Origin of the sequence: Ramlibacter albus, assembly GCF_014297445.1 — a bacterium.
In the GTDB taxonomy this organism is placed as follows: Bacteria; Pseudomonadota; Gammaproteobacteria; order Burkholderiales; family Burkholderiaceae_C; genus Ramlibacter; species Ramlibacter albus.
Genome location: NZ_JACORU010000001.1, coordinates 282728 through 335973, shown reverse-complemented (window position 1 = coordinate 335973; position 53246 = coordinate 282728). Strand labels below are relative to the sequence as shown.

The following is a 53246-nucleotide window of genomic DNA, read 5'->3' as shown; positions in this document are numbered from 1 at the left end:
CCGAGCCGAGGCTGGCGAGGATGGCCAGGAATGCGATCGCCACGAGGATTTTCATGGCTCCGATTATCCCGCCGGGCAGCGCATGAAGGGTCGGCGCTCCTGGCTCGTCACGGCCGCGGCAATGCTGGGCTGCGCCGTGACCCTGGCGCTCGGTTTCTGGCAATGGGGCCGCGCGCAGCAGAAGCTCGAGCTGCAATCGGCCATGGAGGCGCGCGAGAAGCTGCCCCCGGTCGATATCCGCGAGGTACTGGCCGCTCCCGACATCGCCCCCTTCCAGCACCGCCGCGTGCGCCTGCGCGGCACCTGGGGCGCACCCGTGGTATTCCTGGACAACCGGCAGATGGAAGGCAAGGTCGGTTTCTACGTCGTCGCACCCCTGCAGGTGGACGGGGGCGCCGTTGCCGTGCAGCGCGGCTGGGCGCCGCGCAATTTCGAGCGGCGCGAGCAGTTGCCTGCCGTCACGACGCCGGCGGGCACCGTAGAGATCGAAGCCCGCATCGCCCCGCCCCCCGCCAAGCTTTATGCCTTCGCCGAGGCCGAGCAGGGCCCGATCCGGCAAAATCTCGACCTGGCCCGTTTCGGCGCCGAGTCGCGCCTGCCCCTCGCGACACAGTTTTCCGTGCAGCAGCTCGGCCCGGCGTCCGAAGGCCTTTCGCGCCGGTGGCCGCAGGCGGGCAGCGGCGCCGAGAAGAACTGGGGCTATGCCTTCCAGTGGTGGGCCCTGAGCGCCCTGATCGCCATCCTTTATGTCTGGTTCCAATTCGTCCGCCCATCCCGCGCAGCCCGAGCGCCTCGATGAGCCGCTTGGCTTGACGGTGCACTCGCTGCCCGTGCCGCAGGAAGCGGCGCTGGCCGAGGAGCAGCGCACGGTCAGCGGCCGCTGGAAGATGCTGGCCGTGCTCGCCGTGTGCGCGGCGCCAGTCGTCGCGTCGTACTTCACCTACTACGTCGTCCGCCCCGAGGGCCGCCGCAACTACGGCGAGCTCATCATGTCGCAGCCTGAGCTGCCCGCGCAGCTCGCGCAACTGAAGGGCCAGTGGCTGCTGGTGAGCGTGGCCGGCGGTGCGTGCGAGGCCGCGTGCGAGAAACACCTGTACCTGCAACGCCAGCTGCGCGAGGGCCTCGGCAAGGACAAGGACCGCGTGGACTGGGTGTGGATCGTCTCCGACCGCACGCCGGTGCGTGACGCGCTGAAGCCCGCCCTTGCCGAAGCCACCGTGGTGCAGATGGACGAGGCGCAGCTTTCGCAGTGGCTCGCGCCCGCGCAGGGGCACGCTTTGCGCGACCACCTTTACGTCGTCGACCCGCAGGGCCGCTGGATGATGCGCTTCCCCGCCGGGCAGGACATCGGCACCGCGCCCAAGGTCAAGCGCGACCTCGAGCGGCTGCTGCGCGCCTCCGCATCGTGGGACAAGGCAGGGCGCTGATGCAGGCCGCCGAGTCGCTCTACAACCTCGCCCCCGTGCTGCGCGTCATGCTGCTCGGGCTCGCGATCGCCTGCGGGCCCATCTCGTGGGTGTGGCTGCGCAACCGGCAGGCCGCCGCGCGTGGCCGGCTGGCGGCGCTGACATTGATCACGCTCTTCCTCACGTTCGACCTCGTGATGTTCGGCGCCTTCACGCGCCTGACCGATTCGGGCCTCGGCTGCCCGGACTGGCCCGGCTGCTACGGTTCCGCGAGCCCGACCGGGGCCCACGCGGAGATCACGCTCGCCCAGCAGGAGATGCCCACCGGGCCCGTGACGCACACCAAGGCGTGGATCGAGATGATCCACCGCTACTTCGCGACGGCGGTGGGCGTGCTGATCCTCACCATCACCGCGGCCACATGGGTGCAGCGGCGCGATGCGAATGCCGTGAACCCGTGGTGGCCGGCGATCACGCTCGTGTGGGTGTGCATCCAGGGCGCGTTCGGCGCGCTGACGGTGACGATGAAGCTGCAGCCGGCCATCGTCACGCTGCACCTTCTCGGCGGGCTCGTGCTGCTGGCACAGCTCACGATGCAGGCGGAGGCGTACCGCGTGAACCCGCGCATGGCCGTAGCGGCAGCGCATCGCCGCTGGCTGTGGGCTGCGTTCGCGCTCGTATGGCTGCAAGTGGCATTGGGCGGCTGGGTCAGCACGAACTACGCGGTGCTGGCGTGCAGCGAGTTCCCGCAGTGCCAGGGCAGCTGGTGGCCGCACATGGATTTCGCGCAGGGGTTCGAGCTGTGGCGCGACCTGGGCAAGACCGGCGAGGGCGAGCACATTGCCTTCGCGGCGCTGACCGCGATCCACTACACGCACCGGCTCGTGGCGTATGTCGTGCTCGCCGCGCTCGCCGTGGCTTCGTGGCGCCTGTGGCGCGGGCCGCTCGCGGTGCAGGCCCGGTGGCTCGCCGGCCTCGCCGCGCTGCAGTTCGCCACCGGCCTCACGAACGTGGTGCTCGACTGGCCGCTCGTGGCCGCGGTGATGCACACCGGCGGCGCGGGTGCGCTGGTGGTGGTGCTCACCTGGGCGCTTTGCGAGGCTCGATCGCGATGAGCCGCTTTGCACAGTTCTATGCGCTGACCAAGCCCCGGGTCGTGCAGCTCATCGTGTTCTGCGCGCTCATCGGCATGGTGCTGGCGGTGCCCGGCGTTCCGTCGCTGGACGACGTGCGCATCGCGGCCATTGCATGCTTCGGCATCTGGCTCGTGGCCGGCGCGGCAGCGGCCTTCAACTGCCTCGTCGAGAAAGGCATCGACGCCAAGATGCGCCGCACCGCCTGGCGCCCGACGGCGCGCGGCGAGCTGAGCGACTGGCAGACGCTGGCGTTCGCCACGGTCCTCTGCGCCCTCGGCTCGTGGCTGCTGTATGCGTACGTGAACCCGCTGACGATGTGGCTCACGCTGGCCACCTTCATCGGCTATGCGGTCATCTACACGGTGATCCTCAAGCCGCTCACGCCGCAGAACATCGTGATCGGCGGCGCGTCCGGCGCGATGCCGCCGGTGCTGGGCTGGGCGGCTCTGCGAGGCGACGTTGGCCCCGAGGCGCTGATCCTCTTCCTCATCATCTTCCTGTGGACGCCGCCGCACTTCTGGGCGCTCGCGCTGTATCGCGTGGAGGATTACCGCAAGTCCGGCCTGCCGATGCTGCCGGTGACGCACGGCAACGAGTTCACGCGCCTGCAGGTGTTCCTCTACACGCTGGTGCTGTGGGGCGCTTGCCTGATGCCCTTCGCGTACGGCATGAGCTCGTGGATCTACCTCGCGGCGGCGCTGGTGCTGTCGGCCGGCTTCACGATGTATGGTTTCCGGCTGTGGCGCGACTACTCCGATGCGCTCGCGCGCAAGACGTTCCGTTTTTCCCTGATCCACCTGAGCGTGCTGTTCGCCGCGCTGCTGGTGGACCACTACGTGTTCTGACATGAAACTCCAACGCCGCTCCCTGCTGGTCCTCGCCTCCGCAGCCGCCCTCGGGGCATGCATGGAAAGCAAGCCGCAGTTCAAGTCGGTCGACCTGACCGGCGCCGACTACGCGAAGGACTTCCAGTTGCCCGACGTGAACGGGCAGGTGCGCAGCCTCAAGGACTTCAAGGGCAAGGCCGTGGTGCTGTTCTTCGGCTACACGCAGTGCCCCGACGTCTGCCCCACGACGATGACCGAGATCGCGCAGGCGAAGAAGCTGCTCGGGGTCGACGGCGACAAGGTGCAGGCGGTCTTCGTCACGGTCGACCCCGAGCGCGACACGCCCGAGGTGCTGAAGGCCTACATGGGGAACTTCGACCCCGGCTTCGTGGCGCTGCGCGGCTCGCCCGAGCAGGTGGCCGCCATGGCGAAGGACTTCAAGGTGTTCTACAAGAAGGTCGAAGGCAAGGCGCCGGGCAGCTACACGATGGACCACTCGGCGGCGAGTTACATCTACGACCCGCAGGGACGGCTGCGTCTCTACACGCGCTATGGCAGCGGGGCGCAGGCGCTGGCCGACGACCTGAAGCTTCTCTTGAAAGAGGCCTGATGGTCCAGCACCTCCTCGGGCGAAGGGGCGCGGCGCGCATCGCGCTGATCCCGCCAGAGGTGCTGGAAGCCCTGAACGACGGGCTGGTGCACACGGTCAACCTCAACGAGTTCCTTGCGCTCGACCTGCCGCGGCTCGCGCGCAATGTCGCGCGGGCTATCGGGCTCGACCCGGCGTCGGAGCGGCTCGACGACACGCTGGCGATGCTCTCCGCGTTCAAACCCGTGAAGCGGCACGAGCATGTTGCCCGCGCTCTCTACGACCTGACCGAACCTCGAGACGACCGCGATGGCATCGCGCACAAGCTCGCGACGCACGCGAGCGATGTCGCGCGCTGCTGGGCGGCGCAGTGGACGATGTTCTCGTCGCTTGCCTTGCCGCGCAAGCTGGATTCGACGTGGCGATTCGCGGCCGATCCGCATTTCGGCGTGCGCGAGATCGCGTGGATGGCGGTGCGCGACGAGATCGCCGGTTCGGTGGACGAAGCTGTCGAGCTGCTCGCTGCGTGGGCCACGCACCCCGACCCGAACATTCGCCGTTTCGCCAGTGAAGCGACGCGACCGCGCGGTGTCTGGTGCGCACAGATCGAAACGCTGAAGGCCGAACCCTGGCGCGCTTTGCCGCTACTGGAGCCGCTCAAGGCCGACCCGAGCCGCTACGTGCAGAACTCGGTTGCGAACTGGTTGAACGACGCAAGCAAGACGCAGCCGGAATGGGTCGACGAGACTTGCACGCGATGGATTCGCGTCTCTCGCGCACCCGAGACGAACTACATCGTCAGGCGCGCGCGGCGCAGCCTCACTCGGCTTTGATGTTCCGCATCTGGATCACGCCGCCCAGCAGCGCCGTGTCCGCCTTGATGCGATTCGCAAGACCCTCGGCCGAAGTCCCCGCCACTTGCCAGCCCTGCTGGAACAGCCGCTGGCGCACCTCGGGCGTCCGCGCGATCTGCGCGATCAGGGTCGAGAGCTTGTTCACGATCGGCTTCGGCATCGAAGCAGGCGCAGCTGCGGCGGTCCAGATCTCCAGCTGGAAACCACGCGTCGCACCGCTCTCATCCAGGCTCGCGAACTCGGGCACCAGCGAACTGCGGCCCGACGAAGTCACACCCACGGCCTTGAGCTTGCCCGCACGGATCTGCGGCGCGGCAAGCCCGGGCGGCAGCAGCGACAGCTGCACCTGGCCCGCGATCAAGGCGTTGATCACCTGCGGGTTGCCCGGGTAGGGCACGTGCACGGGGTCGATGTTCGTCTTGGTCTTCAGCAGTTCCATGCCGATGTGGCCCACGGTGCCCACGCCGGGCGTGCCGTAGCTCCACTTGTTGCCGGCGTTGCGAGCGGCGAGGAAGAACTCCTGCGCGCTGTTGAACGGCACGCTGGCCGATGCGGTGAGCAGCAGCGGCGCCGTGCCGATCAGGCTCACGGGCGCGAGGTCCTTCAGCGGATCGAACGGCGTCGCGGGGTTCAGCAGCTTCGCGATCGTCATGTTGCCGTTGATCAGCACGCCGATCGTGTGCTCGTCGGTGGCCTTGGCCACTTGGTCGGCGGCGATGTTGCCGCCGGCGCCCGGCTTGTTCTCCACGATCACGGGCTGGCCGAGCGCCTTGGACAGCGGCTCGGAGATCGTGCGGGCAACGAGGTCCGGCGTGGAGCCGGCGGGGAAGCCGACGAGGATGCGCACGGGCTTTGTCGGCCAGGCGGCCGGGGCGGATTTCTGGGCGAGGGCAGGTGCGCAGGCGGCGGCGAGGGCGAGCGCGAGAACGGTACGGCGCGAGGTGATTTTCATCCCCCAATGCTACCGCTCAGAAATTGAGCGGACGGATCAGTTTGCGCGCGTCGTAAGGAATGCTGTTCACGCCCTCGAGGACCCACTTCAGGCTGCCGGCCGGGTCGAGGTCCCGGTCGGGCAACAGCGCCACGGAAACGTGGAACTTCAGTGTGAGCCCCGGCGGCAGCGCTTCCGCGGGGCGCAGGCCGGTGGCAATGACCTGCTGCGCGCGCGACATCGCGGCCGCAGTGGTGGTCGGCCCTTCCAGCAGCAGCATGAACTCGTTGTCGCCCACGCGCGCGGCGAGGTCCACGTCGGTGATCGCGCGGCGCAGGATCGAGGCGGCAACGACGAGCGCTTTCTCCGCCGCTTCGCGCCCGTACTCGCTGACGATGGCTTCGAAGTTGGAGATCTTCACGCCCAGCAGGGCACACGGGTGGCGTTGGCTGCGCGCGCGCACGAGCGCCGCTTCCAGCCGCGTGAGCAGGCTGCGGCTGTGGGCCAGGCCCGTGAGTGCGTCCGTGTGCTGCAGCGCCATCGCACGCACGAGCGACTCACGCCGCCGCGCGCCGCGCAGGCTGAGCGCATAGAACAGGATCGGCATCTCCAGCACCGCACCCATCGTGAGGCCGTAGCGCGTGAGGGCGCTGTTCGGGATGAGATTGAGGCCGCGCGCCACCGGGAAAATCGCCATCACCAGCACCGGCAGGAAGCCCAGCGCGATCAGGCGGATCGTCGGGTCGTCGCCGCGCTTCCACACGAGCAGGATGAGGACGAAGACCAGCGCGAGCGCGAAGGTCGTCAGCAGCATCACGATGCCGAACGTCACGCGCGAGGTCACCATCGTGTCGATGCCCACGGCGATCATCAACGCGGCGATCACGCCCCACACCACCATGTCGAGCAGGCGCGAGAAGCGCACGGGCTCGGTGACCGTGTGCACGAACCACAGGCCGGCCGCGGTGGAGATGCCGGGCAGCAGGAAAGTGGCCGTCTCGTTCCAGCGCAGCATGTGGTCCCACAGGTGCTGCGCGCCCACGCCCAGGTACGCCGCTTGCCCGATCGCGAGCAGCGCGACGTAGATCGCGTAGGCGCCGAAGCTGCGGTCGCGGAAAGCCACGGCGTTGGCGAACGCCACGATCGTGATCAGCGCCGCGAGGCCGAAGTAAGCGCCCAGCAGGAACTGCTCGCGCTCGCGCGTGGCGATCAGCCGCCCCTGGTCGTACAGCGCGATGGGCGCGGCGAAGTTCACGCGGGCATGTTCCACACGCAGCCAGTAGCGCACGGTACGCCCCACTTCGTGCGCCAGCTCGAAAGTGGGCACGCGGCCGGGCAACGGCCACTGCGAGACGGGCTTGCTGTCCCCCGCCTCCTGCACGACCCACGCGCCGCGCGCGTCACGGTAGAACAGCTGCGCGCGGTCCAGCCCCGACAGCGCGATCTCGACGAACCAGCGGCCGTCGACCGTGGCAATCGCATCGAACTGGATCCACATGCCCTTGCCGTCGATGTTGTGCTGCTGGCTCGCGTCGCGCGGTGCCCACGGCAGCTGCACGCCCGCCTCGACCTCGTCGACGCTCTTGCGCCCGGTCTCGTCGACCCAGTAGCGGCTGCGGCCATGCAGGGGCACGCCCTCCATGCCCGGTACGAGGCGGATCGCAGGAGGGATGGGCGCCGCATGCAGCGAGTCCGCAGGCAACACGTCCTGCGCGCGGGCGAGGCACGGCAGGCCCAGCCACAGCAGGCCGAGCCAGACCAACCACCCGACGTGTCGCAGCCCTCTCCTCACGAGGAACATTGTTACAGGATCGGCAATAAAAAGCCCGGCGATCGGCCGGGCTGTAGGGACATGCATCGCGCGGTGTGGCGCGGATGCGCAACGTCAGGCGTAAGCCGCCAGCGCCTTCTTCATCTTCTTCATCGCGGCCGATTCGATCTGCCGGATGCGCTCGGCCGAAACGCCGTACTCGGCGGCCAGCTCGTGCAGCGTCATGCCGCCGGAGCCGTCGTCGTTGACCTTCAGCCAGCGCTCCTCGACGATGCGGCGGCTGCGGGCGTCGAGCTGTTCCAGCGCGGCGGCGATGCCGTCGGTGGCCATCGTGTCGCGCTGCTGGCCTTCGAGCACCGCCGTCGGCTCGTGCGCGGCGTCGGCGAGGTAGGCGATCGGGCCGAAGCCTTCGTCGCCGTCGTCCGTCGGGCCCGGGTCCAGCATGACGTCGCCACCGGACATGCGCGTTTCCATCTCGACGACTTCCTCGCGCTTGACGTTCAGCTCGCGCGCCATCACGTCGATCTGCGCGTCCGTCAGCGTGTCGCGGTGCGTCTGCGCGCCCTCGTCGTCCTTGAAGCCCTGCTTCATCGAACGCAGGTTGAAGAACAGCTTGCGCTGGGCCTTGGTCGTGGCGACCTTGACCATGCGCCAGTTCTTCAGGATGTACTCGTGGATCTCGGCCTTGATCCAGTGCAGCGCGTAGCTGACCAGGCGCACGCCCTGGTCGGGGTCGAAGCGCTTGACGGCCTTCATCAGGCCGATGTTGCCTTCCTGGATCAGGTCGCCATGCGGCAGGCCGTAGCCCAGGTACTTGCGCGAGACGGACACGACCAGCCGCAGGTGCGACAGCACCAGCTTACCGGCGGCTTCCAGGTCGTTGTGCTCCTTGAGCTTGCGCGCGAATTCGAGTTCTTCCTCGGGCGTGAGCATCGGCAGCCGGTTCACGGCCGTGATGTACGCATCCAGGTTGCCCAGGGACGGAACGACCGCCCACGGGTTGGCGACAGCCAGGGCCGTGGTTGCAGAGGCTCCAATGGATTGGGACATGCCAGAAACTCCTTTCTTACCCTCAAATATTAGCACTCGGTTAGAGAGAGTGCTAATCGAGAGGTTCCATGGAAACGATAGCCCACCTCGGGTTAACCCTGAACTCCAGAGGGCTGATACCTAAGAAGGAGGGGAGTTCCCTCCAAGCTGGCCGGCGGCCCGGAGTAACATCTTTCGACTTACCAGGAGCGGACCATGAAAGCGATGATCGGGCGCCTGTTCGCCCGCCGGGAGGCCGGTTCCGGGGCCGCGAACTCCTCCCAGCTCACCAACAGCGACATCGAAAGCTACTACCTCAAGGTGATCGCCGAGTGCCTGCGCCGCATGCTGGTGCCGGCCGAGAGCATCGAGATCGACGTCAGGCGCTCGGGCACGGGCCCCACCGGGCTGACGGCGTTCGCCGGCTACGTCCGCATCGTGCGCTGGGACCCCGTGCTCACGCCCGTGCTGCTGCAGAACATGCCCGTGATCGACGCGCGCATCCGCAAGGTGGCCGCGGCCTCGGTCATCCTGGAGCACACGCACTTCGCCGGCATCTGGTTCCAGGCGACGAGCAGCACGGTGGGTGCGCCCAAGACGCTGCTGGGCGTGCCGGCGGAGATCGTTGTTACCAGCGGATGTTGAGCTTCCGGAAGAGAAGGCTCAGCACGAACAGCGGTCCCACCCACAGGTACTGCAGGTCCTCGAAGAAGGAAGGCTTCCTGCCTTCGATCTTGTGCCCGACGAACTGGGCGATCCACGCGAGCACGAACACCGCCACCGAGATCGGCAGCACCTTGTCGCCCATGGCGTGGACCACGGCCAGCATCGCGACCGAGACGACGGCCATGGTCACCAGGAACACCGCCGAGAGTCGCGCGTAGTAGACCATGCTCGCTGCGACGAAGATGTACGCGGCCCACGGATGCGCCGAGAACAGCAGGCCGACAAGGCTGAGCATGATCAGCGGGATGGCCACGCAATGGATCGCCTCGTTGCGCGGGTTGCGGTGGCTTTCGCCGTAGTGGGCCAGCAGCTGGTCGACCCGGCGCTGCGCGGGGACGGCGGCGGTCTCGGCGGTGGTGGTGTTCATGCGGCGCTCCGGGGTGAGAATGCCGGGATTCTGGGAGCCCGCGCCATGGAAAACTGTAAAGAAACAGACATTTTGGCGATCACCACCACCGTCGCATCGCGCGCCGACGGCGAGCGGCTCGCGCGTGAGCTGGTCGAGCGGCGGCTTGCCGCGTGCGTGCAACTGGACGACGGGCTCACTTCGTTCTACCGGTGGAAGGGCGAGCTTTGCGCCGAAAGCGAAGTGCGGCTGGTGATCAAGACACTGCCGCAAGCCCGGGCGTCCATCGAGGCATTCTTCCGCGAGCAGCACCCGTACGACGTGCCGCAGTTCCTGGCCGTGCCGATGTCCGCGAGCGACGCCTACGCGCAATGGGCGCGCGAGCAGGTCGTGCTCACTGCAGCAGCGCCAGCGCAAACTCCCGCGCGTTGAACGTCTCCAGGTCCTCGAGCTTTTCGCCGACGCCGATGAAGTAGACCGGCACCGGCTTCTCCTGCGCGATGGCGGCCAGCACGCCGCCCTTCGCGGTGCCGTCGAGCTTGGTCACGACGAGGCCGGTGAGCTTCAGCGCATCGTCGAATGTCTTCACCTGGGACAGCGCGTTCTGCCCGGTGTTGCCGTCGATGACGAGCAGCACCTCGTGCGGACCCGAAGGCTCGGCCTTGGTCACCACGCGCTTGATCTTGCGAAGCTCTTCCATCAGGTGCAGCTGCGTCGGCAGCCGCCCGGCCGTGTCGACGATCACCACATCCTTGCCGCGCGCCTTGCCTGCAGTGACCGCATCGAAGCTCACCGCCGCCGGGTCGCCGCCCTCCTGGCTGACGATCTCGACCTTGTTGCGGTCGGCCCAGACGGCGAGCTGCTCGCGCGCTGCCGCGCGGAACGTGTCGGCCGCGGCCAGCAGCACGGTCTCGCCATCGTCCGCGAGGTGCTTGGTGAGCTTGCCGATCGAGGTGGTCTTGCCTGCGCCATTGACGCCCGCGACCATGATCACCGTCGGCTGGTGCTCGCCAATGACGAGCTCCTTCTGCAACGGCAGCAGCAGCTTCGTGAGCGCATCGACCAGGATGTTCTTGGCCTGCACCGGCCGCGTCGCGCCGGTCTGCTGGACCTTGCGCCGCACCTCATCCAGAAGGAACTGCGTGGCCGCGACACCCGTGTCGGCCATCAGCAGCGCGGTCTCGAGCTCCTCATAAAGAGTTTCATCGATCACCGCGCCGGTGAACACCTGCGAGATACTGGACCCGGTTTTCCGCAGGCCCGCGGACAGCCGCTCCATCCAGCTCTGCCGCTCCGGCGCGACCGGTGCGGGAACGGGGATCTCCATCGGCTGCACCAGCGCGCTGCCGATGAGCGAACCGCCGGTGGTGGAGGGTGCGGGTGCCGGCGTGGCCGCCGGCTTCTTGCGGAAGAAACTGAACATCGAGAAGGCTTCTGGTATCACAGGATTCTATGAAACAGCCCTTGCTGCGCCTGGCGGGCGCGATCGCGCTCGCCGCTTCCTTCGTTTCCCTGGCTCCCGCCACCGCGCAACAGAAACCGCAGGTCGAGCAGTTCAAGCTCGCCAACGGCATGACGCTGTGGGTCAAGCCCGACCACCGCGCACCCACTGCGATCCACATGATGTGGGTGCGCGTGGGCGCCTACGATGAAGTGGACGGCACGAGCGGCGTGGCGCACGTGCTGGAGCACATGATGTTCCGCGGCTCGAAGGAGGTGAAGCCTGGCGAGTTCTCGCGGCGCGTCGCCGCCCTCGGCGGGCGCGAGAACGCTTTCACCGGCCGCGACTACACCGGCTACTACCAGCAGATCCCCAACACGAAGCTCGAGGATGTGATGAAGCTCGAGTCCGACCGCTTCGCCAACAACGAGTGGCCGGACGAGGAGTTCAAGCGCGAGCTGGAGGTGGTGAAGGAAGAGCGGCGCATGCGCACGGATGAAGAGCCGCGCGCGTTGCTGCACGAAGTGCTGGATGCGGCGACGTTCCAGGCGTCGCCCTATCGCCGGCCCATCGTCGGCTGGATGAGCGACCTGCAATCGATGACCGCTGCCGATGCGCGCGAGTTCTACAAGCGCTACTACGTGCCCGCGAACGCCGCGGTCGTCGTGGTGGGCGACGTCGACCCGCAGCAGGTGCGGCGCCTTGCGGACAAGTACTACGGCGCCATCCCCACGCGCGCCGTGCCCGAGCGCAAGCCGCGCGAGGAGCCGAAGCAGGCCGGCATCCGGCGCGTGGAGCTGAAGGCGCCCGCGGAGCAGGCGTATGTCGCGCTTGCGTTCAAGGTGCCGCGGCTCGTGTCGTTCGATGCCTCGCCGGACAACGACGACGCGCTCGCGCTCACGGTGCTCTCGGCGGTGCTGGACGGCTATTCCGGCGCGCGCCTCGATCGCGCGCTGACGCAGGGGCCCGATCGCCTCGCGGACTCCGTCGGTGCGAGCAACGGGCTCTGGGGCCGCGGCCCGCAGGTCTTCCTGCTCGAAGGCGTGCCCGCGCCCGGCAAGACGCCGGAACAGGTGGAGGCGGCGCTGCGCGCGCAGGTCGCGCGGGTCGCGCGCGAAAGCGTGACGGAGGCCGAGCTCAATCGCGTGAAGACGCAGTGGATCGCCGCCGAGGTGTACAAGCTCGACTCGATGATGAACCAGGGCCGCGAGCTCGGGAGCGCGTGGATCAAGGGCCTGCCGCCCGACGCCGGCGAGCGCCTCGTCTCGCGCTTGCGGAATGTGACCGCGAAGCAGGTGCAGGACGTGGCCGCGAAGTATTTCGGCGACGACCAGCTCACGGTTGCGACACTGCGGCCGCAGCCGCTGGACCCGAACGCGAAGCCGCGCCGCCCGGCGCCCGCGCATGGCGGCAGGGAGGCATCGTGATGGCCCGCATCCTCACTCGCTTCCTCGCGGCCTGCGCATCGCTTGCCGCTGCATCGAGCTTCGCCGCCCTGCCCATCCAGCACTGGACCCAGCCGGGCGGCACGGGGGTGTGGCTGATCGAGTCGCACACGCTGCCCTTCGTGAACGTCGAAGTCGATTTCGATGCCGGAGGCCGGCGCGACCCCGCCGCGAAAGCGGGCCTGGCCGACGCAACGGCCACGATGGTGTCCAAGGGCGTGCAGGCGCGCGGCAGCGAGCCCGCGCTCGACGAGAACCAGCTCTCCGAAGCCTGGGCGGACCTCGGCGCGGGCTTCGGCGCATCGGCCGGCTCGGACCGCATGAGCTTCACCATGCGCTCGCTCACCGACCCGCCGCTGCTTGCGAAGGCAGTGGCACTCGCCTCGCGCGAGATCGGCGAGCCCTCGTTCCCGGACGCGATCTGGGAACGCGAGCGCCAGCGCATCTCGGCCGCCATCCGCGAAGCGAACACCAAGCCGGGCACGCACGCGAGCCGCGCGTTCGCGCAGGCCGTGTACAACGGGCACCCGTACGGCTACGAGGCGACGGAGGAAACGCTTGCGCGCATCTCCACCGCCGACATGCGCGAAGTGCACCGCCGCTACGTGCAGCCCTGCCGCGCGAAGGTGAGCATCGTGGGGGACGTCACGCGGGCGCAGGCCGACGAGATCGCCACGCGCCTCCTGTCGCGCCTGCCCGCCGCCACCGGCCGCTGCGAGCCGCTGCCCCCGGTGGGTGAAGTGCAGCCGCTTGCCGCGCCTGTGGTTCGCGAGATCCCGTTCCCGACCGCCGCGCAGGCGCAGGTGCTGATCGGCCAGCCGGGCTACAAGCGCGACGACCCCGACTACTTCCCGCTCCTCGTGGGCAACTACATCCTTGGCGGCGGCGGTTTCGTCTCGCGCCTGACGAGCGAGGTGCGCGAGAAGCGGGGCCTGAGCTACAGCGTCTACAGCTACTTCGCGCCGGGCCTGCATGCGGGCGCCTTCACCGTGGGCCTGCAGACGCGGCCCGACCAGGCCGCGCAGGCCGTACAGGTCGCGCGCGACGTCGTTGCTCGATTCGTCCGCGAGGGCCCGACCGACGCGGAGCTGAAGGCCGCGAAGGACTTCCTCATCGGCGGCTTCGCGCTGCGCATCGACAGCAACGCGAAGCTGCTGGACAACCTCGCATCCATCGCGTGGCACGGGCTGCCGCTCGACTACCTCGACACCTGGACGAGCCGCGTGGAGAAGGTGACGGCGGCCGACATCCGCGCGGCGTTCGCCCGCAAGCTGCAGCCGGACCGGATGGTGACCGTCGTGGTCGGCGGCGCCGCGAACCGTTAGTGGGAAGTGTTCACCCTGTCAAAGTTGACAGGGTGCCGGCCTCTCATCCACGCAAACACGGCAAGAATGCAAGCCTCTGTCACACAGGCGAGATCGACAGGGACACAGAGAGTGTTGGGCGCGGTGCAAGCCGCGCCCTTTTTTTGCGCGCTAAAGTCCACGCGATGAGCGAAGTTCGGATCGTCGGCGGCCTGTGGAAGCGCACCCGCCTGCCCGTGGCGGACAAGCCCGGGCTGCGCCCGACGCCCGACCGCGTGCGGGAAACCCTGTTCAACTGGCTCGGGCAGGACCTCACGGGCTGGCACTGTGTCGACGCGTTCGCCGGCACCGGAGCGCTCGGCTTCGAGGCTGCGTCGCGCGGCGCGGCCGACGTGCTGCTGGTGGAGCAGGACGCGCAGCTCGTCGCGGCGCTGCGCGCCACTCAGAAGAAGCTGGACGCGGCGGCCGTGCGCGTGCAGCGGGGCAACGCCCTGACCGTGCTGGCCGGCCTGGCGCCCGCGTCCATGGACCTCGTCTTCCTCGACCCGCCTTTCGATGCGAACCTGTTCGACAAGGCGCTGGCCGCGGCCGTGCCTGCCGTACGGCCCGAGGGCTTCATCTACCTGGAAGCGCCCACCGAGTACAAGGCGCAGCAACTCGCCGGCTTCGGGCTCGCCGTGCATCGCCACCTGAAAGCCGGGGCCGTCCACGCCCACCTGCTGGCGGCCGCGCCGAAGCCTGCATAATGCAGCGCAGCAAAACGCCTGAGGAATCGCCATGGGCCTGATCGCCGTCTACCCCGGCACTTTCGACCCGATCACGCTGGGCCACGAAGATGTGGTCCGGCGGGCCTGCCAGCTGTTCGACCGCGTCATCGTGGCGGTCGCCGCCGGCCACCACAAGAAGGCGCTGTTCACGCTGCAGGAGCGCATCGAGATGTCGCGCGAGGCGCTTGCGGAGTACCCGACCGTCTCCGTGGAAGGCTTCAGCGGCCTCGTGCGCGACTTCGTCGTCGCCCGCGGCGCCAAGGCCATGGTGCGCGGCCTGCGCGCCGTCACCGACTTCGACTACGAGTTCCAGCTGGCCGGCATGAACCGCAGCCTGATGCCGGACGTGGAAACCGTGTTCCTCACGCCGAGCGACAAGTACCAGTTCATCAGCAGCACCTTCGTGCGCGAGATCGCCATCCTCGGCGGCGAGGTGGACAAGTTCGTCTCACCCACCGTGCAATCGCGGCTGGTGGAGAAGGTGCACAGCCTCGGGCGCGAATAGGTCAGGCGCCGCGGCGCCGCACCGCGTCGCGGTGCACCCGCACGAAAAGGTCGCGCTGCGCATGGCTGCCGCCGATCTCCGCGAGCCTCGGCAGCGCCTGCGCCAGGCACTCGGCCGCGGTGCTCCAGTCGCCGCGCGCGTGCGCGAGCAGCCCACGGCCCGCCGGCAGGCCCACTTCGCGCCACACCTTATCGTCCGACTGTGCGGCATGGACTTCGATGTTGCGCATCAGCACGTCGGCCTCGGCGCGCCCGGCACGGGCGAGGCCATACAGGTACTGCACATCGAGGAAGGGCAGCACGTGGTCGCGCGTGCGCACGGCGAGGTAGTTGCCGACGTCCTGCCAGCGGCCGCCCACATCCGCCCCGGCAAGTTCGAGGCGCGCGAGCAGCGAGACGGCATTGACCTGGTCCTGGCTGTATTCCTTGACTTCGCCCCACACGCGGCGGTCGTAGAGCGAAAGCGCCTCGTCCTCGTGGCCCAGCTCGAGCGCGAAGAGCGCCTGGTGCCACCAGTTGTGCGTGACCATGAAGGAGTTCAGGCCCGTCCACGTGGGGCTCACGTCCTGCATGAAGGCGTGGCCCTCGGCGAAGCGGCCTTGCGTGAGCATCACGTGCGCCACGGCATGGTGCGCCCACGGCTCCTTGCGGCGCATCGAGATGGCTTGCCGCGCCGCCGCTTCGGCCTCGGCGAGCAAGTGGCATTGCTCCAGCCCGAAGGCGAGCATGCCGTGGAAATATGGCACGTCCGACGCCGCATCGCGCGCGGCGAGCGCGAGCCGCAGCATGCCGGGCGAATCGCCGCGGTTGAAGAGGTGGTACTGCCCGAGCTTGAGCGAGGCGAGGTCGCGCGGGAACTCGCGCGCCTGCTCCTCGTGCAGCGCGATGGCGCGCGCCATGTCGCCCGCGATCCATGCGTCGACGGCTGCGACGAAGCGTCGTTCGCGTGGCGTGGCTTCGATGGGCGAAGCCTTCGCGCGCTCGATGAAAGGCCGGGCGTTGGCGGGCGCGTCGCGCGACTCCGCGAACATGTGCAGCGCCGCGCAGTACGCCTGCACGATGGGGCTGCCATCGGAACCCGCGGCCTGCAGCACGTTGACTGCGCGCGCTTCGCTCGCGATGAAGCCTTCGACGAAGTCGTTCACCGCCTCCACGCTTTGCGCGTGCTCCAGGGTGATGATGTTGCCGAGGCAGTCTTCCATCAATCCAGTTGGCGCAAAGCTTCCGAGGGCGGCTGCGGCCAGGGCCGCTGGTCGCCGCGCAGGATCTCGTAGGCGCGCGCGACCTGCAGCACGCCGAGGTCGTCGAAGCGCTGGCCGGCGACCTGCAGGCCGATCGGCAGGCCCGTGCTCGTGTAGCCGCAATTGATCGACGCCGCGGGCTGCTCCGACATGTTGAACGGCACGGTGAACCCGATGTGCTCCAGCGGCCGCAATGGGTCGTTGGTGGGCGATGCGTAATCCGCGGGGAAGGCCGGCACCGGCGACACCGGAGAGATGACGAAATCGAACGCGCGGCACGCGTTCACAGCCGCCACGCGCGTGTTGTGGAACTGGCTGAACGCGCGGAACACCGCTTCGCCACTCATTTCCGCCGCGCTGTCGGCCCAGCGCTGGATGTAGGGCAGCACGCGGGCCTTCGCTTCGGGCGCGATGCCGCGCATGTCCACGTGCGAGCGCATGCGCCAGAAGTGGTCCATGCCGTCCAGCATGGCCTGCGTCATGAACGGCTTCATCGGCGCGACGACCGCGCCGGCGCGCTCGAACACCACGGCTGCCGCCTGTACCGCCGCCGTCACCTCCGGGTCCACAGGCAGGCCGCAGCCGGCCTCCAGCAGCAGGCCGATGCGCAGTCCCTTGAGGCGGCCGGCGCCGCGGTCGGCGGACGACCACGCGATCTCCTGGTAGGGCAGGCTCATGCTGTCGCGCGCGTCGGGGCGCGACAGCACCTGCATCATCAGTGCGGAGTCCGCGACCGTGCGCGTCATCGGACCCGCGGCTCGGCCCATGTATGGCGGGTCGATCGGGATGCGGCCGAGGCTGGGCTTGAGCGTGAAGATGCCGCACCAGCCAGCGGGAAGGCGCAGCGAGCCGCCGATGTCGGTGCCGATGTGCAGCGGCCCGTAGCCCGCGGCTGCGGCGGAGCCCGCACCCGCACTCGATCCGCCGGGGGTCTTCGTCAGGTCCCACGGGTTGCGCGCGAGCTTGTGGTAGCTGGAGAGGCCCGAGGACAGCATGCCGTAGTCGGGCATCGTCGTCTTGGCGAGGAACACGGCGCCGGTCTCGCGCATGCGCGCGGCAGGTGGCGCATCGGCCGTCGCCGGTGCGAGGTCGGTTGCGGCCGTGCCCAGTGGCGTCGGGTCACCCCTGGTCGCGATGTTGTCCTTGATGGTCACCGGCACGCCATCGAGCGGGCCGAGCGGCTCGCCGGCGCGCCAGCGAGCCTCGCTGTCGCGCGCCTGCGCGAGCACCTGCTCGGGCCGCAGCAGGAAGAGGGCGTGCAGGTGCTGCTCCCAGCGCTCCACGTGGCCGAGCACGGAGCGCGCCACGTCGACCGGCGACAGCGCGCCCTTGCGATAGCCCGCGACGAGGTCCGCCGCGGGTAGTTCGTGCAACGCCGTCACGCCCTCATGCCCAGTGCATCACGGAAATGTCGTTCACGAAAATCGGCATGTTGGTCCACAGCCCCTTCACGTTCTTGTTGGCGATGGTCACCCACTGCGGCTGGTAGAGGTAGCCGTGCACCGCGTCGTCGGCGACGAGGCGCTGGATGTCGCCGAGGATCTTCGTGCGCTCGGCGGCGTTCGCGGTCTGCTTGTATTTGTCATAAAGCGCGTTGAACTTCGGGTTCTCGTAATTCCAGTAGTAGCCCGGCCGCGAGAAGTTGCCCAGGTCGAACGGCTCGACGTGCGAGATGATCGTCATGTCGTAGTTCTTGTTGCCGTACACGTTGGACAGCCACTGCGCCCACTCGACGTTCTGCAGCTTCGTCTTGATGCCGACCTTGTCCAGCATCGAAGCGATCACCTCGCCGCCCTGGCGTGCGTAGGGCGGCGGCGGCAGCGTGATGGTGAGTTCGAGGTTGTTGACCCCGGCTTCCTTCAGCAGCGCGCGGGCCTGGTCCGGGTTGTAGGCGTTCACCTTCGTGAGGTCCACGTAGCCCGGGGCGCTGGGCGGGTAGTAGCTGCCGATGGGCGTGCCGAAACCGTCGGCGGCGCCCTTGATGACGGCGTTGCGGTCCAGCGCCATGTTGATCGCCCGGCGTACGCGCACGTCGTCCAGCGGCTTCTTCTTGTTGTTCAGCGCCAGGATGGTCTTGGCGCGCGAGCCGCTCGTGAGCACCTGGAACTTCGGGTTGCCCTTGAACTGGTCGATGCCGCGCGCCGTGACGCGCTGGAACACGTCCACGTCGCCGGCGAGCAAGGCCGTCATCTGCGCGGCGGGGTCGGGGATGATGCGGAAGGTCGCGCGACGGATCTTGACGTTGGCCGCATTGCGGTAGTCGTCGCGCTTGGCGAGCACGATCGACGAGCCCTTCACCCAGTTCTCGAGCTTGTACGGGCCCGTGCCGGTGGGTTGCGTCGCGTTGGTTGCGGCGCTCTTGGGCTCCACGATGATCGCGGTGGCCTGGCCGACGAGGAACAGGAAGTCGGGGTCGATCTCCTTGTTGATCAGCACCACCGTGTTGTCGTCGACCACCTGCGTGGAGATGTTGGCGAAGGTGCGCTTGTCCTTGTTCGTGCTCTTCTCGTCGCCGGCGCGGTCGAACGAGAACTTGACGGCGCGCGCGTTGAACGGTTCGCCGTTGCTGAACTTGACGCCCTTGCGCAGGCGGAAGGTGTAGGTGCGCAGGTCGGGCGACACCTCCCAGCTTTCGGCCAGCAGCGGCGACACGGAACCGTCGGGGTTGATCTTGGTGAGCGTCTCGTAGATGTTGTACAGCGTCACTTCCGCGATGGACGAGGCCGCCCCGCCCGTGGGGTCGAGGCCGGGGCTCGGCTCGAGCGTCATGGCCAGCACGACCGTGTCTTTCTTGCTTTGCGCGAAGGCCGGCAGGCTGGCCAGGGCGGCAAGCGAGGCGGAGGAGGTGAGCACGCTGCGGCGCTTGATCATGTTTTGGGCTCCGAGGGACTTTTTACGAAGGGAATCATCATCCCCGACAGCGCGCGGCGCGCGCAAGAGGGATTTGCTTATGGAGCGGGCTCCGGGTCGGGGACGGCCGCCAGCAGGGTACGGGTGTACTCGTGCTCGGCCGAAGTGAACAGCTTCTGCGGCGGCCCCTGTTCGACGATGCGGCCCTGCCAGAGCACCGCCACGTCGTCGCACAGGTGGTGGACCACGGCGAGGTCGTGGCTGATCAGCATGTACGTGATGCCGAATTCGGCCTGCAGGTCCTGCATCAGGTTGAGCACCTGTGCCTGCACGGACACGTCCAGCGCGCTCACGGGCTCGTCGGCGACGATCAGGCGTGGCTTCGTGATGAGCGCGCGTGCGATCGCGATGCGCTGGCGCTGGCCGCCGGAGAATTCGTGCGGGTACTTGCCCAGGTCCGCGGCGCGCAGGCCCACCTGGTCCAGCACCTCGGCGGCGCGCCTGTGCATCTCGGCGCGCGCGATGCCGCCTTGCGCCTGCAAAGGCTCGGTGACGATGCGCTCCACGGTCTGGCGCGGGTCGAGCGAACCGTACGGGTCCTGGAAGACCATCTGGAAGTCGCGGCGGGCGAGGCGCAGCTCCTCGCGCGGCAGCGCGTGCAGCTCGCGCCCGAGCAGGAAGACCTTGCCGGAAGTGGGCCGGTCCAGCGCCATCACGAGCCGCGCGAGCGTCGACTTGCCTGAGCCGGACTCACCCACCACGCCGAGGCTGCGCCCGGCTTCGATGGTGAAGCTCACGCCGTTGAGCGCGTGCACCTTGCCGGGCTGCTGGAGCAGCTTCTCGCGCGGCAGCGTGTACTCGCGCACGAGGTTCTCGACGCGAACGAGCGGTTCTGTCATGCCGCGACGGTTCCCTTCTTCTCGGCCTCGACCGCATCGAGCCGGATGCAGCGCGCATGGTGCCCCGGCTCCACTTCATACGGCGGCGGCACGGTGGTGTGGCACTCGGGGATGGCGAAGCGGCAGCGGCCCGCGAACGGGCAGCCGGGCGGAAGGTCCGCGAGCTCCGGCACCGTGCCCGGGATCGTCGTGAGCCGCTTGCCCTTGACCGTGTGCAGCCCCGGCCGGGCGGAGAACAAGCCCAGCGTGTAGGGGTGCATGCGGTTGGCGAAGACGGACTGCGTAGGCCCGCTCTCGACCACGCTGCCGCCGTACATGACGAGCATGCGCCGAACGTTCTGCGCGATCACGCCGAGGTCGTGCGAAATCAGCATCAACGCCATGCCGCGCTCGGCGACGAGCTCGCGGATCAGGTCGAGGATCTGGCGCTGGATCGTGACGTCGAGCGCGGTGGTCGGCTCGTCGGCGATCAGCAGGTCGGGCCCGCAGGCGAGCGCCATCGCGATGGTGATGCGCTGCCGCTGCCCGCCGGAGAACTGGTGCGGGTACGCGTCGATGCGCTTCGCGGCGTCCGGGATGCCCACGCGGTCCAGCAGGCGCACGGCCTCGGCGCGCGCCTGCGCGCGCGACATGTCGCGGTGCAGGCGCAGCGGCTCGGCCACCTGGTCGCCCACGGTGTGCACCGGGTTCAGCGCGGTCATCGGCTCCTGGAAGATCATGCCGATGCGGTCGCCGCGGATCTCGCACATCGCGCGGTCGCTCTTCCCGACGAGCTCCTCGCCGTCGAACCTGATGCTGCCGGTCACCTTCGCGTTCTCCGGCAGCAGGCCCATGAGCGCCATCACCGTGATCGACTTGCCGCAGCCCGATTCGCCGATGAGGCCCAGTGTGTCGCCGCGTTCGAGCGTGAAGCTCACGTTGCGCACCGCGTAGGCGGGGCCGCGGTGCGTTTGCAGTTGCACCGAGAGGTCGTTGACTTCTAGCAATGCCATCGTCAGCGTTTCCTCGCGAGGCGCGGGTCGAAGATGTCGCGCAGGCCGTCGCCGAGCAGGTTCAGGCCCAGCACTGCGAGCGCGATGGCGACACCCGGGTACACGGCGAGCATCGGCGCCTGGAACATCAGCGTCTGCGCTTCGCTCAGCATGCGGCCCCAGGAGGGTTGCGGCGGTTGCGTGCCGAGCCCGAGGTAGGAAAGCGCAGCCTCCGCGAGGATCGCGATCGCGAACCGGATCGTCGCCTGCACGATCAGCACCGACAGGATGTTCGGCAGCACGTGTTCCATCGTGATCGCGAACGGCCCCTTGCCGCAGGCGCGCGCGGCCATCACGAACTCGCGGCCCCAGATCGCGTTGGCCGAGGCCCGGGTGATGCGCGCGAAGATCGGGATGTTGTAGATGCCGATGGCGATGATCGCGTTGACCATGCCGGGGCCGAACACGGCCGTGAGCATGATCGCGACGAGGATCGCGGGGAAGGCCATGCCGAAGTCGGCGATTCGCATCACGGCTTCTTCGATCCACCCGCGCCGCGCCGATGCGAGCAGCCCGAGCGCGGTGCCGATCACGAGCCCGATGCTGACCGCGATGATCCCCACCACGATCGATGCACGCGCCCCAACGAGCAGCAGCGACGCCACGTCGCGCCCGTACGCATCCGCACCGAAGAGGAAGCCGTTGCCCGCCGGCGCGAGCTTGCGCGCCATGTCGATGTCGTAGGGGTTGTGCGGCGTCCAGACGAACGAGATGCCGGCGGCGAATGCCAGCAGGAGCGTGAGCACCGCGCCGATGACGAAGCTGGGGTGCTTGAGCGCGCGCTTCAAATGTCGCTCGCCTTCACGCGCGGGTCGATCACCGCGTACAGCACATCGACCACGAAATTCACGATCACCACCATCGCCGCGAGCAGCATCACGCAGTTGCGCACCACGATCAGGTCGCGGTTGGAGATCGACTGGAAGATGAGCCGCCCGAGCCCCGGCAGGTAGAACACGCTTTCGACCACGATCGTGCCCGCCAGCAGCTCCGCGAACTGCAGCCCCATGATCGTGATCACCGGGATCATCGCGTTGCGCAGCACGTGGCCCCACAACGTGCCGCGGCGCGACACGCCCTTGGCACGCGCGGTGCGCACGAAGTCCTCGCGCGCCACCTCCAGCACCGCCGACCGCGTGATCCGCGCCAGGATCGCCGACTGCACCACCGCCAGCGACAGCGCCGGCAGCAGCAGCGCGCGGATGCCGGCAACGATGCCTTCATCCCACCCCGGAAAGCCACCGGCAGCAAACAGCTTTAGATGCACCGAGAACAGCAGGATGAGCAGGATCGCGAACCAGAAGTTCGGGATCGCGATACCCACCTGCGTGAGCCCCATGATCCCCACGTCGCCCAGCTTGTTGTGGCGCGCCGCCGCGTAGATGCCGGCCGTGAGCGCGAGGATGGTCGTGAAGGTCATCGCCAGCAGCGCCAGCGGGACCGTGACGGTGAGCCGCTCCAGCACCAGCTCGCCCACCGGCGTGCTGTACGCGTAGCTCAGCCCCAGGTTGCCGACCATGAGCCCCGTGATCCAGTCCCAATAGCGTTCCAGCGGCGGACGGTCGATGCCGAGCTTGTGCGCGAGCGCGGCCACCACGTCCGGCGGCGCATCCGGCCCCATGATGATCTGCGCCGCGTTGCCGGGCAGGATCTCGAGCACCAGGAACACCACGACCGAGGTCGCGACGAGCGTCGCGATGAGCGTGATGAACCGCTTGAAAAGGAAAAGCCCCATGGCAGGGGCGGAGCTTACACGGAGGCGATAATCAGGGCGCCATGGCCCTGATGATCACCGACGAATGCATCAACTGCGACGTCTGCGAGCCGGAGTGCCCCAACCAGGCCATCTTCCTCGGGCCGGAGATCTACCAGATCGACCCGAACAAGTGCACCGAGTGCGTGGGCCACTTCGACGAACCGCAGTGCGTGCAGGTGTGCCCGGTCGCGTGCATCCCGGTCAACCCTTCTTTTGTCGAGAACCGCGAGACGCTTTTCCAGAAGTACCTGCGCCTGAAGGCTTCTTCGGAGCCACAGCGGTGAAGTAGTCGGGCTTCTTGCCCTTCTTCTTCGCGTGCGAGCTCGGCTGGATCTCCTTTTCGCGCGGCGTGGGCGCCGTGAGCGTCTCGGACTTCGTGTGCTGCATCACCGACGCGGGCGCGGCCTTCGCTTCCTCTTTCAGCCGGGCCTTCTCCATCGCATCGGCGGCTTTCGCTTCCCGCTTCGTCTCGGCGGCCCTCGCTGCCGCATCAGACGCATTGCGAGCATCGTCCACCTTCACCGCCGCCCCGCCCTCGCAGGGCGCCTGGCTGTACGTACTGCCACATCGGTAGACCTGTTGCGCGTTGAGCGCGGGGGGGATGGCGGACAGCAATGCCAGGGCGGTGAAGATGGTTTTGTTCATTCGGGTTTTTCTTCCGTCTCGGGTGGTCTGGGGGGTTTCGGACGCGGCGGCTTGTGCGTGTGCACGATGAGCGTCGCCTTGTCCATCTCGCCCGCGAGCAGCGCGGGCACCGCCTTCAAGGTGCGCGCGATGCACTCCTCGATCAGCGTTCTCTGCTCGGGCGCCGGCTTCTTCAGCACCCAGTTGATCACTTCGGCCTTCACGCCCGGGTGGCCGATGCCGATGCGCAGGCGCCAGTAGTCCGGCCCGATCTGCGCGTGGATGTCGCGCAGGCCGTTGTGCCCCGCGTGGCTGCCGCCCAGCTTGAGCTTGGCCTGGCCGGGCACCACGTCCAGCTCGTCATGCACGACGAGGACTTCCTGCGGCTGGATCTTGTAGAAGCGCGCGAGCGCCCCCACCGAGCGGCCCGACAGGTTCATGAACGTCTGCGGCTCCAGCAGCCACACCGTCTGCCCGTGCACCGTGGTGCGCGCGACCAGGGCCTGGTAACCCTTCTCGTACGAGAGCGACACCTTCAGCTCGCGCGCGAGCGCGTCCACCCACCAGAAGCCCGCGTTGTGCCGCGTGGCTTCGTATTCGGGGCCGGGGTTGCCGAGGCCGACAAACAGCTTGATGCTCATGATTGAAAAGTATTAGAAATGAAAACGGCCCGCCGAAGCGAGCCGTTGACGGTCGTGGCGCACACGCGCGCTGTGACCTGTTTACTTCTTCTTGGCGTCCTTGGCGGGCGCGGCAGCCTTGGCGTCCTTCGCGCCACCCTTGGCAGCCGGAGCGGCCTTGGCCTCGGCGGCCGGCGCGGCAGCGGCGGCGCCTTCGGCACCGGCGGTGGCAGCTTCGGCGGACTCTTCGGCAGCGGCCGTCACCACCGACACGATCACCGGGTTCGGCTTGCCGTGCGTCACGGCCTTCACGCCCTTCGGGAGCTGGATGTCGTTCAGGTGCAGCGACATGCCCTTCTTCAGGCCGGACAGGTCCACCTCGATGAACTCGGGCAGGTCGGCGGGCAGGCAGGAGATGTCCAGCTCGTTGACCACCGGGTTGACCAGGCAGTGCTCCAGCTTGACGGCCTGCGACTCCTCGGCGTTCTTGTAGTGCAGCGGCACCTTCATGTGCAGCTTGGTGTTGGCGTCCACGCGCTGGAAGTCGATGTGCACGACCTGCGGCTTGTACGGGTGGTATTGCACGTCGCGCAGCAGCACCTTGCTGGTCTTGCCGGCGAGTTCCATCTCGAGGATGGAGGAGTGGAACACTTCCTTCTTCAGGGCGTGCCACAGCGCGTTGTGGTCGAGCTCGATGAGCTGGGGCTGGCCCTCGCCACCGTAGACGATGCCGGGCGCCTTGCCGGAATTGCGGAGACGGCGGCTCGCACCCGTGCCCTGCTTGTTGCGCTCGAAAGCGACGAATTTCATATCGGACTCCAATTCGGCAGCCACCGCGACCAGTGCGCTGCCGGTTTCAAAATGCCCCCTTGCGGGGGCGGCTACGTTCAGAACAGGTTGACCTGCTCCGAGAACAGGGACATCACCGACTCGCCCCGCGCGATGCGCTGGATGGTTTCGGCGATGAGGGGCGCCACGGTGATCTGGCGGATCTTGCTGGTGGCGCGCGCGGCGTCCGACAGCGGGATCGTGTTGGTCACCACCACTTCGTCCAGGGCGGAGCCCTTGGCGAGGCGGTCGATGGCGGGGCCCGAGAAGATGGGGTGCGTGCAATAGGCGTAGACGCGCTTGGCGCCGCGCTCCTTGAGCACCTCGGCCGCCTTCACCAGCGTGCCGGCGGTGTCGATCATGTCGTCCATGATCACGCAGTTGCGGCCTTCGATCTCGCCGATGACGTGCATCACCTCGGAGACGTTGGCCTTCGGGCGGCGCTTGTCGATGATGGCGAGGTCGGTGCCCAGCTGCTTGGCCAGCGCGCGGGCGCGCACCACGCCGCCGACGTCCGGCGAGACCACGATGAGGTCTTCGTAGTTCTTCTGGCGCAGGTCGCCCAGCAGCACGGGCGAGGCGTAGATGTTGTCGACTGGGATGTCGAAGAAGCCCTGGATCTGGTCGGCGTGCAGGTCCATCGTGAGCACGCGGGCGACGCCCACCGTTTCCAGCAGGTTGGCGACCACTTTCGCGGAGATCGGCACGCGGCTGGAGCGCGGGCGGCGGTCCTGCCGGGCATAGCCGAAATAGGGGATGACGGCGCTGATCCGCTCGGCCGAGGCGCGCTTGAGCGCGTCGACCATGATCAGCAGCTCCATCAGGTTCTCGTTGGTCGGCGCGCAGGTGGACTGCACCACGAAAACGTCGCGGGCGCGCACGTTGGTGTTGATCTCCACCGTGACCTCGCCGTCCGAGAAGCGCCCGACATGGGCCGCCCCGAGCGAGATGCCGAGGTGGCTGGCGATCTCTTCCGCCAACGCAGGGTTTGCGTTGCCGGTGAACACCATGAAATCGGGACTGGGCGGGGCTGCCTGCATGGGCTCTTAGTCAGTTGGGGACAGAGCGCGCTTCGCTTCGGTCTGTCCCACAATTACCATCAATTAACAACGTTTTGGCAGGGGAGGAAGGACTCGAACCCTCGCATGCCGGAATCAAAATCCGGTGCCTTAACCAACTTGGCGACTCCCCTACACAGGTTGATGGCTGGGAACCCAGCCGCCCACCGATGAATCGTCGCTGGCTACGCCCACCCAGCCAAAGGGTGAACCGCCATATTGCCGCATTCCCGTACCTGCCAACCGGGTGGAACCGGTTTTTCGGCCGCCCGCCCCGCCGGCAGGTTTGCAAACACCGCACTGCCCGAGCCGGTCATCCGGCCCCGCAGCCCTTGCGAACCCAGCCATTCAAGGGCCTGCACCACATCCGGGCACAGCCTTTCGGCCACGGCCTGCAAGTCGTTCCGCCCGAAAGCGTAGGGGTCTGCAGCAAAGCCCGCAATTGTAGCAGTATCGCTGTCGCGTTTCAGGGCGGGGTCGGTGAAGATGCTTTTCGTGTCGAGGCCGGCCGCCGGTTTCACGACCAGGAAGCGTGCGGTGGGCAGCGTGACGGGCGTGATCTTCTCGCCGATGCCCTCGACCCAGGCGTTTCGGCCGCGCAGGAAAAACGGCACGTCGGCGCCCAGCGCGAGGCCGATCGATTCGAGCTGCGGCAATGCGAGGCGCGTGTCCCACAGCCGGTTCAGCGCGAGCAGGGTGCTCGCCGCGTCCGAAGAGCCGCCGCCCATGCCGGCCTGCGCGGGCAGGCGCTTCTCGATCGCGATGTGCGCGCCGTGGGCGGTCCCGGTCGCCGCCTGCAGCGCACGGGCTGCGCGCACGACGAGGTCGTCCGCGGGCAGGGGGGTTGTGAGGTCCTCGCGCGTGACGGCGCCGCCGGCCACCTTCTCGAAGTGCAGCGTGTCGTGCCAGTCGATGAGCATGAAGGCCGACTGCAGCAGGTGGTAGCCGTCGCCCCTGCGCCCGGTGACGTGCAGGAAGAGGTTGAGTTTGGCGGGTGCGGGGACGTCGTGGATCGCCTTCACTCAACGCTCCAGCGCCACGCGCAGGTCCGCCGCCGGCGGCGGGTCGCTCCGCCGCGCGCGCAAGCGGCCCTCGGCCAGCTGCGACAGGTCCACTTCCCAGCCGGGCGCGGGCGTGTTCACGCCGCGCAGCCAGTCGAAGAGCGCCGCGATCGGTAGCGGCGTGCCCGTGGCCTGCGCCGCGAGCTCGTCGAGGGAATGGAATTCGCGGGTCTGGCCGCCTTGGCGCAACGTGGCCGACTTGTCGTTCCACGCCAGCTGGGCGACCGTGCCGCCGATGGGCGCGGAAAGCGAGAGCTCACCTTCACGCGCGTTGCCCTGCAACTCGAACGAAGCGGAGAAGGACTGCGACTGCTGCCCCTCCACCTGCAGCGCGAGCCGGCCGCGGTAGAACTGGGCGGCCGCATCGGTGGGCCGCAAGGCAGGTTGCGCGCAGCCCGCAAGGAGCAACGCGCCGGCAAGCGCCACGCCGGCGCCGATTCGGGGGAGCTGGGTCACAGCTTGATTTTGAGCCGCTTGAGCGTCTCCTGGAGCACTTCGTTCTCCGGATTCGAGAGAACGGCTTCGCGCCAGATCGCCAGCGCGCGGTCGCGCTGGCCCATGCTCCACAGCACCTCGCCCAGGTGCGCGGCGATCTCGGCGTCGGGCCGCTGCTTGTACGCCTCGTCGAGCAGCCGCACCGCCTCGGCCTTGTTGCCCATGCGGAACTCGACCCACGCGAGGCTGTCGGTGATGAAGGGGTCGCCGGGCGCGAACTCCAGCGCCTTCTGCACGAGCTGCTTGGCCTCGGGCAGGCGCACGTTGCGGTCCGCGAACGAATAGCCGAGCGCGTTGTACGCGTGGTGGTAGTCCGGCTTGGCCGCGATCACCTGCCGCAGCAGCTTTTCCATGCCGCCCATGTCGCCCAGCTTCTCGGCCATCATGGCCTGGTCGTACACCAGGTCCACGTCCTTCGGGTCCTTGGCGACGGCACCGGCGATCAGGTCGTGCGCGGCCTTGTACATCTTCGCGTCGCGCAGCAGCGCGACCTCGGCCGTGAGCTTGGCGCGCGCGTCGCCCGGGTTGCGCTCGGGCAGGTTGCGGATGAGGCGGCGCGCCTCGTCCATCCTGCCCTGGCGCGCGAGGATCGAAGCGCGGCGGTTCTGCGCGGCCACGAGGTCCTGCGAGCTCTCGATCTTGTCCAGCCACGCGGTCGCGAGCGCGTACTCCTTGCGCTTCTCGGCGATCTGCGCGAGCGAGAGGTACGCCTGCGCGAGCCCGCGGTTGCGCTCCTCGCCGCGGATGCCGCCGGACAGCTCGACGTACTTCTTGAGTGCCGCTTCGGCGGCGGGCAACTGGTTGTCCTGCACGAGCAGCGTGCCTTGCACCAGCCACGCCTCGGCCATCTCGGGCTTTTCGGCCGTGATCGCGCGCAGCTGCTGCAACGCCTCCGGGTAGCGCTGCGCATCGAGCAGCACGCGCGCATAACCCATGCGGATCTCGGCTTGCGGCTTGCCTTCGAGGTAGCGCTTGACGATGGGCTCCGCCTGCGGCGTCTTCGGGTCAACCATTTCCAGCGCGAGCAGCGCCGGGCCTTCGGCGCGCGCGTTGAGCGCCTGGCCGCGGCGCGCAGCCTCCAGCGCGCCGGTCGTGTCGCCCGCCGCAAGCCGCATTCGGCCCACGGTGGTCCACGCCGCCGGCCCGAGCGTCGCATTCGACAGCGGCTCGGCGAGAACCTGTTCGACGAGGTTGGCCGCGGCCTTCTTGTCGCCCACCCGCGAATACAGGCGCGGGATCGAATTGATGACGCTTGCCCGGTCCTTGGCTTCGGCCAGCGCGATCTCCGTGCGCAGCGGCTCCACCGTGTCCTGCAGGCGGTTGAGCGCCAGCAGGATCTGCAGCACGTAGCGGTTGGCCTCGCGCGATTGCGGCTTGGCCTGCTTCCATGCGCGCGCGGCCTGCAGCGCGGCGTCGCCGGAGCGGGACTGGAAGGCGATGTCCACCGCCCGCTGGTACAGCGACTCGTCGCCCGTCTTGCGCGCCGCGTCGAGGATCAGCGCAAAGCCCGCGCCGGGTTCGGCCCCGCGTGCGTTCAGTTCGCCCAGGAGCACCTGGTAGAACAGCTCGCCGTCCATCGCGCTCGGCACGGGCGGGGTGGCGGGCGCGTCTTCGGCGGGGCGTTGCTGCGCGAATGCCTGCAGCACCAGGGCTGCGGCGCCTGCCAGCGCAAGGAGTCTCTTCATCCACCCATAATAATCCGCCGGTGCCAGAGCTACCCGAAGTCGAAGTCACCCGCCGCAGCTTTGCAGACCGCATCTCCGGCGCGCGCATCCTTGCCCTGCACCTGGGCAAGCCGCTGCGCTGGCCGCTGGGCGTCCAGCCGGGCGCGCTGGCGGGCCGCACCGTCGAAGCGGTGCGCCGCCGCGGCAAGTACCTGCTCGTGGACCTGGACCGGGGCGTGCTGCTGCTGCACCTGGGCATGTCGGGCAGCCTGCTCTTCGACGACAAGCTGCCCGAATCAGGGCTGCACGACCACTTCGACCTGGTCACCACGCGCGGCGTGCTGCGCCTGAACGACCCCCGCCGCTTCGGCGCGATCGTCTATTCGGAGTCGGTGGACGTGGAGCCAGCCGCGAAGCTGCTGGGCGGCCTCGGCGTGGAGCCGCTCGATGAGGGCTTCGACGCCCGCGAATTCCACGCCGCCCTGAAAGGCCGCAACGCCTCGATCAAGCAGGTGCTGCTGGCGGGCGACATCGTGGTGGGCGTGGGCAACATCTATGCGTCCGAGGCGCTGTTCCTCGCCGGCATCCGGCCGACGCTTCGCGCTTCGCGAATCAGCGCGCCGCGCGCCGCGAAGCTGCACAAGGCGATCAAGGAGGTGCTGGCCAAGGCGGTGGAAAAGGGCGGCAGCACGCTGCGCGACTTCTCCAACGCGCAGGGGCAGGGCGGCTACTTCCAGCTCGAGGCCATGGTGTACGACCGCGAGGGCCAGCCCTGCCGTGCGTGCGGCACGCCCATCAAGCGCATCGTGCAGGGCCAGCGTGCAACTTATTACTGCCCCCATTGCCAGAAATCCTGAATGGCGCGCTGGGGCCGAATGCTATAGTGACCCGGCAGGAAAGTGTCGTGGCAACCTCCTTCAACGAACAATTCGACCAGCATGGCGTATGGCGGCGCGAATTCGCCCTGCGCCTGAAACTGCTGGCGGAGTGGCTGAAGGACCACGAACTGCTCGATAGCGCGGTCGAAGAGCGCCTGAAGCGCCTCGAAGGCCAGATGCGCTCCGACAAGGTGATGGTGGCCTTCGTTGCCGAGTTCTCGCGCGGCAAGTCGGAGCTGATCAACGCGATCTTCTTCGCCGGCTACAAGCGCCGCATCATGCCGGCCAGCGCCGGCCGCACCACGATGTGCCCCACCGAGCTGGGGTACGACGCGGAAGTGCCGCCGTGCCTGCGCCTGCTGCCGATCGAGACGCGCCTGCAGCCGCAGCCGCTGATGGAGTGGCGCATGGTCCCGGAGAAGTGGACCCGCCTCGACCTGGACGTCAACGACCCCTCGCAGCTCGCGCAGGCGATCGAGAAGGTGTCCGAAGTGCGCCGCGTCACGCAGGAAGAAGCCAAGGCGCTGGGCTTCTGGCACGACGACGTCCCTGAAGACAACCCCATGCCCGGCAGCGACGGGCTGTACGAGGTGCCCAAGTGGCGCCACGCGCTGATCAACATCGCGCACCCGCTGCTCAAGCAGGGCCTGGTCATCCTCGACACGCCGGGCCTCAACGCCATCGGCGCCGAGCCGGAGCTGACGGTCAACCTCATCCCGCAGGCGCATGCGGTGGTGTTCATCCTCGCGGCGGACACGGGCGTCACCAAGTCCGACCTCGCGATCTGGAAGGAACACCTCATCGCCGAGGACAACGAGAGCAACGTCGACTCGCGCCTCGTGGTCCTGAACAAGATCGACACGATGTGGGACTCGCTGTCCACGCCGCAGCAGGTGCAGTCGCAGATCGACCGCCAGCGCTCGACGACGGCGGAGATCCTGCAGCTGCCGCAGGACCGCGTCATCCCGGTTTCCGCGCAGAAGGGCCTCGTCGCCAAGGTCAACAGCGACGCACAGCTGCTGGAGCAAAGCCGGTTGCCCGTGCTGGAGCAGGCGCTTGCAAACGGCGTGCTCGGCCAGCGCCAAGGCATCCTGCGCACGGCCGTCGCGCAGAGCATCAGCGAGCTGCGCACCGAAGGCGCGCGCGTGATCAACATCCGCCGGCGCGACCTCGCCGAGCAGATGGTGGAGCTCAAGGGCCTGCGCGGCAAGAACATGTCGGTCATCAAGCACATGCGCGCGCGCATCGAGCAGGAGCAGGGTGACTTCGACGCGAGCGGCGCGAAGATCCACGCCGTGCGCTCGGTGCACCTGAAGCTGCTGCGCGAAGTGTTCACGCTGCTGGGCACCAGCACGCTGAAGGCCGAGATGGGCGAGCTCACCTCCGCGCTGCGCCAGCCCGGCATCAAGCTGGGCGTGAAGAAGGCCTATGCGGAGACGTTCACGCGGCTGCGCGCGGGGCTGAACCAGGCGCAGAAGACCAGCGCGGAAATCCAGTCGATGCTCACCGGCACGTTCCGGCAGCTGAACGCGGAATACGGCTTCTCGCTGCAGGCGCCGCGCGAGCCGGACCTCGCGCGCTACGAGCGCGACCTGGACCTCGTCGAGCGCAGCCACAACCAGTACCTGGGTGTCGGCAATGCGCTGCGGCTTGCCCAGCCCGAGTTCGCGGATCGCCTCGTGCGTGCGCTGGCCACCCGGCTGCGCGTGGTCTACGAGTCGGCGCTCGGCGAAGTGGAGCTGTGGAACAAGTCCGCGGCCGCGCAACTCGACGCGCAATTGCGCGAGCGCCGCCGCAACTTCGGCCGCCGCCTCGAAGCCATCGAGCGCATCCAGCAGGCGGCCAGCGGCCTCGACGACCGCATCGCGGAGATCGAGACGCAGGAGAAGGCGCTCGACGAGCTGGACGCCAAGCTCGGCGAGCTGACGGCGCACCTCACGCAGGTGCCTGCCGCGCAGACGAACGACGAACCCGCGCTCAAGACCGCATGACCTCCCGCGAGGAAAATTTCGCCGGCCGCGTGGTGCGCTGGCAGGCAACGCATGGGCGTAACAGCCTGCCGTGGCAGCAGACGCGCGACCCGTATCGCGTCTGGTTGTCCGAGGTGATGCTGCAGCAGACGCAGGTGACCACGGTGCTCGATTACTACGCGCGCTTCCTGCAGCGGTTTCCCGATGTTCGCGCACTGGCTGCAGCCGGTCTCGACGAAGTGCTGGCTCTGTGGAGCGGGCTCGGCTACTACAGCCGTGCGCGCAACCTGCATGCATGCGCGCAGGACGTCGTCGCGCGATTCGGCGGCGAGTTCCCGCGCACGGCCGCCGAACTCGAGACTTTGCCCGGTATCGGCCGATCGACGGCCGCCGCGATCGCGTCGTTCTGCTTCGGCGAACGCGTTGCCATCCTCGACGGCAACGTCAAGCGTGTGCTGGCGCGCGTGCTGGCGTTCGATGCGGACCTTGCGTCGACTGCGAACGTGAACGCGTTGTGGGACCAGGCGACCGCGCTTCTGCCCGCGCGCCGCGATGCGATGCCGCGCTACACGCAAGGGCTGATGGACCTCGGCGCCACGGTGTGCCTGCCGCGCAACCCTAGCTGCCTCGTGTGCCCGGTCAACGGCCTTTGCCGCGCGAAGGAGCCCGAGCGGTATCCGGTCAAGACGAAGAAGCTCAAGCGCACGGCCGAATCGATCTGGCTGCTGCATGCGCGCTCGACGCAAGGCGAAACGTGGCTGCAGAAGCGGCCGACGCCCGGCGTTTGGGCGGGGCTGTATTGCCTGCCGCTTTTTGCGACCCGCGATGAGCTCGATGCGGCTCTACCCAAGCGGTGCGAGGCGCAGGAGGCCGAGCCGGTCAAGCACGTGCTCACGCACAAGGACCTGCACCTGCACCCGGTCATCGTGGATGTGCCGCAGACATGGCGGCCGCCCCAGAGCGAGTGGTTCGCGCCTTCGCAGTTCAGCGCGTTGGGCCTGCCCTCGCCGATCCGCAAGCTGCTGGCGGGCTAACCCGCGTCGCGCTCGCGGTGCCGCTTGAGCGTCGTCCACTTCGACGCGAATGCCGCGGCCAGACGCTCGACCAAGTACACCGAGCGGTGCTGCCCACCCGTGCAGCCGATCGCCACGGTGACGTAGCTGCGCTGGTTGCCGGCCAGCGGCTGCAGCCAGCGCTGCAGGAAGCCCTCGATGTCGAGGTACATGCGTTCGACTTCGGGATAACGCTCGAGGTACTCGATCACGGGCGCGTCGAGCCCAGTCAGGTCCTTCAGCTCCGGCTCGTAGTGCGGGTTGGGCAGCATGCGCACGTCGAACACGTAGTCCGCATCTACCGGGATGCCGCGCTTGAACGCGAACGACTCGAACACCAGCGTCAGCTGGCTCGGCGGCGCGAACAGCAGCGACTTCACGTAGCCCTGCAACTGCGCGGGCCGCAGCACGCTGCTGTCGATGACGTGGGCCTGGTCGCGGATCTCGGCGAGCAGTTCGCGCTCGACCTCGATGGCTTCGACCAGCGCGCGCTGCTGGTCGGTGTGCGCACCGCTGGACAGCGGGTGCCTGCGCCGCGTCTCGGAGAAGCGTCGCACGAGCGTGTCGGTGTTGGCGTCGAGGAACAGCGCGCGGATCGCGACGCCCTGCGAATTCAATTCGCGCAACTGAGGCAGCACGAGTGGCAGCGACGTGCCGCTGCGCACGTCGATGGCGATCGCCACGCGGCGCGCGCCATGCTGCCGCTCCAGCGCCACGAAAGAGAGCAGCAGCTCCGGCGGCAGGTTGTCGACGCAGTAGTAGCCCGCATCCTCCAGCGCGCGCAGCGCCACCGACTTGCCCGAGCCGGACATGCCCGTGACGAGGATGAGGTCGCCGCCGTTGCTCATCACTGGATCCCCAGCATCTCCTTGGCATGCGCCAGCGTCGTGCCCGACAGGCGCTCGCCACCGAGCATGCGCGCGACCTCGGCCACGCGCTTCTCGCCTTCGACCGGCGCGACCGTGCTGGCCACGCCCTTCGCGTCGCCGCGCTTCGCGACGACGAGGTGATGGTCCGCGCACGACGCAACCTGCGGCAGGTGCGTGACCGCCAGCACCTGCCGGTCGCGGCCGAGCTGCTTCATCAGGCGGCCGACGGTCTCGGCAACGGCACCGCCGACGCCGGAATCCACCTCGTCGAAGATGAGCGTCTGCGCGGTGCCCAGCCGGCTCGTGGTCACGGCAATCGCGAGCGCGATGCGCGACAACTCGCCACCGGAAGCGACCTTCGCGATCGGACGGGGCGTGACACCCGCATGCCCCGCCACGAGGAAGGCCACCTGTTCGAGGCCGGAAGAGGACGGTTCGTCGAGTTTTTCCAGCGCCACTTCCATCCGCCCGCCTTGCATGCCGAGGCCCTGCATCGCCAGCGTCACCGCCTTGGCGAGCTGCGGGGCGGCCTTCGCGCGTGCCTTCGAGAGCGAACGCGCTTCGGCGAGATACGCATCGTGGCGCTTCTTCTCATCGGCTTCGAGCGCCGCGAGGTCGGCAGCGGCGTCCAGCCGGGCAAGCTCGTCCTTCCACGCGGCGAGCAGCGCGGGCAGCTCCGCGGGCGTGCGCTTGTAGCGGCGGGACAGCGACAACCACAGCCCCATTCGTTCGTCGAGTTCGGCGAGCCGCTCGGGATCGAGATCGGTTTTGCGCAGGTACGTGTGGAGTGAATGCGCCGCGTCTTCGGCCTGCGCGAGCGCCGAGGCCAGCACTTCCGCGATCTCGCGGAACTGCGGCTCCAGGTCCTCCTGCGAACGCAGCCCGTCAAGGGCCTGCGACAGGCTGCTCGTCGCGCCGCCGCCGTCGTCGCCTTCCAGCGAACCAATGGCACCTTGCGCCGCATCGAGCAGCGCCTGCGCGTTCGCTAGGCGCGTGTGGCTCGCGTTCAGCTCGTCCCACTCGTCCGCGCCCGGCGCGAGCTTGTCTACTTCGCCGATCTGCCACGCCAGCCGCTCGCGCTCGCGCTGCAGGCTGTCCTGCGCGTTGCGCGCGTCGGCGAGCGTCTTCTGCGCGGTGCGCCATGCCTGCCAGAGTTGAAGCAGAGGCTGCGCGTCGATGCCCGCATAGGCGTCGAGCAACTCGCGCACCGACTGCGGCCGCGTGAGGCTCTGCCACGCGTGCTGGCCGTGGATGTCGACGAGCTGCTCGCCCAGCTCGCGCAATTGCGTCGCGGTCGCGGCGCTGCCATTGACCCACGCACGGCTCTTGCCCTGCGAGTCGATCGCGCGGCGCAGCAGCAGCGTGTCGCCGCCTTCGAAGCCCGCCTCCTCCAGCCAAGGCTGCAGGCCGGCCGGCAGGTCGAACTCCGCGCTGATCTCGGCCCGCGCCGCGCCTTCGCGCACCACGGACGCCTCGGCGCGTGCGCCCAGCGCCAGCTGCACGGCGTCCACCAGGATGGATTTGCCGGCGCCCGTCTCGCCGGTGAGCACGCTGAAGCCTTCCGCGAGCTCCAGGTCGAGCTCGCGGACGATCACGAAGTCGCGCAGTGCGATGCGTTTGAGTCCCATGGCCGCTAGATTACCGTGCCTTCGTTCCAGTGCAGTTTCAGCCGCAGCGTGTCGAAGTACGTCCACCCGCGCGGGTGCAGGAAGCGCACCTTGTGCTGCGAGCGCGAGACCACGATGCGGTCGCCGTGCTGCAGCGAGGCGAGCGACTGCATGTCGAAATTGGCGCTGACGTCGCGCCCGCCCACCACCTCGATCGCGATCTCCGCCGCGTCCGGCAGCACGATCGGCCGGTTGGACAGCGTGTGCGGCGCGATCGGCACCAGCACCCAGCCGGGGTTCGAGGGGTGCAGCAGCGGCCCACCGGCGGACAGCGCGTAGGCCGTCGAGCCCGTGGGTGTGGCGATGATCAGGCCGTCCGCTCGCTGGTTGGCCACGAAATGGCCGTCGACCTCCACGCGCAGCTCAGCCATACCCGAGGTCGAGCCGCGGTTGACCACCACGTCGTTCATGGCCAGCGCCTCGAACACCGCGTCGCCGCCGCGCAGCACGCGCGCCTGCATCAGCGAGCGTTGGTCCTCCTCGAACTCACCGCGCAGCATGGGCGGCAGCACCGTGGCGTAGTCGCCCAGCGGGATGTCGGTGATGAAGCCCAGCCGCCCCTGGTTGATGCCGATGAGGGGGATGCCGAAGCGCGCGACCTGCCGGCCCACGCCCAGCATGGTGCCGTCGCCGCCCACCACCAGCACGAGGTCGCACTCGGCGCCGATGCCGGCGATGTCCAGCGCGCGGCAGCCCGTGAGGCCCGCGCTCGCGGCCGTGTCGCGCTCGCACACCACCTCGCAACCCTCGGACGCGAGGAACTCGGCGATCCCCGACAGCGCCGCGTGCGTGGAACTTGCCTGCCCCGGCGAGGCCGAAGCATGGTATTTGCCGACCAGCGCCACCTGCCGGAAGATGGGTTTCATCGGGGAATTACATCATCAAACGGCCCGGCGCCGACAATAGAATCAAGAACGATGCTCGACGAACGCGCCAAGCTGTTGTTGAAAGCCCTGATCGAGCGCTACATCGCCGAGGGGCAGCCCGTGGGCTCGCGCACGCTCTCGCGTGCGTCGGGCCTGGAGCTGTCGCCGGCCACCATCCGCAACGTGATGTCCGACCTGGAGGAGCTGGGCCTTGTCGCCAGCCCCCACACCTCGGCCGGGCGCATCCCGACGGCCCGCGGTTACCGTTTGTTCGTGGACACGATGCTCACCGCGCGGCGCGACGAGTTCGGTGCCGCCGCGCCTGCGCTGCCGCCCGACCAGCCGCAGAAAGTGATCGCGAACGCCGCGCAGTTGCTGTCCAATATGTCGCAGTTCGTCGGCGTGGTGGTCGCGCCGCGGCGCAGCTCGGTGTTCCACCACATCGAGTTCCTGCGGCTTTCCGAGCGGCGCTTCCTCGTCATCATCGTCTCGCCCGACGGCGACGTGCAGAACCGCGTGGTGCACACAGCCGCGGACTACACGCAGTCGCAGCTGGGCGAGGCGGCCAACTACCTCAACGCCAACTACGCCGGCCTTGCCATCGAGGAGGTGCGCGAGCGCCTGAAGAACGAGCTGGACAGCCTGCGCGGCGAGATCGCCACGCTCATGCAGACGGCGGTGCAGGTGAGCAGCGAGGCCATGACGCAGCAGGACGAGGTGGTGATCTCCGGCGAGCGCAACCTGCTGTCGGTGAGCGATTTCGCGAGCGACATGAGCCACCTGCGCCATGCGTTCGAGCTCTTCGAGCAGAAGACGCAGCTCATGCGCCTGCTCGACGTGTCCAGCCAGGCCGAGGGGGTGCGCATCTTCATCGGCGGCGAAAGCCAGATCGTGCCGTTCGAGGAACTGTCCGTGGTGAGCTCGCCCTACGAGGTGGACGGGCAGGTGGTTGGCACGCTCGGCGTGATAGGCCCCACGCGCATGCCGTACGACCGCATGATCCAGATCGTGGACATCACGGCGCGGCTGGTCAGCAACGCGCTCAGCCACAACCGATAATCGGCGGCTGGCAACACAGGGGGCGTTAGCTCAGTTGGTCAGAGCAGGGGACTCATAATCCCTTGGTCGCTGGTTCGAGCCCAGCACGCCCTACCACCCTTCGCGCGCATGGAGGCAGCCGTGGCGAAGACATGCATCCGGTGCGGCTACGAGCGCCGCGCCACCGACACCACACCCGACTACGCGTGCCCGTCGTGCGGCGTGGTGTATGCGAAGGCCGAAGCGGCGCATGCCGAGCAGGAGGCGCATCGCGCGCGGATCGCGGCGATGGCCGCGATTGCGGCTGCGAAGTCTGCCGGGCCTGGAACGCCCGCGGAGACTTCCGCGTCGCAGGCCGGCAGCGAAATCCCCGGCAACGCACGCGCGGAGGCGCTCATCCGCCAGATGGCGGCGCAGCGCGCAGAAACGAGCCGCGCACCCGCGGCCTATCGCGGCATGGCGCTGGTGGCACTGGTCGCTTTCTCGGTGGGTTTTGCCAGTGCCGCGGGCATGTACTCCGCGGCCGGCAAGCTGCGCAAGCCGGCCGCAAGCGCCGCGGCGCCGCAGGCCGCGGACTGCGCGAAGTAGCAGCCTAGGAAGCCGCCGCGTGGCGCGTGTGCAGCGCCTTGCCCAGCGCGGCCATGTCCTGGCTTTGCCGCCCCAGGATGCGCTGGGCCGCGGGCAGGAAGTGCTCCTCCTCGTAGTGCGCGTGCGCGAAGAAGTGCTGCACGAGGTCTTCCAGCAGCACGTGGTCGATCGCAGGTGTGCCGCCCGTGGCGATCAGCCGCACGGCGGGCTCCAGTTCCTTCCAGCGGCGCTCCGTGTCGCGGTGTTCGTCGACGAGCCTGCGGACCATGGCCCGTACTTCCTGCTCCTCGTCGCCCGGCCGGGCTGCGGCGACGACCGCCGGGAAGAGCTCGCGCTCCTCGTCCTGGTGGTGCTGCAGCACGCCCCCGGTGAACAGGTCGATCACGTCCTCGGCCATGGCCCGCGCCTTCGCGGCCGCGGCCACGAGCTCGGGCAGGTACAGGGCCGAGTGCAGCCGGGCCACGAATTCGTGGTGGCATTCGGAAAACTCGGCCAGCGGTGCGTCGACGTGGACCGGCTCGGCGGAATCTGTGTAGGTCATGGGGCCCTCCGGGGTCTTGCAGCCCATTCTGGGCAGGGGGCGGTCGGCCGCTGTTGATGCAGGTCAGATGCGCGGGCGTTTGGCGGGACGGGACGGGGCGCCCCGGGCCCTGTTATACTTGAGGGCTCAGCGGCTGTAGCTCAGTTGGATAGAGTACTTGGCTACGAACCAAGGGGTCGTGGGTTCGAATCCTGCCAGCCGCGCCAACAAAATCAAGGACTTGCACGTGAAAGCGGGCGAGTCCTTTTCTTTTGCTGGGGGAGTTTTGGGGGACTCGAGACTTTGCCTTATCGGTGCAACTGACACGGGTGCTGTGGTCGAGAAGTTCCCGTTGACGGGCATTGTGGGCATGACTACGCTCGCGCTGGACAAGGAGGAAGGGTCGCGCAGCCATCGTGCGACTCAAGAACACGAAGTGATTGATTCGGCTCTATGAAGCAGTACTTGATGATTCGGCCGCTTTGCGTCGCTGCGACTGAACTGCTGTACCTCCTTCGACTGGCGCCAGTGGTCGATCAAGCACCTTCGGGTCTTTGGGCGCACAGTCTGTGAAATACGCCTACGAAGACCTGAGCGAAGACCAGTTTGAGCAGCTCGTTGTGCTGCTCTGCCGTCGACTGCTTGGGATGGCCGTACAGGGTTTCGCAAAGGGCGTTGATGGTGGGCGAGACGCGAAGTTCGTCGGCGTAGCTGAACTGCTCCCGAGTACAGCAGCTCCTTGGAACGGGACGGTGATCGTCCAAGCAAAGCACACGAATGGCTACAACCGGAGCTGCTCGGAGACCGACTTCTTCAACGCCAACTCCGACAATACGGTCATCGGAAAAGAGATTCCACGCATCAAGAAACTGCATGACGGTAAGCAGCTTGACCACTATATGCTTTTTGCCAACAGGCGTCTAACTGGCAATGCGGAAAGTGAAATCCGGGCACATATAGCGGCAACTTGCGGTGTCCCAGAAGGCTCCATCATGCTTTGCGGGCTTGAGCAGCTCGAAAGCTGGCTTAAGGAGTTTCCGGAAGTACCAGAGAAGGCAAATCTGGATCCGCTCGACTCCCCTCTGATCGTCAGTCCAGACGAACTCTCCGATGTCGTTCAGTCCTTTGCGCGGCAGATAAATGCTGCGACGTCGCTCGATGCGCCACCAACGCCGCGCGTTCCGTACGAACAGAAGAACAAGATCAACAATATGAGCGCGGAATATGCAAAAGGCCTGAGAAAACTTTATTTGAAGGACACGGCTCAAGTGAAGACCTTCCTCGCTGCTCCTGAAAACGAGGCACTGCTGCGGCTGTACGAATCGGTGGTTGAGGAATTTCAGCTCAAGATCATTGCGAAGCGCAAGGACTATCACGCGTTCGACGACGTTATGAACTATCTCGTCGACCTGCTGTTCGCGCGCGACCCATTGTTGCGGGCGAACAAGCGACTGACGCGCGTGATGCTGTTCTACATGTATTGGAACTGCGACATCGGGGAAGGCGACGATGTTGCGACCGTCTAAGCACTCGCATCCTGATCGAACAGTCGTCAATGTGGCGCTGCTACTGCTCGCACGGCTGCGAAAGCGTCGCTTGGAAAGTTATTCCGAGATGAAGCAGTTCGCAAAAAAAGCCGTCGCAGGCGGTGACGTGCTGTTCCTGCCAGCTCTCAACTTCCTGTTCCTATTGGGCCTAGTCGAGTATCGGCCAAAGACGGACGCAATCGAATATGTAGGACCAAATGAGGCTGTCTAAGCTGTACAGCAACAAGCCCGATCTTTTCGGACCTGTTGAATTCCGAGTTGGTCTTAACGTGATCCTGGCTGAAATTCGGCTGCCCGAGAACCGTGACAAGGACACGCACAATCTCGGAAAGACGACGCTGGGTCGCATGATTGACTTCGGCTTTCTATCTGGTCGCGACCCGAAATTCTTTCTTTTCAAGCACGAGAATCTGTTCAAGGGGTTCGTCTTCTTCCTCGAACTGGAACTCGGAGATGGGACCTACCTCACGGTTCGTCGAGGGGTTGATGAAGCCACGAAGATCAGCTTCAAAAAGCACGAGGCCGCGCACCAAGACTTCGCGGAACTCCCTGCCGCTGACTGGGATCACTTCGATCTCGCTTTCGAGCGCGCGCGCGAGATGCTGGATAGCCTTCTCGATTGGCGCGCTCTTTCCCCTTGGGACTATCGGAAAGGGCTTGGTTACCAGTTGCGTGGACAGGACGACTTCCAGGAGGTCTTCCAACTACGTCGATTCCTTGGTGCCCACTCGGACTGGAAGCCTTATGTCGCCCACATCTTGGGGTTCAACCACAAGCTGATCGAGCAACACTATGCCAAGCGGGAACAGCTTGAAGAAAAGAGGGCTACGGCCGAAACCGTGAAAACGGAGCTTGGTGGGTCAGTCGATGACATCAGCAAGATCGAAGGCATCTTGCAGCTGAAACAAAAGGACGCCGAAAAGAAGCAGAAGCTTCTCGATGCTTTTGATTTCCGCCAACAGGACAAGGAGCGAACCAAGCAAGTTGTCGAAGAGCTCGATGCTCGTATTGGTGCGCTCAACTCGCAACGTTATTCCCAGAGTCAGAGTCGAAAGAAGATCGTGGCTTCGCTGGAAGAGGATCAGATTCTCTTCAATCCGGAGGATGCGCAACGGCTGTTCGACGAGGCGGGAGTCCTGTTCGCCGGCCAGATTAAGAAAGACTTCGAGCAGCTCATCGCATTCAATCGGGCGCTGACCGACGAGCGCCGGAAGTACCTGCAAGAGGAGCGTGCGGACGTCGAAGCCGATATAAAGCGGATCACGACGGAGCTGAACACGCTTGGGAAGCGCCGATCTGACATGCTTGGCTTCCTTAGCAGCACAGACGTATTCGCAAAATACAAGCAGGTCACCGACGATCTAGTGACCTTGCGGGCGGACATCGCTTCGCTTGAGAAGCAAAGGGGATTTCTACGTCGGCTCCAGGAGCTACGTACTGAGATTCGAACTCTCTCGGAGGATTGCACGCACCTCCAGTCTCAAATCGAAGCCGACGTTGAGGCGCAGAGTGCTGATGGCAGCAGCCGCTTCTCCGCCATTCGGCTCTACTTCAGTGAGATAGTGGAAGACGTCATCGCGCACAAGGCGCTGCTAAGCGTTTACGCGAACAAAGAAGGGCACCTGGAATTCAAGGCAGAGATTCTCGACGACGCCGGCAATGCGACGAGTGCGGACTTGGGACATACATATCGCAAGCTGCTGTGTATCGCATTCGATTTGGCAGTTCTGCGTTCTCATCTAGATGAGAAATTTCCACGCTTTGTGTTCCACGACGGCGTTTTTGAATCACTCGACAACCGAAAGAAGGCAAACCTGCTCGCCGTGATACGCGAATACGCCGACCTAGGCGTGCAGCCCGTCATTACCTTGATTGATTCGGACCTACCCCCTCCTGCGGACGATTCCACTCCAGTATTTTCGACCGAAGAGGTCGTGCTGTTTCTTCACGATGAAGGAGACGACGGGCGTCTATTCCGGACGAAAGCTTGGTAGTTCAAGTTCGCTCTCGAGAGCCCGCGCATTTGCAGGAATTTGGGACTAGCTTGCGCTGATACGTTTGCGCCGAAGTGCGGCTTCGGCCTTGAGCGACTGCAGGCTCCGATTCCACGTGCTCGAAGGCTTCGTGATCATTTCCAGCGCTCCGTGAATCTCGCGAATCTGCGCCATCGTGTAATGGTCGGTGATGCTCCCTGCGCTGTGCCAGAGGACATCGCGCAGAGTCTTGTCACCCACACCTGCCTCGCGAAGGCGCATGCCCACCGTGTGCCGGAGATCATGGACATGGAGATCACCAAGTCCCGCCCGCCGACGCGCAGACTGCCAAGCCGAGTTGTTCATCATCTCGATCGGCCCGAGCGGCCGATGACGCCACGCCATGACAAATACATGCGTCGGATGGCGGTCCCGTTGCCGTTCCACGACAGCTTGCGAAACGCTGTTGCAGACGACAAGCTTCGACATCCGCCGTCCCTTGACGTTCTCCGGCGGAGTTTCGAACACGGAGATGCCCAGCTCCGGAATGGGAATCTCCCATTCCCACTGCAAGTTGCACACGACGTCATCGCGTACGCCGGTGTTCAGCACGAACAGCGCCATTTCTCGCAAATGCTCGGGCAGTTCATCCAGCAGCACCTTCTGCTCGTCCCAAGTGATTGGCCGAGGCGGCCGCTGGTGGCCAACGATCGGCAGCATCTTGATCAACGGCGGTGCTGACGAGAGCCACGGCTTGCCGGTCTCAGCATCACGCCACGATCGCGAAGCCAGGTTGAGCACGCGCCTGACCGACGCAAGGCTCAAATTGATGGTCTTGTGCGCCGTCCCTTCGGCGAGCCGCGCATCCACAAAGGGCTTCAGCGTGTCGTCATGCACGTCCTCAAGCGCGAGTTCTCCGATGTAGGGCATGACGGCCTTGAGATGGAAGCCATACGACTCGATCGAAGCCAGACCGAGGTTCTCTGCCAGGAATTTGCCCGCAGCTTGATGAAACTGGTAGCGAGGCGTCGCGCCATGAATGCGACGCAGCCTCAGCTCTTCGAGCCGACGTGTGAGCCACGCTTGCGCGTCTTCAAAGCTCTGAAAGCGCTGGTGAAGTCGCACGCCGCCGACGATCTTGTCGACTTCCCAGCGGCCGCTGGGGTTCTGGAAGATGCCTGCTGCCTTCTTTCCCATTTGGATTCTTTGCTTTCGGTTTCGGAAGGGATGGCATCAGGCTGGGTGGCCGTGCTGGTTGCCTTCGCGAATTCGCGCCGCAAGACCTCTTCGAGTTCTTCGCGCAAAAAAAGGATTGATGTGCCGGCGCGCCATTCCCGCAGCTTCGGGCGCAGGCGCTCGTCGAAATAGCTTTCCTTGACGCCGCAAAAGCTGACCGCGTCCTGCCTGGCAAGACAGAACGGCTGCGCGGGAGCGACGGAGGCTGTGGATTCAGCGGACAACATGAGTGCTCGAAACAAGGGAAGGAAGCGGGGGCCGCCCGTCGAGGGCGGGGTGTGCGTGTGGGCTCGCCCATAGGCCGCCCGTTGATGTGGTCCCTTGCGGTCGAAAGACCCGGAACCCAGTTGAATGACGACCTTGCGTCGTCTCGAACTCACTTGGAGCCGCAATCAAATGGTATTCGGGGAGGAGTTCGGACGTCAAACGATTCGGGTCACGTTGCCTAACCGAGTCCGGCACGCCAGTCCTGATGGCCTTCGTTTCCGGCCACGTACTGCTGCCAAGGCTGGATCTCCAGCGTCGTGCTGCAGCTCAAGTCCGGCCAGTGGCGCACCATCGTGCAGGCCTTGTAGGTCGTCAGGCACTCCCGTAGCTTGGCCTCACCGTTCTCCAGGAAGGTCTTGCCGGCAAGATGGGTGCACACGGAATTCGGCGCAGCCGTCTCCGCGGAGATGAAGATGAACGGAGCGGACCCCGTTGTGCCCTCGAAGGAAGCACGTGCAAGTGAGTACAGATAGGCTTGCAGGTCGTAGGAGAGATCGACCGCATCACGCGCGAAAGCCGACCTTGTGGCGTGTCTCGTCGTCTTCAAATCAAAGCTGAATTCCGGATGGTATGCGTCGAACCTCACGCGCAGCCGCAATCCGGTGATGGGCTCCGTGAAGTAGATGCTGCACTCCGTCTTCGACTCCTCTATGAAGTGCGTGAGCGGCCGGCCGCGAAAGCGCGTCGTCGCGATCTTGTGAGCCAGTTCGCGCGCCTTTCGGAGCGTCGGCTCGTCGATCACGACCCGATGGGAGTTGCGCGCAGCGAAGGCCTTGTAATCGCGGTCGCGCCCATCGGCAACCCCGCAGAAGACCGCAACCTCGGCGGAGAGGTTCTGCGGCTCCAGCACCAGCAGATGAACGACGGTCCCGAAGTCCTTCGCAGGAGAGGGTTTGCCGGGCTCCAGCAGTGAAGCCTGGAAATGAGCGGGCGAGACCAGAAGCGGCTTGAGCATCGAGCAGCTCAATGCCTCCCGGTCCGCGTGATAGACCGATGCAGGCAAGTCGCAGTACATCGCGCTCCTCGCGTCCTTACCCGGCCGGCACTCGTATGCTTCGAGCGCGCTGCCAGCGAGTTGCCGCACACCCGCGAGCGCGTCGTCGAGCGAGATCCAGTCCATCTGGGCGCTCACTCGAATTGGCCTTTACGAACCCGCAGGGTCAGGCGCAGCACAGCGCGGAGGTACACGATGCGCTGCCGCAGCGTCCGCGGCTTCACCCAGTCGCGTACCCGAAGGTCGTCTACAAGTCGCTCGAGGATGGGATCGAGCTCGGAGGCTTCGCCTCGGCCCGCAATCTGAAAGTCTGGCGCTAGCTGGCGCAGCCGCTCCTTCAGCAAGTCCCGGCCGTAGATCGAGTCGAGAAGCCAGTGGCGCGCCTTCGCGGTCGCCAGCGCACGCGTGAGCCATGCCGGAGTGCAGGAGGGTTGAAGATTTGAAACTTGGATGTGGTTCATGGTTGTTCCTTTCGCAAGTTCAGGCTCCCACGAGTTGCGACGATGTCAAGACACGACCCCTGCACTTCAAGAAGCGCGGCGTGGTGGCGTGCTCATTTGCAGAAGATTCCAGTCGGCCATCGCCGCGAGTGCGCCCTCCGGCCCTGGGGCGGCGGTGGGTGCTGTCGAAGTCGCCGCCTGGCTCGACAAGTGCGCTCCCACCGATCCCACTGCAATGGATCGCGTCCCAAGATGTACCTCGCCTCCAAGCCGCAGGAGGTAAGTCACCTCTCGCGCTCGCGTCTTCGCGTCCAGCGACTGGAGCCACTCGTACAGTGGCCCCATCGCTGGATCGAGCGAGACGCGATGCTGGAGACGCCTTCCAGGCCTTGCGGCCACCTTGTTCACCAGCCCTTCGCGGAAGCGAGGTCCGCCTCCGCAACTACTTGGAAGCCACGGACATTGGAGTAGATCGGGTCGACGTCCATCCGCGTGATCTTCTTCAGCCGGGGATACCTCTTCTGCAAGCGCGCGCTGAACACCGAGGCTCCGCCACCGGTGAACAGCAGGTGATCGACATCGTCCATCTTGCCCACTGCAGTGAGCATCTGGTCGATGGACTCATCAAGCACTTGCTCCACCGCCGGCCGGTGTTCGGCCATCTGGATTTCCTGCCCTTGCACGGTGAAGCTGGAGCGTTGCTCCCGGATGGCGCGATCGATGCGATCGACGATGGCGGGCTGGTCGCGCCAACCCGGGTCCAGTCGATCCGCGACAGCGTAAGCACAGGCCAGCATCGCTTTCGGATACGCACCCGAGCGCTCCCAGTACGGAGTGGTCCGCTCGGAGAGATACCAGTCGAGTGTGCCGCCGCCAGGGTCCACGACCATCGTGACACCTTCCAGCGGCTTGCCTCCGTTCGTGTAGCCGAAGTGGATGATCGTGCCCTGCGGCTGGACGATCACACGGGCCTGCTCCACGGTAACGCGCCGCTCGTTGGCACCGGCGCCGACCACGTGTTCGCCGACGGCTCGATCGCGAAGCGCCTGAGCTGCATCGAAGTACGTGTTGAGAGGCAGCCCCAGGCCGAGCCGCCGGATCACAACGTCCTTGGCATCGCCCGCATCGCCCGCATCGCCCGCGATGCGCCAAAGCGCGCCGCGCAGAAGTGCGAGATAGCGGTCGCTGGTCGCGTAGTCCTCTTTGACCAGCCGGGCATCGGTACCACTTCCACGCTGGGCCGCGCCCGGACCGACGAAGTAAGTAACGCCGTTGATAGGCACGACGCAGCCGTCCGGTTGCGCTACGCCTTCCATGTGCCTTGCAGCGCCGGAACGCAATACAGGTGCGATGGCGGGAAAGTTCCCGACCGGTGCGGGCCCACCATGAGAGGCCGGGCGGCCGAGGGTGAACTTCACATTGAAATATCCCACGTCGATGCTGCGGGCGCCGATCACGAGAGGCGACTGATTCATTGGTGTTTCCTTACTAGTTGCTTTTGCCGCGGCCGTTCGGCGCGCCGATGTAGGCGTACGTGATCTCGCCACGCTCGTGGCCCATCTGCCGCGCGATTTCGAGGACGGCACTCCGCACGAGATCAAAGTTCTCGCCGTAGACCGTGCTGTCGACATCGCGCATCACGGGCGGCTCCAGGCCGGTGAGTTCGCGAAAGAGATCGCAGGCGAATTGGTGGCGAAGCCCGTGCATCGTCACGCCCATCACCTTCCTGCTGACCCCGTGCTTGCGGGCCAGGTACGTCATCCGGTTCTTGACCGCGCGAAGCGACTGCGTCGGATCCCCGAGGCTCCGGTTCGAGGTGCGCGCGGCCAATTGCTTCGCGCGCTCGAGCAACGCGCGCTGCTTGGCTGCCTTTTCGCCGTCGCGGCTGAGCTTGACGACGCGCTCCTTGCCGCCTTTGGTGCCACGCCACACCATCAAATGGTCGCCCTTGTCACTGTCATCGGGCACGATCTGGCAAGACTCGTTCAGGCGCAGGCCGAACAGCAGCTGCATCCGCAACTGGCAGCCGACCAACTCGTCTTCCTCCTCGATCGCGGTGATGATCTCTTCGGGGTTCAGGCCGAAATCGCGCCATCCTTTTGGAAACCTCGCGATGGCAGTCGGCCGGTCGCCGCCGACGCTGATGCCGTTGTCGCGCAGGATCCGGCGCCACTCGGCACCTTCCGGAATCGCGCCACGTTTCCCGGTCAAGTCCAGAAAGCGCCGAATGGTGCTCACATACTTGTTGATCGTCTTGGGCGCGAGGCCCAGGCTTTCCCAGTGCTTGCAGTACGCAATGACGTGCTTGCGTCGCAGGTCCTGCAAATTCTGGATCGGCATGCGGCACACGCGCGACAGGTCGATGGCGCGGTGCATCTCGCGGCCGAAGTCGTATTGCGTCTTGTGACTGATGGTCCGCTCGCGACCGAAAGCGGCGGGAATGTTCGAGCGGCGCAGCAGCATGTTGAGCTGCTTGTGCGGGTCGCCTGGTCGCTGATTGCACACCATCGCCGTATGCAGTGCAAGCGAGTTGCAGCCACGGGTGGTGCGTTTGCGGCGGGGGTGCCGGCGTTGATCGGGAGTCTTCATCAAAATTTCCTTTCAAATAAATGCGAGTGCTTGGGAAGCGAGGGGGTCTGGAGGCGTGAGCAACTTGTCCTGGTAGGCCGCAAGAGACTTGGCTCGCGGCGCCGCCCTCCGTGAGGAGGGCCACTGCCCGTACGGGCAGTGGGGTAATCGTCGAGACGTGTCGACGAGGCCGAGTGGGCGGCCATCCACGTGATGCGCGGCTAAGCGTGCATCTGCGTTGAGGTCTCCTTCCCGCGGTGCTTCAAACCGGGGGCCGGCCCTCTTGGTCCGCCATGGAGGTGGGCGTCAGTGCGCTTTCCATGGGTTCGGCAAAAAGACTCAGAACGGAGACAGGTCACCGTGCATCCTCGGCGATGCGCGGCCGGAACTCGCTATGTCCGGCGTCGATGACAAGTTGCTGGTGAGCCGGCCAATTCGACCGGACTCAATGTTGGGTGGCCTTTGACGGGGCCCGCCGTTGCCGCCTTGGCAGCAACGATCTGGTGAATGCAAGCTGGTCGCCTGCTGATCCCTGGTGGGAACGTGGGGAGGATTTTGAAGTACGAATTTCTAGCTGGCAAGCGATCCGGTCCTCGGGGGAGGTCCGGCCCTTCAGTCCAATACAGAGTGGGACTATCAGGCCTTGTAGATCAAGGACTTGCGTGCGCATTCAGCGGTTGAAACGCGATTGAAGTCGAAGCTGAATTGGGCAATCGGATGACGGAGGGGGCGTGGTGGTGCCAGCACGGTGGGCACAGCCAGCGGTCGTTGGCACAACACAGTTGTTCTCCGTGCCACGCACTTGAAAAACGAGGACTCCCACGTAGAAGTGTTCATGCGCGTCTTGCGCGAGAACAACTCAAAAGGGATCAATTCGATGTCTGCACTCTTCTGGAGGACGTTCGGCGGCCTCGGTCCGGCCTGCTACTTCCGGCACTTCTTCTTCGGGCTGATGTTTCCAGTGCTGATGTACTTCGGAAACAAGGACAACCTGTACCCGCCGGGCTGGCAGGCCTACGCGTACTCGGTGGTGAGCACGCTGCTGTACCCGTACTCGCGCTTCGTCTACGAAGCCGTGGCTGGGTTCGTCTTTGGCAGGAATGTGTTCTTCGTAAACGGTGGCGTGCTGCTCTTCGCCAAATTCGTCACGATGCTGGCGTGCTGGGTGTTCGCCGTGTTCGTCGCCCCGGTTGGGCTCTTGTACTTGTACGTTCGCACGGACGCAGATTGAGAGCCGGCGTCAGCGAGAATCAAGCTTTGAGCTTGTGACGCACAATGCTGCCGCGCCAAGGGTGGTTTTTCGGCGGTCCGATCCGGTCAAGGGCGTCGACCGGAGCAGATGGAAGTGGGCTCTGCGGCGTTGATGGGGGTGCATAGGTTTCGTCCTGCTCTCGCTCCTGGAGGAACGTACTTTCCGATGCACCTTTCACTGCGTCGATGTAGTCGACTTCCACTTTCGCGCTATTCACTACGACTTGCGCGATCTCGCTCATCGCCTTGCTGCGCTGGATCTCGTCCTTCAAGCGTTCCATCGGCGCCTCCTTGAGCGTACGCAGCTGCTCGATCAGCAAGGCTCGTACGTCGCTTATATGCTCCGGCTGGCTCGGGTCGACGATGGCGCCTTCTTGGTCCGGTGTCATTGGTCAGTTCTCTTTCTCGTCTGAGGATCGTGCGAGTGAGTTGCTTCTGGAGCTGCGCAATCTCGCGAGCCATGGGAGTTTCGGCGTTAAGCGGCAAGTTGTGGGCGTAGAGCCACGCGTTCGACTTCAAGAGGTCGAGGCGATCGGCCGCGCTGCGCACCGTGTTCACCCCGCATCCAAGCGTTTCCGCGATCTGCTTGTTGGAATAGTGGGGGTACATCTCGACAATGCGCGCCTCAAGTTCGACGTCGATCCGCTGATGCTCGTGTCGGCATTGCACGGAACAGTAGCGCGTCTTGGAGCTATTCGGCGTGCCAAGAAAGGGTGCTGCGCACGCGGGGTTTGTGCAGATCAATGCCAGGACGCGCATCGTTGGTTGAACCGCTTGGCTCACTCAAGACAATCCGGATCATTCTGATCGTGGAAGACGTGATGCCTGCGAAGACTTTGTTTCCGTTAATGGCAGAGTGCCGCATGTCATTCGATCGTCGGCGGAGGGCCACGTGAAGCCCTGCGCGAGTGAAGTAGATGCCTGATTCAGTCGAGCGTCACGTGCATTGAGCGCTGCGGAGGTTCACACTTCTTAGACGCGGTGACACTCGTTGCGTGGCGATTCGTGCCAAAAGGTCGAATCCGCTTGCCCCACGGAGTACTGGGTGGTCCGATTTTAGTTGTTGGGGGGTCGCAACCGGCCAAAGGGGCACTTCCCCTCGTGTTGCTATTCAGCTGAGGAATACTTATCGCACTGTGTTCTACAACGCAGACAGTCCGGAAAAGGATAACTCATTCGTTAGATCCTCGGACTTCGGCTCAGAAGTGACTGCAGGTCCGCGACGGAAGCAGTGCCGCTGAAGTAGGCCCAGGTCTGGCGCAGGCGATACATGTCGTAGCGCGGCGCGACCGAATGAATCAGCCCCCGGGCCTTGGCGGCCCCCTTAGCCAGCGGCATCGGGTTGGCCGGGCGTGCCCTTGCTGCTTAAAGGCGACGAGCCCAGCACTCGTTGGCTCAGGTAGAGCGTGCAGCCGGCCCAAAAGCCCCGCTATTGCAAGAGAATAGGCCCATGTCGTTCGACTTTGACTTCACTCTGGGGCCGCGATTTGCGACATTCACCGTGCGTGGACCGGCGACAATGGAGAACTTTGGCCAGCTGCTCTGCGAAGTTCACGTTCGAACGAACGACAGCCACATTACGCGCGTTATGGTGAACCTGCAGGCCACGGAAGGAGGGCCGCCTTTCACCGAACAGTTTCGTCTGGGCGAAATGGTCGCACTGCGACTCTCTCACCTGGAGCGGCTGGCGTCCGTAGTTCGGCCTGAATATGCGACTGGAACAAGTTCCAAGGTTGCGAATTCGCTCGGCTTTCAGCTCCGCGTCTTCACTGACGTACGCGCGGCGGAGGAGTGGCTTGCAACCTGACGTCGAATTCAGTCCTTTTTCTCTTCGAGTGACAGGACGTCAGAAAAACCTTCCCTAAGTGCTTTCGACGCGGCTGTGGTGCGTTCCACGGCAGCAAGCCAAGTCTGCCACGCACCTAGATCGAAATCCGCAGTCCCCGGGCCTTTGCCCTTCACAAGCGCGTACAAACGCTGCTCGTTCGCCATCGCATCCCGGTAATCGTCGATCAAGTGTTGGCGACGTTCCATAAGCCGATTATGCGACGTTCATGTCAATCGGGCACCTTTGCGGCGGACAGTGCCAACTGCCAACGTCCCGTCCTCGTATCACGTGCAGCCGCGAGTGCTGCCGGTAAGCGCACGCCGCTTGAACGCGGCCGAGCGACCTTGGCTCACGGTTTTCCAAGGCGGCCCGGGCATCGCCGATGAATGATGTGCATGACAACTGAATTGGATTGAACGACAGAACGCCCGACGCCCTAGACTAGGGCCCTCACCCGGCGCCGGACGTCCCATGTATCCCCCACAGGACATCGACCTCACCAACACGGACCTTAACCTTCTCGTCGTTTTCGATGTCTTGATGCGGGAGCGCAGCGTGGCGCGGGCGGCCCAACTCCTGGGTCGCACGAGTTCGGCCGTCAGCCATGCTCTGGCGCGACTGCGAGAGCAGTTCGGGGACTCGTTGCTGGTACGCCGCGGCACTCAAATGGAGCCCACACCGCGTGCCAAGGCGATGTGGCCGGCGGTCAAGACCGTCTTGGAATCGATCCGTTCGCTCCTGCGCAACCCGTCCGACTTCGAGTCCTGGCGCAGCAGCATCGTCATCCGCCTGGCCATTGCGGACGTTCACCCCGCGCTGTACGCCCGCGTCTTCAACGGACTGCGCGCGGCAGCGCCAGGCATGGCGCTTGTCTGGCGCCCTGTGCACGAGGGAACACTCGAAGAACTGGCCGACGGCGAGCTCGACTTGGCTATGCTGCCGAGACCGCGCGGTGGTCGCACCTCTCGGTGCAGACCGGGGACCGCTTCAGCGCTCCGGTGCTGGAGAGCACGCGGCGAGACCAGCTCGGGCGCAGCATCTGCCTGGTCATCCCTGAATTCGCCGCGACTGCTGAAGTTCTGGCGAACACCGACTTAATCGCGACGATGCCTCGGATGATGTTGCTCGGGGATGGCCCGGCAGCGGCCACTCGTGCTGCGCGAAGTGCCGTTCGAGCTGCCGGACCTGCAGATCGAGCTGTTCCAGAGCAAGAAGACCCAAAGCGACCCGGCCATCTCATGGGCCGCGGCGAACATCCGCCAGTCGATCCTCGAACTTTTCCGGCAGACGTGCGATGAGTTCGGCGAGGGCTGGGCGCCCACCTGAGGCGAATGCGCATGTTCCGGCGCTTGAAGTCGCCCCCACCCACTGCAGCCGCGAACTGGAACGGCCACTTTCGTGCCGAGGTGATCGGCGCTGCAAGCGCCACGCCGAGTCAGCGGCGGGCGGCCGAGGCAGCGGTCGAAGACAGCCTCATGAAGGCCCTGGGCAGCAGCGCTCTGGTTCGCAATGCCTATGCCGCCTGGCTTGACGCGGACGCCGCGTCAGCGCACGACGGTGACGTTGCGAAAGCCCGGTGGGAGTCCGCATTCGCCAACGCCACTTATCTGGCAGGCGCCGAGCTACCCGCAGCGGACTTTCGCGCGTTCTTCGTTATCCATCTCGCCTGAAGGGAAGCAGTCGTGGACCGGCCAGTTGTTGAGGTTATGGTCGATGGTCTTTTCGTATGCGTCACGCTGACCCGGAAAGCACCTTTCGGATCGATCCTGAAAGCCATCGATAAGGCGCCGGCGATGGCGGGCATGCTGCTTCTGATCGACGTGCGGACTTCACGGCTGGCGGACCCGACGATTCATGCGCTGCTTGGCGCGGAGCTGGCTCGCAAGTTCGCCCGTGCGCGGCGGGTGGCATTGGTGGTCGACGAAGACGTGATCAGCTACAACGCGGAGCGGGCAGCCCACGGACTGCTGGATCTGAGGGTGATCACCGACAAGTCGGAAGCAACCAGCTGGCTCTCGCGCGCTTGAGAGGTCAATTGGTCGCCGTTCAACCAGGAGCGTTGGGACCGAGCTGAGCATGAGGTGGCATGCGACTCCAACGAAAGAATGCACAGCTGCCTCCCAGACGACCAGTCCTACGAGCGCGTCAAAACTTGCAACGGTCCGGGACGCTTTTTACTCAATGCCTCGCGCGCGAGGGCGCAGTGCGGTTTGCATTGACGATTCGGCGCACGGCCTCGTCAGCGCCATCATCGCCGTTCGCGAAAACCGGTGTTTGCGCCTCTGACGCAGCCCTCGAGGCATCGGCAAGCGTCTTGCCCTCGGCGGAGCTGATGTTGACGGTCGCCTGCATCGACAGGCCTACGCGCAACGGATTGCTGACGACTTCCTTTGGGTCGAGCGCGATTCGGACGGGCAAGCGCTGCACGACTTTGATCCAGTTGCCCGTCGCGTTCTGCGCAGGCAGCAGGGCGAATGCCGCACCCGTTCCG

60 protein-coding genes and 3 tRNA genes (2 of these 63 running past the window's edge) are annotated in these 53246 nt (G+C 66.2%); 31 read left to right on the top strand and 32 right to left on the bottom strand.

Translation table 11 applies throughout. The annotated features are described in order from the left end of the window. Window positions 1-55 carry the 5' portion of a twin transmembrane helix small protein gene (locus H8R02_RS01620; RefSeq protein ID WP_187079593.1) on the bottom strand. Its footprint begins 167 nt before the window's first position, so only the first 55 of its 222 coding nucleotides appear in the window; its start codon is at window positions 53-55; its stop codon lies off the left edge, out of view. Window positions 56-82: 27 nt separating this feature from the next. Here H8R02_RS01620 and H8R02_RS01615 point away from each other — a divergent pair, with 27 nt between their 5' ends. Genes H8R02_RS01615 through H8R02_RS01590 form a run of 6 tightly spaced genes read left to right on the top strand, consistent with a single transcriptional unit; the run spans window position 83 to window position 4791 of the window. Beyond that, complete coding sequence (locus H8R02_RS01615; protein WP_187079592.1) at window positions 83-799, top strand: SURF1 family protein; 717 nt, start codon at window positions 83-85, stop codon at window positions 797-799. Continuing rightward, complete coding sequence (locus H8R02_RS01610; RefSeq protein WP_187079591.1) at window positions 747-1427, top strand: SCO family protein; 681 nt, start codon at window positions 747-749, stop codon at window positions 1425-1427. Before H8R02_RS01615 ends, H8R02_RS01610 begins: the two co-directional genes overlap by 53 nt. Beyond that, window positions 1427-2521, top strand: coding sequence for a COX15/CtaA family protein (locus tag H8R02_RS01605; RefSeq protein WP_187080571.1), 1095 nt, complete (start codon window positions 1427-1429; stop codon window positions 2519-2521). Before H8R02_RS01610 ends, H8R02_RS01605 begins: the two co-directional genes overlap by 1 nt. Further along, window positions 2518-3387 (top strand): heme o synthase, encoded by an 870-nt coding sequence (gene cyoE, locus H8R02_RS01600; RefSeq protein WP_187079590.1) that lies wholly within the window; start codon window positions 2518-2520, stop codon window positions 3385-3387. Before H8R02_RS01605 ends, cyoE begins: the two co-directional genes overlap by 4 nt. A 1-nt stretch (window position 3388) precedes the next feature. After that, window positions 3389-3979 carry an SCO family protein gene (locus H8R02_RS01595; protein ID WP_187079589.1) on the top strand — a complete coding sequence of 197 codons (591 nt, stop codon included), beginning with the start codon at window positions 3389-3391 and terminating at the stop codon, window positions 3977-3979. Further along, window positions 3979-4791, top strand: coding sequence for a DNA alkylation repair protein (locus H8R02_RS01590; RefSeq protein ID WP_187079588.1), 813 nt, complete (start codon window positions 3979-3981; stop codon window positions 4789-4791). The genes H8R02_RS01595 and H8R02_RS01590 overlap by 1 nt, the downstream gene beginning before the upstream one ends. Here H8R02_RS01590 and H8R02_RS01585 read toward each other — a convergent pair. The 3 genes from H8R02_RS01585 to rpoH form a co-directional block, all read right to left on the bottom strand. Beyond that, entirely contained in the window at window positions 4778-5764 is a 987-nt protein-coding gene (locus H8R02_RS01585; protein ID WP_187079587.1) for a Bug family tripartite tricarboxylate transporter substrate binding protein, read from the bottom strand. The genes H8R02_RS01590 and H8R02_RS01585 overlap by 14 nt on opposite strands. Before the next feature lie 16 nt (window positions 5765-5780). Next, complete coding sequence (locus tag H8R02_RS01580; protein WP_187079586.1) at window positions 5781-7535, bottom strand: sensor domain-containing diguanylate cyclase; 1755 nt, start codon at window positions 7533-7535, stop codon at window positions 5781-5783. A gap of 93 nt (window positions 7536-7628) precedes the next feature. After that, the gene (rpoH, locus tag H8R02_RS01575; RefSeq protein WP_187079585.1) at window positions 7629-8564 is read right to left on the bottom strand and encodes an RNA polymerase sigma factor RpoH; all 936 of its coding nucleotides are present in this window, start codon (window positions 8562-8564) and stop codon (window positions 7629-7631) included. A gap of 195 nt (window positions 8565-8759) precedes the next feature. Between rpoH and H8R02_RS01570 the strand changes: the two genes are divergently transcribed. Further along, complete coding sequence (locus tag H8R02_RS01570; protein ID WP_187079584.1) at window positions 8760-9188, top strand: hypothetical protein; 429 nt, start codon at window positions 8760-8762, stop codon at window positions 9186-9188. Here the strand turns inward: H8R02_RS01570 and H8R02_RS01565 are convergent. Further along, window positions 9172-9636: an Mpo1 family 2-hydroxy fatty acid dioxygenase gene (locus tag H8R02_RS01565; protein WP_187079583.1), complete on the bottom strand. Its 465-nt coding sequence runs from the start codon at window positions 9634-9636 to the stop codon at window positions 9172-9174. The genes H8R02_RS01570 and H8R02_RS01565 overlap by 17 nt on opposite strands. A gap of 72 nt (window positions 9637-9708) precedes the next feature. Between H8R02_RS01565 and cutA the strand changes: the two genes are divergently transcribed. Beyond that, window positions 9709-10047: a divalent-cation tolerance protein CutA gene (cutA, locus tag H8R02_RS01560; RefSeq protein ID WP_222622305.1), complete on the top strand. Its 339-nt coding sequence runs from the start codon at window positions 9709-9711 to the stop codon at window positions 10045-10047. On the opposite strand, the gene ftsY is transcribed toward cutA, so the two are convergent. Next, a complete protein-coding gene (ftsY, locus tag H8R02_RS01555) occupies window positions 10010-11038 on the bottom strand; it encodes a signal recognition particle-docking protein FtsY (RefSeq protein WP_187079581.1) in 1029 nt (342 codons plus the stop codon). The genes cutA and ftsY overlap by 38 nt on opposite strands. A 29-nt stretch (window positions 11039-11067) precedes the next feature. Between ftsY and H8R02_RS01550 the strand changes: the two genes are divergently transcribed. The 4 genes from H8R02_RS01550 (at window position 11068) to coaD (ending at window position 15077) form a co-directional block, all read left to right on the top strand. Then, window positions 11068-12483, top strand: a complete 1416-nt coding sequence (locus H8R02_RS01550) for a M16 family metallopeptidase (RefSeq protein WP_187079580.1) — start codon at window positions 11068-11070, stop codon at window positions 12481-12483. After that, the gene (locus H8R02_RS01545) at window positions 12483-13826 is read left to right on the top strand and encodes a M16 family metallopeptidase (RefSeq protein WP_187079579.1); all 1344 of its coding nucleotides are present in this window, start codon (window positions 12483-12485) and stop codon (window positions 13824-13826) included. The genes H8R02_RS01550 and H8R02_RS01545 overlap by 1 nt, the downstream gene beginning before the upstream one ends. Before the next feature lie 164 nt (window positions 13827-13990). Continuing rightward, window positions 13991-14551 (top strand): 16S rRNA (guanine(966)-N(2))-methyltransferase RsmD, encoded by a 561-nt coding sequence (gene rsmD, locus H8R02_RS01540; RefSeq protein ID WP_187079578.1) that lies wholly within the window; start codon window positions 13991-13993, stop codon window positions 14549-14551. Window positions 14552-14576: 25 nt separating this feature from the next. After that, the gene (gene coaD, locus H8R02_RS01535) at window positions 14577-15077 is read left to right on the top strand and encodes a pantetheine-phosphate adenylyltransferase (RefSeq protein ID WP_187080570.1); all 501 of its coding nucleotides are present in this window, start codon (window positions 14577-14579) and stop codon (window positions 15075-15077) included. A gap of 1 nt (window position 15078) precedes the next feature. Here the strand turns inward: coaD and H8R02_RS01530 are convergent, their stop codons facing one another. The 7 genes from H8R02_RS01530 to H8R02_RS01500 form a co-directional block, all read right to left on the bottom strand. Continuing rightward, window positions 15079-16278, bottom strand: coding sequence for a tetratricopeptide repeat protein (locus H8R02_RS01530; protein WP_255429120.1), 1200 nt, complete (start codon window positions 16276-16278; stop codon window positions 15079-15081). Next, window positions 16278-17699 carry an amidase gene (locus H8R02_RS01525; protein ID WP_187079577.1) on the bottom strand — a complete coding sequence of 474 codons (1422 nt, stop codon included), beginning with the start codon at window positions 17697-17699 and terminating at the stop codon, window positions 16278-16280. The genes H8R02_RS01530 and H8R02_RS01525 overlap by 1 nt, the downstream gene beginning before the upstream one ends. A 4-nt stretch (window positions 17700-17703) precedes the next feature. Beyond that, entirely contained in the window at window positions 17704-19188 is a 1485-nt protein-coding gene (locus H8R02_RS01520) for an ABC transporter substrate-binding protein (protein WP_187079576.1), read from the bottom strand. 77 nt (window positions 19189-19265) lie between these two features. Beyond that, complete coding sequence (locus tag H8R02_RS01515; protein WP_187079575.1) at window positions 19266-20066, bottom strand: ATP-binding cassette domain-containing protein; 801 nt, start codon at window positions 20064-20066, stop codon at window positions 19266-19268. Beyond that, entirely contained in the window at window positions 20063-21058 is a 996-nt protein-coding gene (locus H8R02_RS01510) for an ABC transporter ATP-binding protein (protein WP_187079574.1), read from the bottom strand. Before H8R02_RS01510 ends, H8R02_RS01515 begins: the two co-directional genes overlap by 4 nt. Window positions 21059-21060: 2 nt before the next feature. Beyond that, a complete protein-coding gene (locus H8R02_RS01505; protein WP_187079573.1) occupies window positions 21061-21885 on the bottom strand; it encodes an ABC transporter permease in 825 nt (274 codons plus the stop codon). Further along, the gene (locus H8R02_RS01500; RefSeq protein WP_187079572.1) at window positions 21882-22832 is read right to left on the bottom strand and encodes an ABC transporter permease; all 951 of its coding nucleotides are present in this window, start codon (window positions 22830-22832) and stop codon (window positions 21882-21884) included. Before H8R02_RS01500 ends, H8R02_RS01505 begins: the two co-directional genes overlap by 4 nt. Before the next feature lie 41 nt (window positions 22833-22873). Here H8R02_RS01500 and H8R02_RS01495 point away from each other — a divergent pair, with 41 nt between their 5' ends. Further along, complete coding sequence (locus H8R02_RS01495; protein WP_187079571.1) at window positions 22874-23137, top strand: YfhL family 4Fe-4S dicluster ferredoxin; 264 nt, start codon at window positions 22874-22876, stop codon at window positions 23135-23137. Window positions 23138-23151: 14 nt separating this feature from the next. Then, the gene (locus H8R02_RS01490; protein WP_187079570.1) at window positions 23152-23427 is read left to right on the top strand and encodes a hypothetical protein; all 276 of its coding nucleotides are present in this window, start codon (window positions 23152-23154) and stop codon (window positions 23425-23427) included. A gap of 67 nt (window positions 23428-23494) precedes the next feature. Here H8R02_RS01490 and pth read toward each other — a convergent pair whose 3' ends face one another. From pth to H8R02_RS01455, 7 genes are all read right to left on the bottom strand, one after another. Further along, the gene (pth, locus tag H8R02_RS01485) at window positions 23495-24118 is read right to left on the bottom strand and encodes an aminoacyl-tRNA hydrolase (protein ID WP_187079569.1); all 624 of its coding nucleotides are present in this window, start codon (window positions 24116-24118) and stop codon (window positions 23495-23497) included. Window positions 24119-24199: 81 nt separating this feature from the next. Beyond that, window positions 24200-24907, bottom strand: coding sequence for a 50S ribosomal protein L25/general stress protein Ctc (locus H8R02_RS01480; RefSeq protein ID WP_187079568.1), 708 nt, complete (start codon window positions 24905-24907; stop codon window positions 24200-24202). Between the two features lie 77 nt (window positions 24908-24984). Then, window positions 24985-25965, bottom strand: coding sequence for a ribose-phosphate pyrophosphokinase (locus H8R02_RS01475; RefSeq protein ID WP_187079567.1), 981 nt, complete (start codon window positions 25963-25965; stop codon window positions 24985-24987). Between the two features lie 75 nt (window positions 25966-26040). Further along, a tRNA-Gln gene (locus H8R02_RS01470) sits at window positions 26041-26117 on the bottom strand. Window positions 26118-26168: 51 nt separating this feature from the next. Continuing rightward, a complete protein-coding gene (gene ispE / locus H8R02_RS01465) occupies window positions 26169-27005 on the bottom strand; it encodes a 4-(cytidine 5'-diphospho)-2-C-methyl-D-erythritol kinase (RefSeq protein ID WP_187079566.1) in 837 nt (278 codons plus the stop codon). After that, on the bottom strand, window positions 27006-27500 hold the full coding sequence (locus H8R02_RS01460) for a lipoprotein insertase outer membrane protein LolB (protein WP_187079565.1): 495 nt from the start codon (window positions 27498-27500) through the stop codon (window positions 27006-27008). Beyond that, complete coding sequence (locus tag H8R02_RS01455) at window positions 27497-29224, bottom strand: tetratricopeptide repeat protein (RefSeq protein ID WP_187079564.1); 1728 nt, start codon at window positions 29222-29224, stop codon at window positions 27497-27499. The genes H8R02_RS01460 and H8R02_RS01455 overlap by 4 nt, the downstream gene beginning before the upstream one ends. Window positions 29225-29244: 20 nt before the next feature. Here H8R02_RS01455 and mutM point away from each other — a divergent pair, with 20 nt between their 5' ends. Genes mutM through mutY form a run of 3 tightly spaced genes read left to right on the top strand, consistent with a single transcriptional unit; the run spans window position 29245 to window position 33085 of the window. Next, window positions 29245-30060: a bifunctional DNA-formamidopyrimidine glycosylase/DNA-(apurinic or apyrimidinic site) lyase gene (mutM, locus tag H8R02_RS01450; RefSeq protein ID WP_187079563.1), complete on the top strand. Its 816-nt coding sequence runs from the start codon at window positions 29245-29247 to the stop codon at window positions 30058-30060. Window positions 30061-30107: 47 nt separating this feature from the next. Beyond that, on the top strand, window positions 30108-32072 hold the full coding sequence (locus H8R02_RS01445) for a dynamin family protein (protein ID WP_187079562.1): 1965 nt from the start codon (window positions 30108-30110) through the stop codon (window positions 32070-32072). Then, entirely contained in the window at window positions 32069-33085 is a 1017-nt protein-coding gene (gene mutY / locus H8R02_RS01440) for an A/G-specific adenine glycosylase (RefSeq protein WP_187079561.1), read from the top strand. The genes H8R02_RS01445 and mutY overlap by 4 nt, the downstream gene beginning before the upstream one ends. Here the strand turns inward: mutY and rapZ are convergent. The 3 genes from rapZ to H8R02_RS01425 are packed head-to-tail and all read right to left on the bottom strand — an operon-like array spanning window position 33082 to window position 36505. Beyond that, the gene (gene rapZ, locus H8R02_RS01435) at window positions 33082-33951 is read right to left on the bottom strand and encodes an RNase adapter RapZ (RefSeq protein ID WP_187079560.1); all 870 of its coding nucleotides are present in this window, start codon (window positions 33949-33951) and stop codon (window positions 33082-33084) included. The two genes, mutY and rapZ, sit on opposite strands and share 4 nt — an antisense overlap. Then, window positions 33951-35600 carry a DNA repair protein RecN gene (gene recN, locus H8R02_RS01430; RefSeq protein WP_187079559.1) on the bottom strand — a complete coding sequence of 550 codons (1650 nt, stop codon included), beginning with the start codon at window positions 35598-35600 and terminating at the stop codon, window positions 33951-33953. Before recN ends, rapZ begins: the two co-directional genes overlap by 1 nt. Before the next feature lie 5 nt (window positions 35601-35605). Then, the gene (locus H8R02_RS01425; protein WP_187079558.1) at window positions 35606-36505 is read right to left on the bottom strand and encodes an NAD kinase; all 900 of its coding nucleotides are present in this window, start codon (window positions 36503-36505) and stop codon (window positions 35606-35608) included. A gap of 51 nt (window positions 36506-36556) precedes the next feature. Here H8R02_RS01425 and hrcA point away from each other — a divergent pair, with 51 nt between their 5' ends. The 3 genes from hrcA to H8R02_RS01410 all read left to right on the top strand — a co-directional run bounded on the left by hrcA (window position 36557) and on the right by H8R02_RS01410 (window position 38131). Next, complete coding sequence (gene hrcA / locus H8R02_RS01420) at window positions 36557-37564, top strand: heat-inducible transcriptional repressor HrcA (RefSeq protein ID WP_187079557.1); 1008 nt, start codon at window positions 36557-36559, stop codon at window positions 37562-37564. Window positions 37565-37583: 19 nt separating this feature from the next. Beyond that, window positions 37584-37660 (top strand) — tRNA-Ile (locus H8R02_RS01415). Window positions 37661-37684: 24 nt separating this feature from the next. Then, window positions 37685-38131: a hypothetical protein gene (locus H8R02_RS01410; RefSeq protein WP_187079556.1), complete on the top strand. Its 447-nt coding sequence runs from the start codon at window positions 37685-37687 to the stop codon at window positions 38129-38131. Window positions 38132-38135: 4 nt separating this feature from the next. Here H8R02_RS01410 and H8R02_RS01405 read toward each other — a convergent pair whose 3' ends face one another. Further along, window positions 38136-38672 carry a hemerythrin domain-containing protein gene (locus tag H8R02_RS01405; protein ID WP_187079555.1) on the bottom strand — a complete coding sequence of 179 codons (537 nt, stop codon included), beginning with the start codon at window positions 38670-38672 and terminating at the stop codon, window positions 38136-38138. 129 nt (window positions 38673-38801) lie between these two features. Between H8R02_RS01405 and H8R02_RS01400 the strand changes: the two genes are divergently transcribed. The 5 genes from H8R02_RS01400 to H8R02_RS01385 all read left to right on the top strand — a co-directional run bounded on the left by H8R02_RS01400 (window position 38802) and on the right by H8R02_RS01385 (window position 42192). After that, a tRNA-Arg gene (locus H8R02_RS01400) sits at window positions 38802-38878 on the top strand. Next, window positions 38851-39108 (top strand): hypothetical protein, encoded by a 258-nt coding sequence (locus H8R02_RS01395; RefSeq protein ID WP_187079554.1) that lies wholly within the window; start codon window positions 38851-38853, stop codon window positions 39106-39108. The genes H8R02_RS01400 and H8R02_RS01395 overlap by 28 nt, the downstream gene beginning before the upstream one ends. Before the next feature lie 112 nt (window positions 39109-39220). Continuing rightward, on the top strand, window positions 39221-40177 hold the full coding sequence (locus tag H8R02_RS01390) for an ABC-three component system protein (RefSeq protein ID WP_187079553.1): 957 nt from the start codon (window positions 39221-39223) through the stop codon (window positions 40175-40177). After that, entirely contained in the window at window positions 40161-40409 is a 249-nt protein-coding gene (locus H8R02_RS30745) for an ABC-three component system middle component 8 (RefSeq protein WP_354004855.1), read from the top strand. The genes H8R02_RS01390 and H8R02_RS30745 overlap by 17 nt, the downstream gene beginning before the upstream one ends. After that, on the top strand, window positions 40396-42192 hold the full coding sequence (locus tag H8R02_RS01385; protein WP_187079552.1) for a DUF2326 domain-containing protein: 1797 nt from the start codon (window positions 40396-40398) through the stop codon (window positions 42190-42192). The genes H8R02_RS30745 and H8R02_RS01385 overlap by 14 nt, the downstream gene beginning before the upstream one ends. Before the next feature lie 45 nt (window positions 42193-42237). Here H8R02_RS01385 and H8R02_RS01380 read toward each other — a convergent pair whose 3' ends face one another. The 5 genes from H8R02_RS01380 to H8R02_RS01360 form a co-directional block, all read right to left on the bottom strand. After that, window positions 42238-43368: a tyrosine-type recombinase/integrase gene (locus tag H8R02_RS01380; protein ID WP_187079551.1), complete on the bottom strand. Its 1131-nt coding sequence runs from the start codon at window positions 43366-43368 to the stop codon at window positions 42238-42240. 484 nt (window positions 43369-43852) lie between these two features. Further along, on the bottom strand, window positions 43853-44794 hold the full coding sequence (locus tag H8R02_RS01375) for a PD-(D/E)XK nuclease-like domain-containing protein (protein ID WP_187079550.1): 942 nt from the start codon (window positions 44792-44794) through the stop codon (window positions 43853-43855). 8 nt (window positions 44795-44802) lie between these two features. After that, window positions 44803-45129: a hypothetical protein gene (locus H8R02_RS01370; protein WP_187079549.1), complete on the bottom strand. Its 327-nt coding sequence runs from the start codon at window positions 45127-45129 to the stop codon at window positions 44803-44805. Window positions 45130-45512: 383 nt separating this feature from the next. Further along, on the bottom strand, window positions 45513-46583 hold the full coding sequence (locus tag H8R02_RS01365; protein ID WP_187079548.1) for a ParM/StbA family protein: 1071 nt from the start codon (window positions 46581-46583) through the stop codon (window positions 45513-45515). 13 nt (window positions 46584-46596) lie between these two features. Further along, complete coding sequence (locus H8R02_RS01360) at window positions 46597-47697, bottom strand: integrase domain-containing protein (RefSeq protein ID WP_187079547.1); 1101 nt, start codon at window positions 47695-47697, stop codon at window positions 46597-46599. An 856-nt stretch (window positions 47698-48553) separates the two neighbouring features. On the opposite strand from H8R02_RS01360, the gene H8R02_RS01355 reads away from it, so the two are divergent. Further along, the gene (locus H8R02_RS01355) at window positions 48554-48907 is read left to right on the top strand and encodes a hypothetical protein (protein ID WP_187079546.1); all 354 of its coding nucleotides are present in this window, start codon (window positions 48554-48556) and stop codon (window positions 48905-48907) included. A gap of 19 nt (window positions 48908-48926) precedes the next feature. On the opposite strand, the gene H8R02_RS01350 is transcribed toward H8R02_RS01355, so the two are convergent. Continuing rightward, window positions 48927-49316 carry a hypothetical protein gene (locus tag H8R02_RS01350; protein ID WP_187079545.1) on the bottom strand — a complete coding sequence of 130 codons (390 nt, stop codon included), beginning with the start codon at window positions 49314-49316 and terminating at the stop codon, window positions 48927-48929. A 1061-nt stretch (window positions 49317-50377) separates the two neighbouring features. Here H8R02_RS01350 and H8R02_RS01345 point away from each other — a divergent pair. After that, window positions 50378-50734: a hypothetical protein gene (locus tag H8R02_RS01345; protein ID WP_187079544.1), complete on the top strand. Its 357-nt coding sequence runs from the start codon at window positions 50378-50380 to the stop codon at window positions 50732-50734. A gap of 8 nt (window positions 50735-50742) precedes the next feature. On the opposite strand, the gene H8R02_RS01340 is transcribed toward H8R02_RS01345, so the two are convergent. After that, window positions 50743-50961, bottom strand: a complete 219-nt coding sequence (locus H8R02_RS01340) for a hypothetical protein (RefSeq protein ID WP_187079543.1) — start codon at window positions 50959-50961, stop codon at window positions 50743-50745. A gap of 265 nt (window positions 50962-51226) precedes the next feature. On the opposite strand from H8R02_RS01340, the gene H8R02_RS01335 reads away from it, so the two are divergent. Genes H8R02_RS01335 through H8R02_RS01320 form a run of 4 tightly spaced genes read left to right on the top strand, consistent with a single transcriptional unit; the run spans window position 51227 to window position 52782 of the window. Next, window positions 51227-51853, top strand: coding sequence for a LysR family transcriptional regulator (locus tag H8R02_RS01335; RefSeq protein WP_187079542.1), 627 nt, complete (start codon window positions 51227-51229; stop codon window positions 51851-51853). A gap of 33 nt (window positions 51854-51886) precedes the next feature. Beyond that, window positions 51887-52081, top strand: a complete 195-nt coding sequence (locus tag H8R02_RS01330) for a type 2 periplasmic-binding domain-containing protein (RefSeq protein ID WP_187079541.1) — start codon at window positions 51887-51889, stop codon at window positions 52079-52081. An 11-nt stretch (window positions 52082-52092) separates the two neighbouring features. Next, window positions 52093-52425, top strand: a complete 333-nt coding sequence (locus H8R02_RS01325) for a hypothetical protein (RefSeq protein ID WP_187079540.1) — start codon at window positions 52093-52095, stop codon at window positions 52423-52425. 12 nt (window positions 52426-52437) lie between these two features. Further along, complete coding sequence (locus tag H8R02_RS01320; protein WP_187079539.1) at window positions 52438-52782, top strand: hypothetical protein; 345 nt, start codon at window positions 52438-52440, stop codon at window positions 52780-52782. Window positions 52783-52933: 151 nt separating this feature from the next. Here the strand turns inward: H8R02_RS01320 and H8R02_RS01315 are convergent, their stop codons facing one another. Continuing rightward, window positions 52934-53246: the 3' end of an HlyD family secretion protein gene (locus tag H8R02_RS01315; RefSeq protein WP_187079538.1), read on the bottom strand. Its footprint extends 923 nt past the window's final position; 313 of the gene's 1236 nt are visible here — the last part of the coding sequence; its start codon lies off the right edge, out of view; the stop codon is at window positions 52934-52936.

What these genes read in the sequence shown, in the direction of transcription:
- H8R02_RS01615 (WP_187079592.1), top strand. Translation starts at nt 83, where the DNA reads ATGAAGGGTCGGCGCTCCTGGCTCGTCACGGCCGCGGCAATGCTGGGC.
- H8R02_RS01610 (WP_187079591.1), top strand. Translation starts at nt 747, where the DNA reads ATGTCTGGTTCCAATTCGTCCGCCCATCCCGCGCAGCCCGAGCGCCTC.
- H8R02_RS01605 (WP_187080571.1), top strand. Translation starts at nt 1,427, where the DNA reads ATGCAGGCCGCCGAGTCGCTCTACAACCTCGCCCCCGTGCTGCGCGTC.
- cyoE (WP_187079590.1), top strand. Translation starts at nt 2,518, where the DNA reads ATGAGCCGCTTTGCACAGTTCTATGCGCTGACCAAGCCCCGGGTCGTG.
- H8R02_RS01595 (WP_187079589.1), top strand. Translation starts at nt 3,389, where the DNA reads ATGAAACTCCAACGCCGCTCCCTGCTGGTCCTCGCCTCCGCAGCCGCC.
- H8R02_RS01590 (WP_187079588.1), top strand. Translation starts at nt 3,979, where the DNA reads ATGGTCCAGCACCTCCTCGGGCGAAGGGGCGCGGCGCGCATCGCGCTG.
- H8R02_RS01585 (WP_187079587.1), bottom strand. Translation starts at nt 5,764, where the DNA reads ATGAAAATCACCTCGCGCCGTACCGTTCTCGCGCTCGCCCTCGCCGCC.
- rpoH (WP_187079585.1), bottom strand. Translation starts at nt 8,564, where the DNA reads ATGTCCCAATCCATTGGAGCCTCTGCAACCACGGCCCTGGCTGTCGCC.
- H8R02_RS01570 (WP_187079584.1), top strand. Translation starts at nt 8,760, where the DNA reads ATGAAAGCGATGATCGGGCGCCTGTTCGCCCGCCGGGAGGCCGGTTCC.
- H8R02_RS01565 (WP_187079583.1), bottom strand. Translation starts at nt 9,636, where the DNA reads ATGAACACCACCACCGCCGAGACCGCCGCCGTCCCCGCGCAGCGCCGG.
- ftsY (WP_187079581.1), bottom strand. Translation starts at nt 11,038, where the DNA reads ATGTTCAGTTTCTTCCGCAAGAAGCCGGCGGCCACGCCGGCACCCGCA.
- H8R02_RS01550 (WP_187079580.1), top strand. Translation starts at nt 11,068, where the DNA reads ATGAAACAGCCCTTGCTGCGCCTGGCGGGCGCGATCGCGCTCGCCGCT.
- H8R02_RS01545 (WP_187079579.1), top strand. Translation starts at nt 12,483, where the DNA reads ATGGCCCGCATCCTCACTCGCTTCCTCGCGGCCTGCGCATCGCTTGCC.
- rsmD (WP_187079578.1), top strand. Translation starts at nt 13,991, where the DNA reads ATGAGCGAAGTTCGGATCGTCGGCGGCCTGTGGAAGCGCACCCGCCTG.
- H8R02_RS01530 (WP_255429120.1), bottom strand. Translation starts at nt 16,278, where the DNA reads ATGGAAGACTGCCTCGGCAACATCATCACCCTGGAGCACGCGCAAAGC.
- H8R02_RS01520 (WP_187079576.1), bottom strand. Translation starts at nt 19,188, where the DNA reads ATGATCAAGCGCCGCAGCGTGCTCACCTCCTCCGCCTCGCTTGCCGCC.
- H8R02_RS01515 (WP_187079575.1), bottom strand. Translation starts at nt 20,066, where the DNA reads ATGACAGAACCGCTCGTTCGCGTCGAGAACCTCGTGCGCGAGTACACG.
- H8R02_RS01510 (WP_187079574.1), bottom strand. Translation starts at nt 21,058, where the DNA reads ATGGCATTGCTAGAAGTCAACGACCTCTCGGTGCAACTGCAAACGCAC.
- H8R02_RS01500 (WP_187079572.1), bottom strand. Translation starts at nt 22,832, where the DNA reads ATGGGGCTTTTCCTTTTCAAGCGGTTCATCACGCTCATCGCGACGCTC.
- H8R02_RS01495 (WP_187079571.1), top strand. Translation starts at nt 22,874, where the DNA reads ATGGCCCTGATGATCACCGACGAATGCATCAACTGCGACGTCTGCGAG.
- pth (WP_187079569.1), bottom strand. Translation starts at nt 24,118, where the DNA reads ATGAGCATCAAGCTGTTTGTCGGCCTCGGCAACCCCGGCCCCGAATAC.
- H8R02_RS01480 (WP_187079568.1), bottom strand. Translation starts at nt 24,907, where the DNA reads ATGAAATTCGTCGCTTTCGAGCGCAACAAGCAGGGCACGGGTGCGAGC.
- H8R02_RS01475 (WP_187079567.1), bottom strand. Translation starts at nt 25,965, where the DNA reads ATGCAGGCAGCCCCGCCCAGTCCCGATTTCATGGTGTTCACCGGCAAC.
- H8R02_RS01455 (WP_187079564.1), bottom strand. Translation starts at nt 29,224, where the DNA reads ATGAAGAGACTCCTTGCGCTGGCAGGCGCCGCAGCCCTGGTGCTGCAG.
- mutY (WP_187079561.1), top strand. Translation starts at nt 32,069, where the DNA reads ATGACCTCCCGCGAGGAAAATTTCGCCGGCCGCGTGGTGCGCTGGCAG.
- rapZ (WP_187079560.1), bottom strand. Translation starts at nt 33,951, where the DNA reads ATGAGCAACGGCGGCGACCTCATCCTCGTCACGGGCATGTCCGGCTCG.
- recN (WP_187079559.1), bottom strand. Translation starts at nt 35,600, where the DNA reads ATGGGACTCAAACGCATCGCACTGCGCGACTTCGTGATCGTCCGCGAG.
- H8R02_RS01425 (WP_187079558.1), bottom strand. Translation starts at nt 36,505, where the DNA reads ATGAAACCCATCTTCCGGCAGGTGGCGCTGGTCGGCAAATACCATGCT.
- hrcA (WP_187079557.1), top strand. Translation starts at nt 36,557, where the DNA reads ATGCTCGACGAACGCGCCAAGCTGTTGTTGAAAGCCCTGATCGAGCGC.
- H8R02_RS01405 (WP_187079555.1), bottom strand. Translation starts at nt 38,672, where the DNA reads ATGACCTACACAGATTCCGCCGAGCCGGTCCACGTCGACGCACCGCTG.
- H8R02_RS30745 (WP_354004855.1), top strand. Translation starts at nt 40,161, where the DNA reads ATGTTGCGACCGTCTAAGCACTCGCATCCTGATCGAACAGTCGTCAAT.
- H8R02_RS01385 (WP_187079552.1), top strand. Translation starts at nt 40,396, where the DNA reads ATGAGGCTGTCTAAGCTGTACAGCAACAAGCCCGATCTTTTCGGACCT.
- H8R02_RS01380 (WP_187079551.1), bottom strand. Translation starts at nt 43,368, where the DNA reads ATGGGAAAGAAGGCAGCAGGCATCTTCCAGAACCCCAGCGGCCGCTGG.
- H8R02_RS01375 (WP_187079550.1), bottom strand. Translation starts at nt 44,794, where the DNA reads ATGGACTGGATCTCGCTCGACGACGCGCTCGCGGGTGTGCGGCAACTC.
- H8R02_RS01370 (WP_187079549.1), bottom strand. Translation starts at nt 45,129, where the DNA reads ATGAACCACATCCAAGTTTCAAATCTTCAACCCTCCTGCACTCCGGCA.
- H8R02_RS01365 (WP_187079548.1), bottom strand. Translation starts at nt 46,583, where the DNA reads ATGAATCAGTCGCCTCTCGTGATCGGCGCCCGCAGCATCGACGTGGGA.
- H8R02_RS01360 (WP_187079547.1), bottom strand. Translation starts at nt 47,697, where the DNA reads ATGAAGACTCCCGATCAACGCCGGCACCCCCGCCGCAAACGCACCACC.
- H8R02_RS01355 (WP_187079546.1), top strand. Translation starts at nt 48,554, where the DNA reads ATGTCTGCACTCTTCTGGAGGACGTTCGGCGGCCTCGGTCCGGCCTGC.
- H8R02_RS01350 (WP_187079545.1), bottom strand. Translation starts at nt 49,316, where the DNA reads ATGACACCGGACCAAGAAGGCGCCATCGTCGACCCGAGCCAGCCGGAG.
- H8R02_RS01345 (WP_187079544.1), top strand. Translation starts at nt 50,378, where the DNA reads ATGTCGTTCGACTTTGACTTCACTCTGGGGCCGCGATTTGCGACATTC.
- H8R02_RS01340 (WP_187079543.1), bottom strand. Translation starts at nt 50,961, where the DNA reads ATGGAACGTCGCCAACACTTGATCGACGATTACCGGGATGCGATGGCG.
- H8R02_RS01335 (WP_187079542.1), top strand. Translation starts at nt 51,227, where the DNA reads ATGTATCCCCCACAGGACATCGACCTCACCAACACGGACCTTAACCTT.
- H8R02_RS01330 (WP_187079541.1), top strand. Translation starts at nt 51,887, where the DNA reads ATGGCCCGGCAGCGGCCACTCGTGCTGCGCGAAGTGCCGTTCGAGCTG.
- H8R02_RS01325 (WP_187079540.1), top strand. Translation starts at nt 52,093, where the DNA reads ATGTTCCGGCGCTTGAAGTCGCCCCCACCCACTGCAGCCGCGAACTGG.